The following is a 55,041-nucleotide window of genomic DNA, read 5'->3' as shown; positions in this document are numbered from 1 at the left end:
CCGCCGTTTCTGTCTGCGTGCCGCCGGTTCGCCGTCTCTCTTCGGTGCTGCGTGACGACTTGCGCCTGACCGGCACCAAGGTCGGCTGCGATGCCGGCGACTGCGGCGCCTGCACGGTGCTTGTCGACGGCGAACCCGTCTGCGCCTGCCTGATGTCTGCGGCTTCTGCCGCTGGCACCGTGGTGACCACGGTCGAGGGTCTCGCCAACGGCAGATTGTCGGCGCTGCAGGCCTCGTTCCTCGACCATGGCGCGGCGCAATGCGGCATCTGCACACCCGGCCTGCTCATCGCGGCGACAGCGCTTCTGGAGAAGAACCCCAATCCAACCGAGGCCGAAACTCAGGATGCCCTGGGCGGCGTCCTCTGCCGCTGCACCGGCTATCGCAAGATCGTCGCCGCGGTGATGGATGCTGGACGGTTCGCTGATGAACGATCGACCGACGCCGCCGCCCCTCATCCGCCTGCCGGCACCTTCTCCCCGTATAGTGATGGGAAGAAGGGAGAAGCTCCAGCGCCGGCGTCCCCCTCTCTCCGTTTTCTCGGCCTTGACCGCAGAATGCCGATCTCAGGCCACGCCGTCGGCTCCTCTCCAATCCGCCTCGACGGCCTGCCGAAAGTCACCGGCGGCGAAAAATTCGGCGGCGATTCCTTCCCGGCCGATGCGTTGGCGGTGCTGGTGGTCCGCTCGCCGCATCATCACGCCCGCTTCGCCTTCGACGATCTCGAGGCCTGGGTGAAAACCCATCCCGGAATCGTCGGCGTCTTCACCGCCGCCGACATTCCGGGAAAGAACTGCTTCGGCGTCATTGCGCCTTTTGCCGACCAGCCGGCGCTGGCTGAAGATTTTTCGCGCTTTCGCGGCGAGGCGGTGGCGCTGGTTGCCGGCGAGCGCGAGGCCATCCTCGATCTCGACCTTGCGGATTTTTCTGTTCGTTGGACCGAGTTGCCGCATTTTCTGCAGCCTCGCGCGGCGCAGGCCGGCGGCGCACAACTGATCCACGACAACCGGCCGGCAAACCTGCTCACATCAGGCTTTGTCGAGCGCGGTGACCCCGACGCCGCCCTTGCCGGCGCTGCTTTCACGGTGTCCGGCGCCATCGACACGTCCTATGTCGAGCACGCCTATATCGAGCCCGAGGCCGGCTATGCCTATATGGACGGCGACACGCTGGTCATCGTCGCCTGCACGCAGGCGCCCTATATGGACCGCGACGACGTGGCAAAAGTGCTTGGCCTTGCCGTCGACAAGGTGCGGATCGTGCCGACCGCCACCGGCGGCGGCTTCGGCTCCAAGCTTGACGTTTCGTTGCAGCCGCTGATCGGTCTGGTCGCAATGAAGACCGGCCGGCCGGCGGCGCTCGCCTATACCCGTCATGAATCGATGATCTCGACCACCAAGCGCCATCCCGCCGAGATGAAGGCGACGATCGGCGCCGATGCCGATGGCCACATCACCGGCATGGTGTTCGCCGGCGATTTCAATACCGGCGCCTATGCAAGCTGGGGACCGACCGTCGCCAACCGCGTGCCGGTGCACGCCTCCGGTCCCTATGCGACGCCGAATTATCGGGCCGAAGGCCGCGCCATCCACACCAATGGCCCGATCTCCGGCGCCTTCCGCGGTTTCGGCGTGCCGCAGGCGACGATCATGCAGGAGACGCTCTATGACCAACTGGCCGAAAAGCTTGGCCTGGATCGGCTCGATTTTCGCTTGAAAAACTGCCTTCGAAACGGCTCCGAAACGGTTACCAGCCAGAGGCTGGAATCAGGCGTCGGTATCGCCGAGTGCCTCGATGCGCTGCGGCCGCATTGGACACGTGCGCTTGTCGATGCCGAAACATTCAACAGTGCCAATGACAGCAGGAAACGCGGCGTCGGCGTCGCCTCCTGCTGGTATGGTTGCGGCAACACCTCGTTGCCCAATCCGTCGACCATCAGGGTCGGCATCTCGGCTGAAGGCGATGTCGTCCTGCATCAGGGTGCGGTCGATATCGGGCAAGGCTCGAACACGGTCATTGCCCAGATCTGCGCCGACGCGCTCGGGCTGCCGCTGGAACAATTCCGCCTGAAAAGCGCTGACACGGCGATCACGCCGGACGCCGGCAAGACGTCGGCCTCGCGTCAAACCTTCGTGACCGGCAAGGCCGCTGAAAAAGCCGGCCGTGCCTTGCGCGAGACGATCCTGCGCTTCGCCAATGTGTCGGAAAAAGCGACGATCGCTTTCGAGAGCGCAAGCCTGATCATCCGCGAGGGCGAAGCGACACGGCATATCGATTTGTCCACGCTGAAGGCCGATGCCGACGGCTTGGTCTTTCGCGCCGAGGAAAGCTATGACCCGCCGACCCTGCCGCTCGACGCCAGGGGCCAGGGCAAACCTTATGCCGTCTATGGCTACGGCGCGCAGATCGCCGAACTGGAGGTCGATCTCAAGCTCGGCACGGTCAAGCTGATCAAGATCACCGCCGCACATGATGTCGGCAAGGCGATCAATCCGCTGCTCGCCGAAGGCCAGATCGAGGGCGGCATCGCGCAGGGCATCGGCATGGCGCTGATGGAGGAGTATATCCCCGGCCGCACCGAGAATCTGCACGACTATTTGATCCCGACGATAGGCGACGTGCCGCCGGTCGAAACCATCCTGATCGAAGTTCCGGATCCGGAAGGACCCTTTGGCGCCAAGGGCCTGGGCGAGCATGTGCTGATCCCGACGGCGCCGGCGATCCTCAATGCCATCCGCCATGCCACCGGTGTCCTGGTCAGCAAAATTCCGGCGACGCCGAGCCGCATCCGCGCCGCGATACGCGACAAGGAGGCACGCCGATGAGCGAGCTTGCCGAACGCTTCGAGACGCATGATCCCGGCGAGAAGCAGGTGGCGGAAAAAATCCGCTGCGATGCCTGCCCGGTCATGTGCTACATAGCAGATGGTCGCACCGGCGCCTGTGATCGCTACGGCAATGTCAGCGGCAGGATTGTGCGGATGGATCCGCTGACCATCCTCGACCACGCGACCGAGGCCGGCGGCGCGGTCGTGCCGTTTGTCGCCGAGGGCGAAGAATGGGATGGTGAACTGGTCAACACCGGCCGCCGCTTCGTCACCGCGATCGGCGCCGGCACCACCTATCCCGACTACAAGCCGGCGCCTTTCATCGTCAGCCAGGAGGTCGAAGGCGTCGATCTCGTCACCGTCGTCACCGAGGGCATCTTCTCCTACTGCGGCGTCAAGGTGAAGATCGACACCGACCGCCATATCGGCCCCGAAACGGCGACGGTCCGCGCGGCGGGCGAGGCGATCGGCCATGTCACGACAGGCGAATATGGCTCGCAGATGCTGTCGCTGGGCGGCGTGCATCATCTGACCGGCGGTTCGAAGGCCGAAGGTCGCGCCACCTGCGATGCGCTGCTCAATCTATGCAACCGCAAGCCGGTCGAACTCGCCATCGACGGCGGTGCCACGGTCGTCGTCGAAGCCGGCAAGCCGCCGGTCATCGACGGCAAGCTCGAGCAGCGGATGCGCGTCGGCTGCGGCTCGGCCACCATCGGCATGTTCGCCACCCAGTGGCGCGGCCTGGTCGACGAGGTGGTGGTGGTCGACGACCACATCACCGGCGTCGTCTCCGAGCATCAGGCGGGCAAGGTGCTAGGCTGGCAGGATACGGGGATAAAAATCATCGGCCGCCGTTCGACGCCGGGCCGCTATTTCAAGGTGTCGGAGCCCGGCCTCGGCTGGGGCGGCACCAGTATTTCCGACCCGCTGTCGATCCTTGGTGAATGGAATGCGAAGAAGGGCGCGCGTCCCGGCCTGTCGCTGCTGATGGTCTCGACCACCGGCGAGCAATTCGCCTATTACGAGCTCGACGACGCGTTGAAGCCGGTGCAAAAACCGTTCCCCGAGCGGCTGCAGAAATCCGTCGGCCTGATCGAGGACAATTGCGAGCCGGCGCTGTGCACCGTGCTGTTCGTCGGCGGCGCCGGAGGCTCGCTGCGCGCCGGCGTCACCGAGAACCCGGTCAATCTGACCCGCTCGGTGCAGGGCCTGACGACTTATGTGACGGTCGGCGGCGCGCCGGTCTATGTCTGGCCGGGCGGCGGCATCACGCTGATGGTCGACGTCACCCGCGTGCCGGAAGGCGCCTTCGGCTATGTGCCGACGCCGGCGCTGGTGGCGCCGATCGAGTTCACCCTGCGCCGCGACGATTATATCAGGCTCGGCGGCTACGAAGCCGAAATCCGCAGCGTTGACGACATTCTCGCCAAAGGCGGCGAGTATCTCAACCCGCGCCGCGGCACGGCTGCGCCGGCCCGCAACCCGTGGCCGCCGCTGGCGCAGTTGCGGCGTGCGGCGGGCAACGGGGCCGGGTGATGAACGGGCCGCAGGTACATTGGCTTGAGGACGGCAGGCGGCTGCATCTCAATCATGGCCCGATCGACCTGATCATCGAGGCATTTGGCGATGCGGGCGAATGCCGCGCCGCCTATGGCCAGGCGGTGGCGCGGTTTCAAACAATCCTGCAGCAACTCGTCGAAGAGCTGCCGGAACTGCGCCGCCCGGCCTCTTCGCGGCCCCGGGCTTTCGCTGGCCCGACGGCGCGACGCATGGAGGCGGCGGTTGTTCCGCTGGCGAAACAATTCATCACACCGATGGCTGCGGTCGCCGGTTCGGTAGCCGACGAAATGCTTGGTGCGCTGCTGGCCGGGCGCCGGCTCGATCGCGCCTATGTCAACAATGGTGGCGACAGCGCCATCCATCTCGGCAACGGCCGGTCCATGACCGTCGCCATTGCCGGGACGGGCCATGGACTGGCAGACCGGATCACGATCCGTGCCGAAGACGGGATCGGCGGCATCGCGACAAGCGGCTGGCGCGGCCGTTCCTTTTCGCTGGGCATCGCCGACGCTGTTACCGTACTGGCGCGGACCGGAGCTGAAGCCGATGCCGCCGCGACCCTGATCGCCAACGCCGTCGATCTGCCCGGTCATGGCGCCATCGAGCGCATGCCGGCGCGTGATCTGGCGCCCGACAGCGACCTTGGCGATCGCCTGGTCACCCAAGCCGTCGGCGCGCTTTCATCAGTCGAAATCGCAGTCGCGCTGGACCGCGGGTTCACCGTCGCCGAAGAGTTTCGGCGACATGGTCTGATTGCCGCTTCAGCCTTGTTCCTTGCCGGTCAGGCACGGATCGCCGGTCCCATGGCGCTCGTTGCGCCCAACGAGAAATCGAGGAAGGAAATTGCCCATGCCTGAGTTTGCGATCCGCAAGGTTGCGGTGCTGACCGAGGAGATCTTTCATGAGGGCGGGCCGGTGGCGAAGGTGCCACGCCGCCGCGCCGCGGCCATGGCGGTGGTCAACAACCCATTCGCCGGCCGTTACGTGGAAAAGCTGCAAAGCGCCATGGACGATCTGAAGCCGCTCGGCCTGCTGCTCTCAGACAAGCTCATCGCCGCATTGGGCGGCGACGTGAAACAGATCGACGGCTACGGCAAGGGCGCCATCGTCGGTATCGCCGGCGAACTGGAGCATGGCGCGCTGTGGCATGTGCCTGGCGGCTATGCCATGCGCGAGCGGCTCGGCGACGCCAAGGCGATCGTGCCATCGGCAAAGAAGGTCGGCGCCTTCGGCGCGCGGCTCGACGTGCCGCTCGGCCATATCAACGCCGCCTATGTGCGCAGTCATTTCGATGCAATGGAGGTCGGCATCAGCGACGGGCCTCGTCCCGACGAGATCCTGTTCTGCCTCGCCATGACCTGCGGCCCGCGCGTGCACGATCGCATGGGCGGCCTCGCGGCAAAGGACATCAAGGCTTGGGACGGACTGCGGTGAGCGCCGAAGACGTCAAGCTCAAGCTGGTCGAGGCAGAGGAGCCTGACGAGAGCGATTACCGCCTGCAGGAGCAGGTCGGCTTCATCCTGCGCAAGGCGCACCAGCGCCATGTCTCGATCTTCGCCGCGCACATCGCCGACCTGACGCCGCCGCAATTCGCCGCTTTGGCCAAGTTGCACGATGTCGGCGAGACCTCGCAGAACCAGCTTGGCAGCCTGATCGCCATGGACGCGGCGACGGTGAAAGGTGTCATCGACCGGCTCAAGGCGCGCGGCCTGGTCGAGCTTTCCAAGCATGAGGTCGATAAAAGGCGCCTGCTGGTCAATCTGACCGCTGAAGGCCGCGATGCCGTCGAGCGGCTGATCCCGATCGCCCGCGACATCACGCAGGAAACGCTGGCGCCGCTTTCGGCCAAGGAGGCCGCGATTTTCATGAGGCTTTTGGCCAAGCTGGCGTGAGCGCGGCCTTGGTCGGCGCTGCCCTCATTGTCCTGCCGGACATTTCTCCCCGTATGGTCAGAGTATGGTCAGGAGGAGAAAGGCGCCGCCATCGATGGTTATCTGGTGCATGGGAAGTTCTCCCGTTGGGTGGTTTCCGGAAAACCCCGCTTGGGCGGCCCTTCCTCATCTTCTTCTCGAAGACACCCCCGGCCCGCGGAGCGCCGGTGCAACTGCGGGTGAGCATCCCTGTCCGGTCGAGCGGGGCCTGAAGCCCTGCGCAGGACGCCGTGGCCGGATCGCGACGCCGGCGGTTGAGCTTCAGCGTCACCGGTCCGGCCGATCGGCGAACCGGTTTTTTCTCTCGCTTCGCCATACTATTTCCCGCTTCCCCATCCCTCTTGAATGCCGGTCATTCCGACGCTATATTGCGTCAAAGAAAGCGGCATCGTGACGATAGGAGGCCCGAATTGGGCTTGGTACAGTATTTTGACAACGGGTTCTTCGCGCCACGAAAGATCGCGGACGCCTTCCGCACAACCAGCGAGGAAGTCGCCCGGACAGCGGGACTCGGCAAGGATGCGGTCCAGCGCAAGGACCGCGTCCGCTCGGACAAGACCCAGCGCCGGCTGCGCGAGATGGTCGAGGTGATCAACAAGATCGAGCCGCGCTTCGGTTCGACATTGATGGCCTATGCCTGGTATCGCTCCGAGCCGCTGCCCGGGTTTTCGGGTCAGACGGCCATGCAGCTCGTGCGCAGCGGCCGCGTTGAGGAGGTGCTCGAATATCTCGACGCGGTCGACGCCGGCGTTCACGCCTGACCCGGTGCTGTATCGGGGAAAGCTCTATCGCGCGCTGAATCCTGTCTACGCGCGCGAGCCGCTGTCGGGCCGTGGCGCCGAGCTCTATGGCGGGCGTTTTAATCCGAAGGGTATGCCCGCTCTCTACGCATCATTGTCGGTGATGACGGCGCTGCGCGAAGCCAACCAGGCCGGCAATCTCCAGCCCACGACGCTCGTCTCCTATGACGCCGAAATCGACGGCATCTTCGATTGCCGGGATGAACCAGCCCTGGAGGCCGAGGGCATGGATGCTGCCGCGCTCGCCGACGGCACATGGCGCGACCAGATGAAGGCGAGCGGGGAAGCACGGACGCAGGCTTTTGCCCGCCGGCTGATCGCCGTCGGCCATCATGGCTTGCTGGTGAGGAGCTTCGCCCGCGGTGCGACCGAGTACGACCTTAATCTCGTGCTCTGGAAATGGGGCGATGCGGCCCCTGCCCGCCTTCTTTTGATCGACGACGAGAACCGCCTGTCAAGATAGCTGCCTATGCAGCTACCTTGTCAGGCCGCTTCCGACAGCGATTTGTGGACGTTGGCCAGGATCTCGAAGGATCGCACCCGCGCTGCGTGGTCGAAAATCTGCGCGGTAACCATCAGCTCGTCGGCGCCGGTGCGCTGCACGAACGCCTCGATGCCTTGCCTGACCGTTTCCGGGGCGCCGACGACGGCGCATGACAGCGCTTGGCCGAGCATGGTTTTGGCCATCGGGTCGAGGTCGCGCTCATATCCGTCGACCGGCGGCGGCAAGCGGCCGGGCCGGCCGGTGCGCAGATTGACGAAGGCCTGCTGCAGCGAGGTGAACAACAGCCGCGCCTCGGCGTCGGAGGGTGCAGCGAATACGTTGAGGCCGAGCATCACATAGGGCTTGTCGAGCTGTTTCGACGGCTGGAAGCGCGAGCGATAGATCTCCAGTGCGTGGTCGAGTTCGGCCGGTGCGAAATGCGACGCGAAGGCGTAGGGCAGGCCGAGCATGGCGGCGAGCTGCGCGCCATAGAGGCTCGAGCCCAAAATCCAGATTGGCACCTGCTCGCCTTCGCCGGGCACGGCGCGGATACGATGACCGTCTTCGGCCGGCTGGAAATAGCCCATCAGTTCGACGACATCCTGCGGAAAACTGTCGGCGCCGGCCTCGAGGTTGCGGCGCAGCGCGCGCGCCGTGCCCATGTCGGTGCCCGGCGCCCGGCCGAGGCCGAGGTCGATGCGGCCTGGATGCAATGCGTTGAGCGTGCCGAACTGCTCGGCGATGACCAGCGGCGAATGATTGGGCAGCATGATGCCGCCGGCGCCGACCCGTATCGTCCTGGTGCCGCCGGCGACATGGGCAATGACGACGGAGGTGGCGGCGCTGGCGATGCCCGGCATATTGTGATGCTCGGCCAGCCAATAGCGCCTGTATCCCAGCCGCTCGGCATGGCGGGCGAGATCGAGCGAATTGGCGAGCGATTGCGAAGCGTTGCTGCCTTCGACGATCGGCGACAGGTCGAGAACGGAAAGAGCGGTCATGGGCGGGGATCCTGTGGACGGGAGGGATGTAGGAAGCGACCGCCACGGCCGCAAATTCATAAAATTGAACTGACGCCCATGCGTCCGGTCCCCTGCCGCAGCTTATCCCGCTCCTCGGATCATACGCCCGCAGCTGTGTCGGTTTCTGGAATCTCTTCGTCCTCAACCGTCGTATGCTGCGCGGCCAGGAAATTGCCGACATGGCTGAGGCCGTCAAAATGATCGCAGAACACCTTGATGACGACCAGCAGCGGCACCGCCATCAGCGCGCCGACGAAACCCCACAGCCAGGACCAGAAGGCAATGGCGATGAGGATCGCTACGGAGTTGATCTGTAGGCGCCGGCCAACCACCGTCGGCGTCACGAATTGGCCTTCGACGGTATCGCACAACAGCACGAAGGCCGGCGCCAGCAGCGCGTAGGTGATGCTGTCGAAGCTGATCAGCGCGATGATCGTGACAAGCGTGATGGTGATCAGCGCCCCGATATAGGGCAGGAAATTGAGCAGAGCCGCTGCCGCGCCCCAGACCTGCGGGTTAGGCATGCCGAGTGCCCACAGGCCGAGTCCGATGACCACGCCCAGGCATGTATTGATGACGGCGACGGTGAGCAGATAGTGCGAGATTTCACGTTCAACGTCATAGACGACGCGCAGTGCCCGCTTCTTTTCGCTGAGGCTGGGGAAGGATTCGACGATCTTCTCATAAAACATCGTGCCGGAGGCGAGCAGGAACAGCGACAGGACGAAGACGATGATCAGGCTGGTGCCCGCCGACAGCAAATTGCTGGCGGCTTGTGGGAGAAGGCCGGATTGCGCCATGGCTACCCTCTGGACGCCCGGCCCTTGGGAGGTCTGCGTCAGTCCCTCTATCTGCCGCGAAATCTCCATGATCCGTTCGAAAGGACGCCGCAGTTGCGCGAGACGTTCCGCCAGCTGCTGGCCGATCACCGAGGTGTTGTTGATGAGGTCGATGACCGGGCCGCTGAGCAGATACCCTGCGGCGGCGATGACGCAGAACGACAGCAGCACCAGCAGTGTCGCCGATATCACATCGGGCATGCCGTGTTTGCGCAGGAAACGGACGATCGGTGTCAGCGTCAGCGCCAGCAGGAAAGCCAGGATGACCGGCATGAAGAAGGCACGAGCGAAAGAGAGCGCGTAGATCGCCATGAGGATGAAGATGCCGACGAGCAGCGAACGCATCAAATGCATGTCCGCACGCGCCTCGACGCGCGGATCCGGGCTCTCGGCAGCGCCCGAAGCGGCGGGTTCGGCTTTCATTCTGGCCCTCGGGGCACACTGCGATTGGTGTACGCTGTTGGCGGAAACGCCTTTGCAGCATCAAGGTTCCGTTAGAGCGACGTGCGTCCACTTGGACGCACAAAGTACGCTCTAACGTTCTGAAGCTAGATATCGGCCCGAAAATCGATTCCGATTTGCGGCCGATGCGTTAGCCGGCGCTTACGATGACCTAACCCTACGATGTTGCCGGCGAATCAGGCGGCCGGCGCGGCAGCGGCAGGGATGCCCTTCGCCGTTTCCTTGCGCACGATCGGCGCCACCTTGGTGCCGTAGAGTTCGATCGCCTTCATGATTTTGGCGTGCGCCATGGTGCCGATCGCCATTTGCAGCAGGAAGCGGTCGTTGCCGAATATCCTGTGCTGGGCGATGATCTTTTCGGCCACCTGTTCTGGATTGCCGACGAACAGCGCGCCGTTCGGGCCGCGCGACTGGTCGAAATGTGCTCTCGACGTCGGACCCCAGCCGCGCTCGCGGCCGATGCGGTTCATCACCTCGGCCTGCGGCCCATAAAAATCATTGGCCGCCTGGTCGGTGGTCTCGGCGATGAAGCCATGCACGTTGAGGCTGGTGGCCAGATCAGCCGGATCGTTGCCGGCCCGTTTGGCCGCCTCCCTGTAAATATCGAACAGCGGCGCGAACCGCGCCGGCTCGCCGCCGATGATGGCCAGCGCCAGCGGCAGGCCGAGCGCGCCGGCCCGCGCGGCGGATTGCGGCGTGCCGCCGATCGCGATCCAGATCGGCAATCTGTCCTGGAACGGGCGGGGATAGACGCCGCGATCATTGATCGGAGCGCGCAGCCTGCCCGACCAACTCACCTTGACATGATCGCGGACGGCAAGCAGCAGATCGAGCTTTTCGGCAAAGAGCTCGTCATAGTCGTCGAGATCGTAGCCGAACAGCGGAAACGATTCGATGAACGAGCCGCGCCCAGCCATGATCTCGGCCCGGCCGCTGGATAGAAGGTCGAGTGTCGCAAACTGCTGGAAGACACGGACCGGATCGTCGGAGGAAAGCACGGTGACCGCGCTGGTCAGCTTTATGCGCCGGGTGCGTTCGGCCGCCGCGGCCAGGGCCACGACTGGCGCTGAAGCCGCATAATCGGGACGGTGATGCTCGCCCAACCCAAACACGTCGAGGCCGACCTGGTCGGCCAGCTCGATCTCCTCGATCAGGTTGCGCAGCCGCTCATGCGCACCGATGGCGCCCAGGCCTGGTTCCGGGCTGACGTCGGCGAAGGTGTAGAGACCGAGTTCCATCATCTGTCATCCTGGTGTTTTGTTCTGGCGTTTTGTTTTTCGCGCTACAGGTAGCGACCAGTCCGCCGCGCCGCCAGAGGGTCGGATGGTGAACAGTGCATGTCCGTTTCAGCCGAATTCAGCCGAAAAGGCGTCTCCCGACTGCAACAGCTCAGAATTTCATGGCTGGCATACCGTTTTGGCGCTTGAACTCTGGGTTTTCACGCGTATGTAAGCCTCGCAAATTGACTCCAGGGAAGTGGACTTGGCTATCTATAGGGAAAAAGACGTTTTCGAGCGGCGCAATGCCGCAAACGAGGCAAAGAAGGCGCTTCTCGAGCGCTTCAAGGCAAGGCCGGCAGCGGACGATCCAGCGGTGCTGGCACGGCAGGCCGAACGCAAGGCGATCCTCGAAGCCCGTGCGATACGCGAGGCCGAAAAGGCCAGGCTGAAGCAGGAAAAGCTGGCGCGCGAAGCGGCCGAAAAGGCCGAGCGCGAAGCTGCCGCCGAAGCGGCGCGGATTGCTGCGGAAGAAGCGGCGCAGGCGGAAGCGAAGATCCGGGAAGCCGAAGAGAACGAGCGCATCGCTCGTTTGCTTGCCGACGAGGCCGAGCGTAAGGCCAAGCGCGACGCGCGCTATGCGGCGCGCAAGCAGCGCACCGGCAGGACGCCTCCGGGCTTTTCCGCTCGCTAGCAGCGCGATTTCGCGAATTAAATTCAGGGCCGCCTTGCGCGGCCCTGAAGGCGTTTGTGATGCGGCCTTGCTGCAAACTAATGCATGTCGCCCAAAAGTGCGAAGCGGTTTTGGGGCCACGACATGCATAAAAACAGGAACTTAAACCGCGTCGCGTGAATCCCCTCAGACGCGACGCGCTTTAGGTCGCGAGTTTCAATCCCATGATGCCGCCGACGATGAGTGCGATGCAGGCCAGCCTGATCGCGGTCGCAGGCTCACCGAGCAGCCAGATGCCAAGCAGCGCCGTGCCGACGGTGCCGATGCCGGTCCACACCGCGTAAGCCGTGCCGACCGGCAGCGTCTTCAGCGCCAGTCCGAGCAAGGCGAGACTGACGACCATCGAGGCAACCGTCAGGACGGTCGGAAGCGGCCTTGAAAAGCCATCAGTGTATTTGAGGCCGATCGCCCAGCCGATCTCGAACAGGCCAGCGAAGAAGAGAAGAATCCACGACATCGGAACGCTCCATTGGCTTGCGGGTCGTCCCGGTCATTTCCGAAAGCGCAAAGTCGTCTTCGTCGCTTGATTTAGAAATTCGGGTGCCCAATCAACAGCAGCGCCGACGGCACTTCAGGACCAATCGCTGCATGTCGATGGTCTTGAAATACCGTCGGGTCGTGACCTTGCGCCGAAACGCCGAGGCTTACTTGTCCTTGAGTTTGGTCGCCTTGACGGGCGGCGCTTTCAGGGCCGGGGCAGCGGCAGGTTTCTTCGCGTCCTTCTTCGGCTTGCGGGCTTCTTTGCCCGCCTTCATCGCACCTTTAGCCATGATTCGTTTCCTCCTGATGTGGCAAGCGAAATGAACCAAGAGAAACGCCCGACCGCAAGAGGCATAATCTGGCGCCGGCGCCAGCCGTCGGCAGTCAACCGTTCTAATTCGCTCGTAAACCGCGCCGGTCCGTGCGATGATCTTTTTTTGCACTGCAGCAACAGCCCGTGCCTTCGCCGGGTGGTGATCCGGCAGGCCGGTCAGGACGACAATGCGAATCCATATCGGCTGCGAGATGAGCTTCGACTTTCCGCAGGAAACGCCGCTGATCGCGATGCTCAACGTTCACTATTCCCGCGCGTCCGATCTCGAGCGGCCGGATTTCCTGACTTCGAATCCACCGGTGCCGATCGAGAGCTACCGCGACAGTTTCGGCAATTGGTGCAATCGCCTTGTCGCCCCGCCCGGTCGCTTCACCTTCGGCACGGACGCGGTGATCCGCGATCCCGGAAGCTTCGAGAGGGGTGATCTGGTGGCATGGCAGCACGAGGTGCGCGACCTGCCGTCTGAGACATTGCTGTTCCTGCTGCCGAGCCGCTATTGCGAGAGCGACGTGCTGGCGAGCGAGGCGTGGCGGCTGTTCGGCCACTCACCGCTCGGTATTCCACGCGTGCAGGCGGTCTGCGATTTCGTCCACAACCACATCATCTTCAACTACGCCAACGCGCGGCCGACGCGCACGGCAGCAGAGGCCTATCGTGAGCAAAGCGGCGTCTGCCGCGACTTTGCCCATCTCGCCGTCGCCTTCTGCCGCGCCTTGAACATCCCGACGCGCTACTGCACCGGCTACATCAGCGACATCGGCTTGCCGAAACCCTGGTCGGACATGGATTTCGCCGCCTGGATGGAGGTCTATCTCGGCGGTCGCTGGCATGCCTTCGATCCGCGCAACAATGCGCCGCGCATCGGCCGCATCCTGATCGCCTCCGGCCGCGACGCAGCCGATGTGCCGCTGACCCATATTTTCGGGCCGGGCACGCTGGCCGGTTTCAAGGTCTGGACTGATGAGATCATCGAACAGGCGTAAGCGCCGCAGTCTTGAACCAGCGGATGCTTCGCGCGTTGTGATTGCCTGTGGAGCTTCGGCCGGTGCGCCGTTAAGCTCAAACGCGTCGAGGCGCGGCTGAAGGGAGGAGCGAAGATGAAAATCGACGGCCGGTGCCATTGCGGCGCCATCACTTACGAAGCGGAGGTCGATCCGGACAAGACCAGTATTTGTCACTGCATCGATTGCCAGCAGCTGACCGGAACAGCGTTTCGGGTGACCGTGCCGGCGCCGGAAGAGCACTACCGCATCACCAAGGGCACGCCAAAAATCTACATCAAGACCGCAGCGAGCGGCGCCAGGCGCGCCCAGGCCTTTTGCGGCGAGTGCGGTTCGCACCTCTATGCCACGTCGGTCGGCGACGGGCCGAAAGTCTACGGCATCAGGGTCGGCACGGCGCGGCAGCGCGAACAACTGATCCCGAGCAAACAGATCTGGCACCGCTCGGCGCTGCCTTGGCTGCCGAAGTTCGAAGGCACGATGATCGTCGAGGAGCAGTAGCCTCTCAGTCGTCGCCTTCGACGACCCTTAGCCTCAACTGGCCGGTCTTGGAGTCGGCGACGCGCGCGCCCGCTTCGGCCCTCACGCCGGCCCCCGATCCGGCGTCGCCCTCCGTCGGTTGCGCGCCGAACTCCAGCGCTTCGATCTTCTGGCCGCGCTTGGTCACCTTCGAAGTCGAGACGAGAATATCGTCGATATCCTTGGCCGACTGGCCGAAATGGCTCTGCAGCTTGCGCACCCGCTCGTCGAGGCGCGAGACATCCTCCATCAGCCGGATGACTTCGCCCTGGATCAGATGCGCCTGCTCGCGCATGCGGGCGTCCTTGAGAATCGCCTGGATGACCTGGATCGACAGCATCAGCAGCGACGGCGAGACGATGACGATGCGGGCGCGGTGCGCCTTGTGGACAATCCCCTCGAAATTCTCGTGGATCTCGGCGAATACCGATTCCGACGGCACGAACATGAAGGCGGTGTCCTGCGTCTCGCCCTGGATCAGGTATTTGTCGGAAATATCGCGGACATGCACCTCGATATCGCGCCGGAACGCTTGTGCGGCGACCTTCTGCAAATCGGCGCCTTCGGCGGCACGGATGGCATTCCAGGCTTCCAGCGGAAACTTGGCGTCGATGGCAAGTGCAGGCGCGCCGTTCGGCATCTTCACCAGGCAGTCGGGCCGGCTGCCGTTCGACAGGGTCGCCTGGAATTCATAGGCGCCGTGCGGCAGGCCATCGGCGACGATCGCCTCCATGCGCGACTGGCCGAAGGCGCCGCGCGTCTGCTTGTTCGAGAGGATTGCCTGAAGTTGCACGACCTGGCTGGCGAGCGACTGGATGTTGCCTTGCGCTGTATCGATGACCGCCAGCCGCTCCTGCAGTTTGGCGAGGCTCTCATGCGTCGATTTCGTCTGCTCGGTCATGGTCTGGCCGAGACGGCCCGTCATCGCGTCGAGACGCTGGCCGATCGACTGCGTGAGTTCGGCCTGCCGCGCCCCGAACACTTCGGCGATGGCGCCCATGCGGCCCTGCATCTCGGCCTGGCTGGCCAGGATGCCGGCCATCCGCGCCTCGGCGTCGCGGGCGTGGTCGGCGGCCTCCGCGGCAGCCACCGCACGCGCCTTGGCCGAGCGCCAGAGCGCGACGACGAGCGCCACGAACAGGCCCAGGAACAGGACCGCGCCGAATCCCAGTGCGTGGCCGAGCGCAATCGTGGTGGCGCCGAGCCGGGCGATCGGTTCGGACAGGATGGTGGTCAGGTCGTTCATATCGGACAGCATAGATGATTCGGCCTGACCGCACAGATCAAAACGTGAACGGCGCTGCAACTGCCCCGGTTGACGCTTTTCGTGCAAGGTCTTAGGTGAGACGCCATGTCGATCAAGCCGCTCATCATCCTTCCCGATCCCGTCCTGCGCCAGGTTTCGAAACCGGTCGAGCGCGTCGACGGCGCTTTGCGCAAACTGGCCGATGACATGCTGGACACCATGTATGATGCGCCGGGCATCGGTCTGGCGGCGATCCAGGTCGGCGAACCGCTGCGCATGCTGGTGATTGACCTCGCCAAGGAAGACGAGCCGCCGGCGCCGCATGTCTTCATCAATCCGGAGATTCTTGAGAGCGCCGATCAACGCTCGGTCTACGAGGAGGGGTGCCTGTCGATTCCGGATTACTATGCCGAGGTCGAGCGCCCTGCCGCCGTGCGGGTGAAATATCTCGATCGCGACGGCAAGCTGCAGGAGATCGAGGCCGAAGGGCTGATGGCGACTTGCCTGCAGCACGAAATCGACCACCTCAACGGCGTTCTGTTCATCGATCACATCTCGAAGCTGAAACGCGACATGGTGGTGAAGAAATTCAAGAAGCTCGCGAGGGAGAAGGCACCGGGCAGCAAGGCGCCGGGCAAGCTGGTGGGATAGGGCTCAACAATGCCCTTGCGCGTCATCTTCATGGGTACGCCCGAATTCTCCGTGCCGACGCTGCGGGCGATCGCTGATGGCGGGCATGGGATAGAAGCCGTCTACACCCAGCCGCCACGCGCGGCCGGCCGCCGCGGGCTGGAACTGACGCCTTCGCCGGTGCAGCGCGAGGCCGAGCGGCTGGGCCTCGAGGTACGGACGCCGGTGTCGCTGAAGAACGAGGCCGAGCAGCAGGCATTCCGCGCCTTGCGGGCCGATGTAGCCGTCGTCGTCGCCTATGGATTGCTGTTGCCTAAACCAATTCTTGAGGCGCCGCGGCTCGGCTGCCTCAATGGTCACGCGTCGCTGTTGCCACGCTGGCGCGGCGCCGCCCCTATCCAGCGCGCCATCATGGCCGGCGATACCGAGACAGGCATGATGGTGATGCGGATGGAAGAGGGCCTGGACACCGGCCCGGTGGCGATGGTCGAAAAATGCGCCATCGGCCCCGATATGACGGCCGGCGAACTGCACGATCGGTTGATGCGCATTGGTGCCGCGCTGATGGCGGAAGCGCTGGCGCGAATGGAACGGGATGCCCTGACATTTACCGCACAGGTGACGGAGGGGGTGACCTACGCCAAAAAGATCGATAAAGCGGAGACTCGCGTGGACTGGACGCGGCCTGCTGGCCAAGTCCACGATCATATTCGCGGCCTGTCGCCCTTTCCCGGCGCATGGTGCGAGACCGAAATTGGCGGCCGCCTGGAGCGGCTGAAACTTCTTCGCTCGACGCTTTCGCAAGGCGCCGGCGAGCCGGGAGGAATTCTCGACGACCGGCTGACGGTCGCCTGCGGGTCAGGCGCGGTCAGGCTGGTCGAAGTTCAACGTGCGGGCGGAAGGCCCATTGCCGCGCAGGAATTTCTGCGTGGGGCCAAGCTCGAAAAAGGAATGAAACTCTCATGAGCATGATGTCGATACGCGCGGCGACGCCGCGGGACCGCGAGGCGATCCGCCTCGTCGAGGAACACGCATTCGGCCAGCAGGCGGAGGCCGGACTGGTCGACGCGCTGGTCAGCGGCGGCGATGCCGTCGTCGAACTGGTGGCGGAAGAAGATGGACAGGTGGTCGGCCATATCCTGTTTTCGAGGCTTTTCGTGCAGAACGGCGGCAAAAGCTTTCCGGCGGTGGCGCTGGCGCCTCTGGCGGTCGAGCCGTCCTTCCATGGCACCGGCATCGGCGGTGCGCTGGTCCGCGAGGCGCATATCCGCCTGAAGGATGCCGGCGAGGTGCTGGCGGTGGTGCTTGGCGATCCCGCCTATTATGGCCGCTTCGGCTACAGTCACGCGCGCGCCGAACAATTCGAAAGCGAGTTCCAGGGCGAAGCGTTGCAGGCGCTGGCCTGGGGCGAAGCGCCTGAGACCGGCAAGCTGGTCTACGCTTCGGCTTTCGGCACTGCGCTCGCCGCCTGACCTCATTCCTGCTTAGGGATGCCGCGTTTTCGCCTCGACATCGAATATGACGGCCGCCTCTATGCCGGCTGGCAGCGCCAGGCAGACCAGCCTTCGGTGCAGCAGGCGATCGAACAGGCGATCGAGAAATTCTGCGGCGAACGGGTTTCGCTGCGCGGCGCCGGCCGCACCGATGCCGGCGTCCACGCGACCGGTCAGGTGGCGCATGTCGATCTCGTCAGGGCGTGGCCTGATGACAAGGTTCGCGATGCCGTCAACGCCCATCTGCAAGCGGCCAAGGCGCGCATCGCCATCCTCAACGCGGTTGTGGTGCCGGATAGCTTCGATGCGCGTTTCTCGGCGATTGGCCGCCACTATCTCTACCGTATCATCAACCGGCGCGCGCCGGCGGCGCTCGACAAGGGCAAGATCTGGTGGGTGCCGAAGCGGCTCGACGCCGAGGCCATGCACGATGCGGCGAAGGTGCTGCTGGGGCGGCATGATTTCACCACGTTCCGCTCGACCCAGTGCCAGGCCGACAGCCCGGTCCGGACGCTTGATCGGCTGGATGTCAGTCGGCTGGGTGACGTGATCGAAGTGCGAGCCTCGGCGCGCTCGTTCCTGCACAATCAGGTGCGCTCGATGGTCGGCTCGCTGAAGCGCGTCGGCGAAGGCGGCTGGACAATTGCCGACCTGAAGGCGGCGCTCGACGCGCGCGACCGTGCAGCCTGTGGCCAGGTGGCGCCGCCCGACGGGCTTTTTCTCGTCGGGGTCGATTATCCGAAGGTCGACTAAGCCGGCGCAGCGATGCCGAGCAGCGCCTGCAGCACAAACAGAACGACCAGCGACGCCACGAACATTCCGGCAAAGACAGCGCTGCCGACAGCCGCGCCCCTGCCGATGGCGACGTTTGTCATCCGCCAGGTCAGGATCATCGACAGCGCGAACAAAAGCAGCGACGCCAGTACGGCGAACTCGTTGGTGGACGGCAGGAAAAGCCTGATCAACGCCGCTGGCAGCATTAGCCAGGCAATGATCGCCGACGCCCAGTTGCTGGCGACGACATAGTGGACGAAGCGCCCGCCAATGCCGGCGCGCGGCGCGACGAGGGCAAGGCCGACAAGCGGCAACACCCAGACGCCGATGTCGACCGTCGCCAGACGGATCAGCATGCTGAAGCGTCCGGCGAATGCATTCGGATCGCCGATCTCGTTGGCAAGGCCGACCCAACCGACGATCAGCGCCGGCGCCGCGACGACGATGGCGAAGAAGGAATTCCAGAAACCGTCGGCCGAAAGGTCGAGCTGGCGCAGCCCATCGGCCTTGCCGAGCATCAGTCGCCAGGCGCCCTTGAGCGAAGCATAGGTTTCATCCGACGAAAGCATGATTACGATGCGCCTTGCTCGAACCAGTCTTCGATGAAGCGCTGATAGATCTGCGTCAGCGTCTCGAGGTCGGCAAGTGCGACGCGTTCATCGACCATGTGCATGGTCTTGCCGACCAGCCCGAACTCGACCACCGGACAATAATCCTTGATGAAGCGTGCGTCGGAGGTGCCGCCGGAGGTGGAAAGCGCCGGCTTCCTGCCGATCACCGCCTCGACCGAACCGCTGAGCGCTTCGATCAGCCGCTCGTCGCGGGTGAGGAAGACGTGGCTCGGCCGGTCGCGCCAGACGAGTTCGTAATCGACCGGCGTCGTCTTGCCGGCCCGGTATTTCTTTCGCTTCGCCGCCTTGTCGAGACGGTTGTGGATTTCCGCCTGGATGGTCTCGGCGGTCCATGTGTCGTTGAAACGGATGTTGAATGTGGCGGTCGCCTTTGCCGGAATAACATTGGTGGCCGGATTGCCGACGTCGATCGAGGTCACCTCCAGATTGGTCGGCTGGAAGTCCCTGGTGCCCTTGTCGAAGACAGGGTGCAGCAAGGCTTCGACCAGTGTCATCAGGCCGCGCACCGGATTATCGGCAAGCTGGGGGTAAGCGGCGTGGCCCTGGCGGCCGTTGACGATGATGCTGCCGGACAAAGAGCCGCGCCGGCCGATCTTGATCATGTCGCCCAGCGCATCGGGATTGGTCGGCTCGCCGACGATCGACGCATCCCATTTCTCGCCCTTGGCGACCGCCCATTCGAGCAGCTTTGTCGTGCCGTTGATGGCCGGCCCTTCTTCGTCGCCGGTGATCAGCAGCGAGACCGAGCCTTTCAGGCCGCCTTTCGACTCAAGATGGCGCGCCACGGCGGCGATGAAACAGGCGATGCCGCCCTTCATATCGACGGCACCGCGACCGAACATCTCGCCCTTGGCGATCTCGGCAGCGAAAGGCGGATACGTCCATGAGGTCTCGTCGCCGGCCGGCACCACGTCGGTATGCCCGGCGAACATCAGGTGCGGACCGTTGCCGGAGCGCCGCGCATAGAGATTTTCGATATCGGGCGTGCCGTCCTCCGAAAACACCGGGCGCTCGACGGAAAAGCCGAGTGGTGTCAGCATTGTTTCCAGCGTGCTCAGTGCCCCACCCTCAATGGGTGTGACGGAGGGGCAGCGGATGAGGGCGGCGAGATTTCCAGCGGGATCGGTCGGCAACGTCATGGGCAAAAGCGTTAGTCGAAAGCGCAAGGCCTGTCACGGCAAGACATAAGGTCCAGCCATCCCGCCGACATTATGGTTTTCATGGCGTATTGTCGCAGGCCCAATGCATGTCGCCCAAAGGCATGGCCTCGGGCTCGACCCGTGCGGGCACAGCGGGTTTGGGCAAATACGCATAAAACAAACAAGGCTTAAAGTGCCTCGCAGGGTTCGCTTCAGACGCGACGTCTATTGGATGGATTGAGCGACAACAGACCCCAATAATCGCTGCAATCGTCAGTTGGCGGCCCGCACATGCGCCCGGTAACGGCCCTTGCCGGTGCGTTTGGCTTCATAAAGCGCGTGATCGGAGCAGGTGAGAAGAAGTTCCGGCTCGCCGCCGTCGGCAGGCGCGAAGGCACTTCCAATGCTCAACCCGATGGGTATTGCGGTGCCCACGCCAAGGTCGAAAGGTACCGAAATCTTCTCAATGGCGCGCTTGGCCAGGAGGGTAGCTTCGATTTCGGATGTGTCGGGCAGCAGGATCACGAATTCGTCACCGCCGATGCGAAAGACCACATCCCCTGGTCGGAAAGCGCGCTTCAATCGTTCGGCTACCTTGCGCAGCAGCTTGTCGCCGACCGCGTGGCCGAAGCGGTCATTGACGTGTTTGAAGCCGTCGAGGTCCATGCTGAGAACGGCAAACGGCCTGCCGCCGTTTGCTGCCGGCGCCGCAAGCTCGCTGCACATGCCGCGCAGTTTCTCCTGAAGGAAGATGCGGTTTGGCAGGCCGGTCAGCGCATCCTTGATCGCCAGATCGCGATTGTCCAGTTCGGCGCGGATCATGCGGGCGGTGATCGCATGATTTTGCAGCAGCACGATGATGATGCCGGCCACATAGAAAGGCACTTGAAATCCGACGATCGACATTCCGGGCGCCGGAGATAACAGCGCGCCAACCAGGAAAGGCAGGCCTACGGCCAGCATGACGAATATGGCGTAGCGCGGGGTCGCTGCGTTGCGCGACGACACCACGCCGACGACGCCTGCGACGTTCAAGGCAGCCAGTACGGCGAGCGCCATGTCCCCGCTGACGACGCAGCCATAGCAGCCGAGGCCGAAAATCACCGACCATGCCCCACCGGCGGCCATGAGCCCTGCACAGCGGCCCCGTTCCCCTGCGCTTGCGGGCCTGCTCACATTCCCGCATCAGCAGGAAGCGGACGGCAAACAGGCTGAGGTCGGCCGCCATCCAGGCGTAGGGCCATCGGTCGCCGGTAACGAGCGCGGCGCCGACTGCTAGCACCACGACGCTGATGGTGCCGAACAGGACAGCGAATTTGCGGTCGAAAGTGGTGTCGAGAAGCCGCGCGCGGACGGCTTCCGGTTCCCCTCTGATCGGTGAAGAAAACCAGGCGAACAGCCGCGCGCCGGCGCGTCGCTTTCCGCGCGTTTTCAGGTTGGCCAGGGGTTCGTCGTGTGCCAGTCGAGTGCTCCGTGCCGGTCGACACAGTCTTCACGGGGCATGCTGGACCAAGGTGATTAAGATTAGCTTAGGTATTTGGACGAGCCGACCGCAATGGACCGTCGATCAGCGTGATCTTTTGCCAGATCTTTCGCGACAGATTGGAGCCCAGGGACTCGATGTCGTTGACGCCATCGACGACCACATCGTCATTGACCGATTGCGCGAACAGCGCGGCGATCTTGCCGGTGATCGACAGCATTTCGGAGCAATAGTCGAGGTAGCGCGCGAGATCGGCACGGTCGGTTATGCGTACCGGTGAATGCGATGTCGGCTTGAATTCGTTTGAAAGCGCTGCCGGATCCTTGGTCAGCTGATGCATGTCGATGACATGGATCAGCGAGCGCAAGCCATGGAGCTTGCGAAACACCTGCTTGCGCTTGATGCGCTCCTCGGTCCGGATCAAGGCCAGGAAGCCGAGCATCGCGAGGATGATCATGTTGATCAAGGATTCGATGCCTTGCACCGACTGGATGGCGTCGTGGGTTGGCGAGATACGGCCGAGCGGCAGGATGGTGCCGACGAACAGGAACATCAGCGCGCCGGCGGCAATGGCGGTGATGACGACGCCGCGAAGCCACCAGATCGGCGCTTCCAGCGCCTTCGCCGCCTTGGCCAGATCACGCGACAGCGACACAAGTTCCATGGCGACGCCACGCAAGCCTGCATCGGGAAACCGCTCGGCGACGCGTTTTTCCAGTCGCTCGGCGGTTTCGATGATCAGTTTCGCATCAAGCGTGCGGTAGCGCATGGCTGGATACCCGCCCGGCGCTCAGGATTCGGCCGGCGCATTGGTGCGTTTGCCGTAGCGGTTGGGTCCGGGATCACTTTTGAAAAAGGCTAAAATGACAAGGAGAATGGCGCCGACGATGAGAGAGATCAATGCGTAGTAGGTAGGCTTGCCGAAATCATGGAACCGCTTCGCCGTCAGCGCAAAGGTCGACCATGTCGAGACCACCACAGCGATCCACCAGGCGAGCGCCCAGTACTGACTTGCAGCAGTGCCCAGCGGCGTTCGCGAGAACTGGTAGAGCAGGAAAAGCTGAGTGAGGAGCGGCAAAAGACCCGCCAAAACATAGGCGCTGGGGTTCACTCGCCCGGAAAGGCTGAAGAAAAGCCATAGAAATCGAGGTCTGTCGAGCAAGCGGGTACGTCCGTTTTTTCTAGAAGATCAATCGCGAAGCAGTTCATTGATCGAGGTTTTGGAACGGGTCCTGGCATCGACCCGCTTGACGATGACGGCGCAGTAGAGGCTGGGACCCCAGTTTTCGCCTGGCACGTTCTTGCCCGGCATCGTGCCCGCCACCACCACGGAATTGGCCGGCACTTCGCCGTAGAAAACCTCGCCGGTGGCACGGTCGACAATCTTGGTCGACTGGCCGATGAAGACGCCCATGCCGAGCACCGAGCCTTCGCGCACGATGCAGCCTTCGACCACTTCGGAGCGTGCGCCGATAAAGCAATTGTCCTCGATGATGGTGGGGCCGGCCTGCATCGGCTCCAGCACGCCGCCGATGCCGACGCCGCCCGACAGATGCACATTCTTGCCGATCTGGGCGCAGGAGCCGACCGAGGCCCATGTGTCGACCATGGTGCCGCTGTCGACATAGGCTCCGACATTGACGAAGGACGGCATCAGCACGGCACCTGGCGCGACGTGGGCGGAGCGCCGCACGATCGACGATGGCACGGCGCGGAAACCTGCTTTCTCGAAATCGATGGCGCTCCAGCCGTCGAATTTCGACGGCACCTTGTCCCACCACACGGCCTGGCCCGGACCACCGGTGATGATCTCCATCGGGTTGAGTCGGAACGACAGCAGCACCGCTTTCTTCAGCCACTGGTTGACATGCCATGTGCCGTCGGCCTGGCGCTCGGCAACGCGGGCGACACCCCGGTCGAGCAGGTCGAGCGCCGATTGGATGGCGTCACGCGTCGCGCCGCGGGTTGCCGTCGAAATCGTCTCGCGTTCCTCGAAGGCGGTTTCGATGGTCTTTTCGAGGCTCGCCAGATCGGGCTTTGACATGAATTCGCTCCATTACCAAGCTGTTAAGGGGCCGCACCTTAACCTGTTTTGAAAGTCGCCGGACCCTATGTGAAGGCTTGGTGAGGGTCAATCGGGCTGCGTCACCGGGATGGCCCCAGTGAATAATTGGGCAAGTAAATAATTGGACGGGTAGGTAACATGACTCCTATGGAAAAGACGGGGTGGACGCCGCTGCCGCATTCGGACGAGGATCTGGAGCGGTCGAAAAGCGTGCCGGACACGCCGCAGACGCGTGCCGAGACCTACCGGTTGGCCTGGAACGATCCCGACTTCATGACACGGCGCGAATTGCGCGCGGTCAGGCTGCAGCTCGAACTGTTGAAGCCGGAGATGATCCTGGCCGAGCGCGGCATCGGCTCGACCGTCATTCTGTTCGGCGGGGCGCGCATCCCCGAGCCGGGCGGTGAAGCCTGGGCGGCCAAGAACGAGACGCAGAAGGAGAACCTCGAGAGAAACAGCAAATATTACGAGGAAGCGCGAAAATTCGCCCGCCTCTGCTCGCAGCAGTCGGCCACCTCCTATTATCGCGAATTCGTCGTGGTGACGGGCGGCGGACCCGGCGTCATGGAAGCCGGCAACCGCGGTGCCGACGATGTCGGCGCGCCGTCGATCGGCCTCAACATCGTGTTGCCGCACGAGCAGGCGCCGAATGCCTATGTGACGCCGGAGCTCTGTTTCAACTTCCACTATTTCGCGGTCCGCAAGATGCATTTCGTCATGCGCGCCAAGGCTGTCGCGGTGTTTCCTGGCGGCTTCGGCACGATGGACGAATTTTTCGAGACGCTGACCCTGATCCAGACCGGCCGCATGGAGCGCGTGCCGGTGATCCTGTTCGGCAAGGCTTTCTGGAAACGGGCGATCGATCTCGATTTCCTCGCCGAGCAAGGCACGATCACCCCTGGCGACCAGGACATCATCGATTTCGTCGACACCGCCGACGAAGCCTGGGGGATCATCAGCCGCTTCTATCAGCTTTAGGCCGCGGGCTGCGGTATCGATCCGACTTTACCAAGCAACGGCTCTCAAGCGGTGACGTCGACGATCGCGGTGAGGAATTCGGCAAGATCGTCGGTGACGAAATCCACATCGTCCTCGTTGGCCGTGTCACGTTCCCAGATTTCCGAGAAGGTCGGCTCGAAGTTGCGCGGCACGACCAGCACCGTGGTCATGCCGAGCGATTTCGGCACGGATAGGTTGCGGGCCAGATCCTCGAACATCACCGCATTGTGGCCGGTGACCGCGTGGAGTTCCGCGAACTTCTCGTAGGTCTGGCGCGCCGGCTTGGGGTTCAGCCCGGCAGCGACGATATCGAAGATGTCGTCGAAATGATCGAGGATGCCGAGTTGGCGCGCGGTGCGTTCGGCATGCCTGCGGTCGCCATTGGTGAATAGTCGATGTCATGGACCTTCTCGAGAAAGTCGTCGGGATCGATGCCGTGGCGCGCCATCAGACCGTTCAGCGTCGTGCCATATTCCCGGTAGAGTTCCTTCTGCAGCTTGCGGGCATCGTCGCGAGGCAGCGTCAGCAGTTCTTCGACATAGGAGGTCATCTTTACGTCGATCTGCGCGAACAGGTTCGAATGGTGCGGATAGAGCGTGTTGTCGAGGTCGAACACCCAGTCGGTGACATGGGCAAAGCGGGCGGGATCCGGGAGCGTGGTCATGCAACCCCTTATGGCACGAAACAATGCTTTTGGCAGAGGCTTTATCCACAACTTATGCGCGTCACGGGTGACGAAAATCGCGCGGTGGTTCAAATTTTAGGCATCGCCGAAAGGTGCCATTCAGGGCTTGCTGGCACACAGATGGTCCAGGGGGAGCCAGCGATGAGCCGCATATTTCTGAAGTCTGCCGCCGTCGCTTTCGCCTCCCTCGCAGTCTCGCTTTTGTTGACGCTGATCGTCGTTCCGGCAATGGGCTTCCCGATCAACCGCACGATCTGGCTGACATCCACGGTCTGCCCGCTGGTGCTCGCCTGGATCGCCAGCGCCTACACGTTCTGGCAGGGCGAGAGGTTGAAAGGCGCCCATCGCGACCTCGCCCGCGCTCATGCCGAGCTCGCCGCAGCGCATCGGCGCCTGTCGGAGAAGGCGAGCCGCGACGACATGACCGGCATGCTCAACCGCGAGAGCTTCTTTGCCGCGCTCGAGGCGACCCGGCGTAAATCCGATCGCGGCGCGTTGCTGATCATCGATGCCGATCACTTCAAGCTCATCAACGACAGCTACGGCCACCTGACCGGCGACGATGCGCTACTCCTGATTGCAAGCGCGATCGAGCGCGGCGTGCGCAGCGGCGACGTGATCGGCCGCATCGGCGGCGAGGAATTCGGTGCGTTTCTGGTCGGCGCCACCGAACAGGAAGCCAAACGCGTCGCTGAACGCATTCGCCGTGAAGTCGAGCTGATCCGTTTCCGTCCCGTCGATGAGCGGGTCATACCCCTCACCGTCAGCATCGGCGGTGTCACCTGCGGCGAGGATGCCGGCGTATCGGATCTGATGCGTGCCGCCGACCGCCGCCTTTACCAGGCCAAGGATCGCGGCCGCAATCTGACCATCCTGGACAGGGACGTTTCCGAAGCGGCCTGAGCGGTCCCATCTTCTCGGCTTCCGGCCTCCGAGCGATTGTCATCACAGCGCGCCACCAATAACGCCCGCGCCGATCGGCTGCGAGCGTCCGAGCCTGGCCAGCGTCTAAAGTTTCGCCGGGTCGAGCGCCGGCTTGCCCTTGTGGCGTCCGATGATCGCTGCCATGTCGGCGACGTTCCGGAAGGCATCGCGCAAAACGTCGAATGACGGCAGCACGAAATAGGCGCGCTGGAACTTGTCGATCTCATAGCTGGTGCGCATTACCGTTTCCAGATCGAAGGGAACATGATGCGCGTCCTTGCTTTCAACCGCGAATTGAAGTTCCGCAAAGGATGACATCAGCCCGGCGCCGAAAGCCTTCAACGGTTGGCCGGCCTCCTGGATCAGCCCGTATTCGACGGTGTACCAGTAGAGGCGGCTGATCATCTCGTCGCCGCCGAGCGCGATCAGATGCTCGGCCTTCTCACCATACATCTGCATGAAATCGGCAAAGACCGGCTGGGTCAGCACCGGCACATGGCCGAAGAAGTCATGGAACATATCCGGCTCGACGATGTAGTCGAGCTCTTGTTTCGTCCGCAGCCAGTTGGTCACCGGGAAGCGCCGGGCCGCCAGGTGGACGAAGAAGGCCGGTGCGGGAATGAGGCCCGGCACGGCGACGATTTCCCAACCGGTAAGCTTGCGCAGCTTCTCGCTGACCACACCGAAATCCGGAATCCTGTCGAGCAGGCCCAGCGTGGCGACGCCGTCGAGATAGGACCGATGTGCCAGTTTTTTGGTCAGCTTCGTCTGGCGGTCGCACAAAGTACGCCACACCGCCTGCTCGTCAGCGGTGTATTTGTAGCTCTGCTCAACGGTGAAATCGGCACGGCAGACCGAATAGTCGCCGCGAAGGCCTTGCGCCGCGCATTCGCGGGCGTAATCGGCAACGCTCATCGTCATGGCTGTTCTCCCTGGAAATCACGACTAACATATTAAAAGTTTAGCCGGATCCGGTGAGGCAAATCCGCTTTGATAATGGCCCGAACAGGCGATTTGAGGTAAAAGCCACCACAGCAAAGCTGCAGGAGAGTGAAAGTGCCTCAGTTTGACGATTTTGAGATCAAGATGCTCGATATCTTGCAGCGCGATGGGCGCAAGCCTGTGTCCGAACTGGCCCAGGAGATCGGCCTTTCGACGACGCCATGCGCGCGCCGCTTCGAGGCGCTTCAGAGCGCCGGCATCATCAAGCGCTTTGCCGCCGTGCTCAGCCGCCGCGCCATCGGCCTGATGGTCGAGGTGTTCATTCAGGTGCGCCTGGTAACCCACAGCGACGGTTCGCCCGAAACCTTCATCGCCGCCGTGCAGCGCATGGACGAGGTGTCGTCGTGCTGGACGATGACCGGCGACTACGATTTCCTGCTGCATGTCATGGTGCCGTCGGTCGACGAGCTCAACGCCTTTGTCATGCACCGGCTGATGCGGCTCGACGGCGTCCGCGACGTCCACACGCAGCTCGTGCTGCAGAACATCAAGGGGCCGGGCCACGTGCCGCTTGGGCACCTCAGGCGATAAGTTCGCCCTGGCGCCTTTTCAACCCTTGGTTGATAACCGGCAAGTTGCAGCCTGCGCTTACCGCACGATCAGTGTGCCGGCGCCGTGTTCGGTAAACAGTTCGAGCAGCACCGAATGCGGCGTCTTGCCATTGAGGATGACGACGCCTTCGACGCCGCGCTCGATCGCCTCGATGCAGGTCTCGACCTTGGGGATCATGCCGCCCGATACCGTGCCGTCCTTGATCAAGGCCTTGGCCTCGGCGACGGTCAGTTCGTCGATGAGCTTCTTGTTCCTGTCGAGCACGCCGGGCACGTCGGTGAGGAACAGCAGGCGTGTCGCCTGGCAGGCGCCGGCGATGGCGCCGGCGAAGGTGTCGGCATTGATGTTGTAGGTGTGGCCGTCGCGGCCCGGCGCCACCGGCGCCAGCACCGGGATCATTTCGGACCGCGCCAGAAGGTCGAGCAGGGTGCGATCGACCTCGACCGGCTCGCCGACGAAGCCGAGATCGAGCACACGCTCGATGTTGGAGTCCAGGTCGATCATGGTCTTGCGCGCCTTTTCGGCGAAAACCATATTGCCGTCCTTGCCGCACAGGCCGATGGCCCATTCGCCCTCGGCATTGATCAGCGCGACGATCTCCTTGTTGATCGAGCCGGCCAGCACCATTTCGACGATCTCGACCGTCTTCTGGTCGGTGACGCGCAGTCCGCCCTCGAACTTCGATTCGATGCCCATCTTGTTCAGCATGGCGCCGATCTGCGGCCCGCCGCCATGCACGACGATCGGATTGACGCCGGATTGTTTGAGCAGCGCGATGTCGCGGGCGAAGGCCTTGCCGAGCGCGATGTCGCCCATGGCGTGGCCGCCATACTTCACCACGACCGTCTTGTTCTCGTAGCGCTGCATATAGGGCAGCGCCCTCGAGAGCAGCGCGGCCTGCATTTCGGCGGTGGCGGCGAGGTCCGTCATTCGGCTTGGTTCCCAGCTTGGCATGAACGGCGGCGTCTTAGCGGGAATTGGAGCAGGGGGCAAACGGCTTTGCTGTCACGTCAGGTGAAAATCGGCCCGCTTTCATGCCGGCACCTGCAGCGGCGCCCGCCGCGTCAGCCATCCCGAAATCTTTTCCATTTGCGCGGCGAGTGACAACAAGGTCTCCTCGTCGCCGGGGCGGCCGGCGGCCTGGATGCCGAGCGGCAGGCCGGCATCGGTGACATAAACAGGCAGCGCGATCGACGGCTGGCCGCTGACGTTCTGGATTGCCGGCCAGTGGGTGAACCACAGGCTCTTGTCCATCAACTGGCCGAACAGCGGCTTGAATTTCAGCAGGCGGGCAAGCCGCAGCCTGTCGAGCATGTCTTCCAGGAACGCATCTGCGCCTTTCGGGTCCATCGCGCCGCAGGCGAGCGGCGGATGCGCGATAACAGGCATCAGAACGGCATCGTACGGCGCGGTCTCGGTGATCAGGCGGCGCGACGTGGCGTGCAGCCGCTGCAGGCTGGCATAGATCTCGCCGGCCGAAAGGATTTCGCCGAAGCGGCTCAGCACACGCGTGGCGCGTTCGATATCACCTGAAATGGAGCGGCCGACACGCAAGACCTCGCCGCGCATCGTGCCGGCCACCGCCGCGGCGACGGTCCTGGCGAAATCACCGATGAAATCGCGATCGATATAGGGCAGGTCGATCTCCTCTATCGTATGGCCGCCTTCGCGCGCCAACGCTGTCGCAGTGTCCAGCGCCGCCAGCGTCTCGGCCGATATCGGCAGGCCGAGCGGCGATTTCCGGTAGACGGCCAGTTTCAGCTTGCCGGGGTCACGCACTGCTGCGGCGGCGAAACTTCCTTTTGGCGGCGCCGCCGCATAGGGCGACAGCGGATCGGGTCCATGCGTCAGGTCGAGCAGCATGGCCGAATCCCGAACCGAGCGGGAAACGGCGTGGCCGACGACCATGCCGTACCAGCTTTCGGTGACGAGCGGCGACAGCGGCACACGCCCGCGCGAGGTTTTCAGCCCGATCAGCCCGGTGCAGGCGGCGGGTACGCGGATCGAGCCGCCGCCATCCGAAGCATGTGCCACCGGCACGACGCCGGCTGCGACCAGGGCCGCCGCACCTCCAGACGAGCCGCCGCTGGTATGGGCTGTATTCCACGGATTGCGGGTGATGCCGAAAGCGGTGGATTCGGTCATCAGCCTCAGCCCATGTTCGGGCGAGGTGCTGGTGGCGATCGGGACAAGGCCGGCGGCCAGATGGCGTTCGGTCATCACCGAGTCGAAATCGGCAACGAAAGCCGGAATGCGGCTGCCGCCGTACGTCGGCACACCCTTCATGGCGATGCCGAGATCCTTCAGCGCAAAGGGCACACCGGCCAGCGGCAGGTTCCGGTCGATGGTTTTCGCCCGCGTCCGCGCCGCCTCGTAAAGCGGCTCGGCGATGGCATTGATGTCCGGGCGAGTGGCCTCGGCCCGCGCAATCGCCGCATCGACGAGCTCCTGCGGCGAGATTTCTCCTTTGCGCACCAAGCCGGCCAGGCCGGTAGCGTCATGTTCCCACAGGGCCCGTTCGACCGACATTCATGCTCCCCCAACTATCGGCAAGCTAGAGCATCGGATGCAAAAGTGGAAACCCGGTTTTGGGAAAATCAGATGCCCGAAAAGGTCGGCTCTTTCTTGGGGATCGAAGCCTGCCGCGCTCTCGGTGCCCGGGAACGCTTCCGCCGCTGCAATACATTGCAGTGGAATAATTTGGGCAATTGCTTAATTTGGCAGCCGATGACGCCGCAGGACATCAGCGACCTGATCGTCCGGACTTCTATGAAGGACCGGGCTGCATTCGATCTGCTCTACCGGCAGACCAGCGCGAAACTTTTCGGCGTCTGCCTTCGTGTATTGAAGGACCGGGGAGAGGCGGAAGAGGCGCTGCAAGAGGTCTTCGTCAAGATATGGACGAAGGCTGACCGTTTCGCCGTTTCGGAGCTAAGCCCGATTTCCTGGCTGGTGGCCATTGCGCGCAATCACGCGATCGATCGGATAAGGGCGCGGCGAGAGCCTGCCGCCTATATCGACGCTGCGCTCGACGTCGCCGATCCGGCGCCGGGACCGGAAGCTGCGGCTGTTGCGGGCGGTGAATCCGGGCGCATCCATCGCTGTCTCGACGAATTGGAAAAGGACCGGGCGGCGGCCGTCCGGGGCGCGTATCTGGACGGCGAAAGCTATGCCGATCTGGCCGCGCGCCATGACGTGCCGCTGAATACGATGCGGACCTGGCTGCGGCGCAGCCTGTTGAAGCTCAGAGAGTGTCTGGAAAGATGACGCTGGCAAAGGATGACGGAGCGGAATCTGGTGGCGACGACCTGTTCGCCGCCGAATACGTCCTTGGCGTCCTGGCTGCGGACGAACGCGAGATCGCGTCACGTCGCATCGACGCTGACGCCGCTTTCGCGCGTCTTGTCGATGCCTGGGAGGCACGTCTTTCGCCGATGGCCGACGCCTATCCGGAGACAGAGCCGCCGATCAGGGTCAAGGAGGCATTGGATCGCCGGCTGTTCGTCGCAGAGCCTCGCGCTGGCCTCTGGTCAAGCCTTACCTTCTGGCGCGGTCTTGCCGCCGCTTCCGTCGCGGCGTTGGCGATCTATATCGCAGTGCCGTATCTCAATGCGCCGGCCGAGCAGCCGCGGCTCATCGCCTCGCTGGCTGCCGATGGTAGCGACGTCAGCTACCTCGCTGTCTATGATGCCGCCCGTCGCGAGGTCGGCCTGTCGCATGTATCCGGCGAGCGCGCCGCCGGCAAGGATTTCGAGCTGTGGATGATCGAGGGCAAGAATGCGCCAGTCTCGATGGGCGTCATCCCGGCCGGCCAGACCGTGCGTATGACCATCTCCCCGGCCGTGCAGGAAAGACTTGCGCAAGGCGCCGTGCTTGCGGTCAGCCTCGAGCCGGCCGGCGGTTCGCCGACCGGCCAGCCGACCGGCCCTGTGGTCGCCGCGGGCGATCTGAAGAGCATCTGACTGTTGATTTTTCGAGAAGATTTTAAGTCTATCGCCCGTGGTGACTTTAGCTTAGAAGCATGCAGGCTGTAAGGTTCCTGCCATGAAAATCATGCTCGCCGTTATAAAAACATAAAATTTTCTCCTGAACAGCGAAACTCGGGCATTTATTCGCCGTATCTCCTTGTGCCCCAAAGAGGGCAAGAATAAACTAAGGAGATAGAAATAATGCGTAAATTCGCCACCCTTTTGCTTGCCGGAACGGTCGCCGTCTCCGCGCTCGCCACCGCCGCCAATGCCGAAAATCCGATGGTCGGCGGCGCCGCCATGTATGCCACCAGGAACATCGTCGAGAACGCCGTCAATTCGAAGGATCACACGACGCTGGTCGCGGCCGTCAAGGCCGGTGGTCTCGTCGACACGCTGCAGAGTGCCGGCCCCTTCACCGTGTTCGCGCCGACCAACGAGGCCTTTGCCGCCCTTCCGGCCGGCACCGTCGATACATTGCTCAAGCCCGAAAACAAGGACAAGCTGGTCAAGATCCTGACCTGCCACGTCATCGGTGCCAAGGCGATGGCCGCCGACGTCGCCAAGATGGCCATGGACGATGGTGGCGCACACAAGGTCAAGACGGTTGGCGGCTGCGAACTGACGCTCAAGGCCGAAAACGGCAAGGTCACCGCGACCGACGAGAACGGCAATGTCGCCAATGTGACCGTCGCCGATGTCGAGCAGTCGAACGGCGTCATCCACGTCATCGACAAGGTTCTCCTGCCGAAGATGTAACGAAGGGGTCGTCGCCAGCGAAGATATGGCTGAGGCTCCCTGCCGGGTGCGCGGATTTCCGCTTGCGTGACCCGCGCAATCGACAGGCGTACACTCCGCACCGTCCGCCCTCCGCTGCAGGCGTGGGGCAGGTGCGGAGTGCCGTTGTCGGGAGCTGGCCGTCACCGGCTTTTGATTTCCATGTGACGGTCGAATTTGGCAAACGGATGGAAGGAGGAATGGCGATGATCCGGCGCGACTTTCTTTGGAGCGGTGCTGCTGTGGCATTGTTGGCAGGCACGGCAGCAGCGCTGCGCATGGGCCGGCCGCAGGACGCACACGCGACCGAAACCTTCGAGGTCACCAAGACCGAGGCCGAGTGGCGCGCCATCCTGTCCGACGCGGCTTTCAACGTGCTGCGCAAGGAAGGCACCGAATATCCCGGCACCAGCCCGCTGCTCAACGAACACCGCAAGGGCACCTTCGCCTGCGCCGGCTGCGACCTGCCGCTCTATTCCTCCGAAACCAAGTTCGATTCCGGCACCGGCTGGCCGAGCTTCTGGCAGGAGATTCCCAACGCTGTCGGCATGACCGTGGACAGGTCGCTGGGCATGACCCGAACCGAGGTCCACTGCCGCCGTTGCGGCGGTCATCTCGGCCATGTCTTCGACGACGGCCCGCCGCCGACCGGTTTGCGTCATTGCATCAACGGCGTCGCCCTGACTTTCAAGCCGGCCACCGCCTGACATAAAGCGCCGCGCGTCCTTTGGACGCGCAAAGCTGCGCGATCAGTGTCCGCCATCTCCGCCAGCCGGCTCGGCCGGCTTGCGGATGACCATGGTGAAGACCGCCAGCGTGGCGAACAGCGACGTCAAGAGATAGAACACGTCCATGAAGGACAGCAGCGAAGCCTGCTGCTGGACCATGCCGGACAGTTTGGAGATCGCCGCCTTGGAGGCGTCGAGGCCGGCATTCTGCTGGAAGTCGAGGGTCATGTTCTGCAGCCTGGTCTGCGCCTCGGCGCTGCCCCATTGCACGTGCTCGGCCAGCCTCGCGTAATGGAAGGCGCTGCGATCGATCAGCACGGTGTTGATGACGGCAAGACCGACGGCGCCACCGAGATTGCGGGTGAGGTTGAACAGGCCGGATGCATTCTTAAGCCGGTCAGGCGGCAGGGTTCCCAGCGCGATGTTGTTGATCGGCACCATGCACAGCATCATCGAGGCGCCGCGCAGGATCTGCGGCAGCAAAAGCTCCCAGAAATCCCAGTCGGCGGTCAGATAGGTCATCCGCCAGGTGCCGGCAGCGAAGCCGAAGAAGCCGATCATCATCATCAGCCGCGGATCCATCTTGCGCGACAGGATGCCGGAAATCGGCGCGGTGACGAACATCGCCAGGCCGCTGACGAACAGCGCCTCGCCGATCATTAGGGAATCGTAGCCGCGGATGCGCCCGAGATACACCGGATAGAGATAGGTCAGGCCGTAGAGGCCGATGCCGATGACGAAGGAGAAAAGCGAGCCGAAAGCGAAGTTGACGTTGGCGAAGGCTTTCAGGTCGACGATCGGCTCCTCGGCAGTGAAGGCGCGCCAGAAGAACAGCACCGCGCCGGCCGTCATCAGGATGGCGCAGACGAACACGGCCTGGTCCTGAAGCCAGTCGTTGTTGGGACCTTCCTCGAGCACATATTCCAGCGAGCCGAGGAAAGCCGCCATGCCGGCAAGGCCCCACCAGTCGAACTTGCGGAACAGGCTGAGATTGGGCTTGTCGAAGTCGATCAGCGACCATGCCGCGGCGGTCACCATGATGCCGGGCACCACATTGATCAGGAACAGCCAGTGCCAGGACATGGCATGGCTGATATAGCCGCCGACAGTCGGGCCGATGGTCGGCGCCAGCGTCGCCACCAGGCCGATCATCGGCGAAACCATGGCACGGCGCGACGGCGGAAAGATGGTGAAGGCGGCAGCGAACACGCTTGGGATCATGCCGCCGCCAATGAAGCCCTGGACGGCGCGGTAGACGATCATCTGGTCGATGTTGGTGGCGGTCGCCGCCAGCGCACTCGCGGCGGTGAAGCCGGCCGCAGAGACGGTGAACAGCACACGCGTCGACAGCATCCGGCTGAGAAAACCGGACAGCGGGATCATGATGACTTCGGCGATCAGATAGGCGGTCTGCACCCACGGAATTTCGTCGGAGCTGGCGCTCAAGCCGGCCTGGATCTCGGCCAGCGAGGCCGAAACGATCTGGATGTCGAGGATCGCCATGAACATGCCGAACACCATCGCCAGGAAGGCGATGATGCGGCGTGTGGAAATGGTATCAGGCGTAGCCAGCCTCGCCGGCGGCGATCCTGCTGTCAAGGTTGCGGTTGCCACGGCATTGCTCCCAGGCGGCCGCTCAGTTCGACGCGGCCGGTGCGGTGCGGCTGTCGACGGCGACGACGACGCTGAGGCCGGCGCGCAGCTTGCCTGTCTTCAGCACTTCCGCCGGCACGTCGATGCGAACCGGGACGCGCTGCACGACCTTGGTGAAGTTGCCGGTGGCGTTTTCCGGCGGCAGCAGCGAAAACACCGCGCCGGATGCCGGCGCCAGCGACGAGACGGTGCCTTCGAAATCCTGGCCGTCGATCGCGTCGACCGAAATCCTGACCTTTTCACCAGGCACCAGCCGGGCAAGCTGGGTCTCCTTGAAATTGGCGACGATATAGAGCTTGTCCAACGGCACGATGACGGCGAGCTTCTGTCCGGGGCTGATCAGGTCGCCCTGTTCGACCGAGCGGTTGCCGACGACACCGTCATAGGGCGCGCGAAGCACGGTGAACGACAGGTCGCGCGCGGCCTTGTCCCTGGCAAGCTGCAGCGACGCCAGCGTGCTTGCCGTCTCCGCGCGCTGCGCCTGGAGCACACCGATATTGGCCTCAGCCGCCGCGATCTGGGCGTCGGCGCCAACAAGGGCGGCATTGGCCTGCTCGACCGCGGTCTGGGCATCATCCAACTGGGCCTGGGTGCCGACATGTGTCTTGAGCAATTGGGCGGCGCGCGCTTGAACACGCGCCGCATTGGCGGCGGCGGCCTGGTCGGCGGTCTTCTGCGCCTGCGCCTGCTCGAGCGAGGCGCGCGCGGCTGAAGTCTGGGCGTCGATACGGTCGAGGGTCTTGCTCAAGGTGGCGATCTGCGACTCGGCCTGAGCGACCGCTATTTTGTAGTCGCCATTGTCGACGACCAGTAGCGGGTCGCCGGCCTTGACCTGCTGGTTCTCGGTCACCTTGACCTGATCGACATAGCCGGAAATTTTTGGCGATATGAATGCCATGTCGGCCTGGACATAGGCGTCGTCGGTTGAGATCATGAAACGCCCGTCGGTCCAGTAATCATAGCCATACCAGGCACCTGCGCCCAGCAAGCCAAGCGCGATGATCGGCAACAGAAGGGAGCGTGCCGAACGCTTCTTTTTGGCCGGTGCCTCGGCCGGAGGACTCGTTGCGGGCTCAGTCGGTAGGTTCGGCGCTTCGGCTGCCGGCGCGACCTTGGCGTTGGGGAAGGGACGGACTTCGGCGGTGGGGGTCGCGTTCGAGGACATGGCATCTCTCTTGGCATTGCTGGAGGCTGGGCATCTCTCAGGAAACAGTCAGACTGAACCGTTCGGTTCGATGCTGGCGTTGACTTAGCGCGGAGAGAGGGCCATATCAAGGGCGATCGAACCGATCGGTTCGAAAATTTTTCGAGGTGTGACATTATGACCGAAGCCGACAAAGACCAGTGCGATCTGCTGGATGGCCTGCGTCGCGGCCGCCCGGCGGCGGGGCAGGACCCGGTCAAGCGCAGCCAGATCATCGAGGGCGCGCGTCGTGTCTTCATCGACAAGGGCTTCGAAGCGGCGTCGATGAACGACATCACCCGCGAGGCCGGCGTTTCCAAGGGCACGATCTATGTCTATTTCGCCAACAAGGAAGAGCTGTTCGAGGCGCTGATCGAGGAGGAGCGCGGCACGATCTTCAAGAACATGTACGATATGCTCGACCGCGCCGACGACCTTCGCGAGACGCTGGTGAAGTTCGGCAAGGTGCTGGCCCTCAAGATCACCTCGGCAAAGGTCGTCCAGGCGCAGCGCACCGTAATCGGGGCGTCCGACAGGATCCCAGAACTTGGCGCGCGTTTTTACGAACGCGGCCCGAAACGCGGCCACGACAAGGTCGTTGCTTTTCTCAATGCCGCCATCGAGCGTGACCTGCTCAAGGTCGATGATGTCGATCTTGCCGCCTATCAGTTCACCGAACTGTGCCTGGCGGGCCTTTTCCGTCAGTGCATCTTCGCCTACCGCACCAAAGCGCCAAGCCAGGCTGAAATCGACCACATCGTCAGGTCGGGCGTCGGCATGTTCCTGAAGGCTTACGGCACCGAAAGGCTTGCCACGGAAGAAAGCGCCCAGACGATTGCGCTGGAGGCAAAGTCCTAGCCGCCATTGGCTGCCAGCACGATCGCCGCGCGCAATTCCTCGAGGCCCTCGTTCTTTTCCGAGGACGTGGCGAGACCGAACGGAAACGCGGCCGGCCGCTTCTTGATCTTCTGCAGTGTCTCTTCGATCAATCGCGGCACGCCAGCCGCCTTGATCTTGTCGGTCTTGGTCAGCACGATCTGGTAGGACACCGCCGCCTTGTCGAGCAGCGTCAGCACTTCGTCGTCCTTGGCCTTGATGCCGTGGCGGGCGTCGATCAGCACGTAGACGCGTTTCAGCGTGACGCGGCCCTTGAGATAGTCGAAGACGAGTTTCGTCCAGTCGTCGACCTTTTCCTTGGGCGCGGTGGCGTAGCCGTAGCCCGGCATGTCGACCAGTGCCATCGGCGGCAGGTCGGCGCCTTCGCCGGAAAACCCGCCCGGAACGAAATAGTTGAGTTCCTGCGTCCGCCCCGGCGTATTGGACGTGCGCGCCAGTCCCTTCTGATTGACCAGCGCGTTGATCAGCGACGATTTGCCGACATTCGAGCGGCCGGCAAAAGCGATCTCCGGCGGTCCTTCCGGCGGCAGGAACTTCATCGCCGGCACGCCGCGGATGAAGATCCACGGCCGCGTGAACAGCTCGATGCCGATCACGGACTTGTTCAACGCGTTCAAACCGCTGCCTCCAGAACAGAAATATCGGCGCCACGAATGGCATTCACATTGCTGCTGATCTTTTCCACCGGCCAATCCCACCACGCCACCGCCAACAGCCGCCGGATGGTCCTGTCGTCGAAACGCATCTTCACCACCTTGGCCGCATTGCCGGCGACGATCGCATAGGGCGCCACGTCATGCGTCACCACCGACTTTGCCGCAACGATGGCGCCATGGCCGATCGCCACGCCGGGCAGGATCGCCGCTTCCATGCCGATCCATACATCATTGCCGATCACTGTGTCGCCGCGCAGTTCCTTCGACCAGGTCGCCGGGTCGAAACCCTCTTCCCAGCCATGACCGAAGATGTTGAATGGATAGGTCGAAAAGCCGGACATGGCATGATTGGCGCCGTTCATGATGAAGCGCGCGCCCTCGGCGATGGCGCAAAACTTGCCGATGATCAGCCGGTCGCCGATGAATGGATAGTGATGCAGCACGCATCGCTCGGCGAATTTGTCCGGCCCGTCCGGATCGTCATAATAGGTGAAGTCGCCGATCTCGATGTTCGGCGCCGTGACCAGCCCCTTCAGAAAGCCGACGCGGCTATGCATCGGGATCGGGTGCTTGATGTTGGGGTTGGGTCCGATCATGGTCTGGCTCCATCGACGAAACAGCAGGTCAAAATAGCGCGATCCGCCCGGCAGCACCGACCGCGTACGCAGCGGATCATCCTCACCTGTTCATCGACGCAGCGCCCCTGAAACGATAGCGGAGCTTATAGGTCGCGGCGGTGTCTACCGCCGCGCCGGGCTTTCCTGGATTCGGCAGAAAGGCAGCGCCGTCTATTCCGCCGGCGACGGTTTCTTCCGAAACAGCGCGACCAGATTGTCCCACAATTCGATCTTGGCGCCCTGCCGCTTCATGATCACGCCTTGCTGGATGATCGAAAGCAGATTGTTCCAGGCCCAGTAGATGACGAGGCCGGCCGGAAAACCCGCCATCATGAACGTGAAGACCACCGGCATCCAGGTGAAGATCATGGCCTGCGTCGGGTCGGGCGGCGTCGGGTTCATGCGCATCTGCAAGAACATGGTCAGGCCCATGATCAGCGGCCAAACGCCGATCATCAACATATCCGGCAGAGCGATCGGAATGAGGCCGAACAGGTTGAAGATCGAGGTCGGATCGGGCGCCGCCAGATCCTGAATCCAGCCGAAGAACGGTGCGTGCCGCATCTCGATGGTGATGTAGAGCACCTTGTAGAGCGCAAAGAAGACCGGGATCTGCAGCGCCACCGGCCAGCAGCCGGCGAGCGGATTGATCTTCTCGGTCTTGTAGAGCTCCATCATCGCCTGTTGCTGCTTCATCTTGTCGTCCGCGTATTTCTCGCGGATCTCGAGCATCTTGGGCTGCACCTTCTTCATGTTCGCCATCGACGCGTAGGACTTGTTGGCGAGCGGATAGAAGGCGGCCTTGACGACGACGGTGGTGGCCAGGATGGCCAGGCCGAAATTGCCGAAGAATTTGTACATCGTGTCGATCAGATAGAACATCGGCTTGGTGATCCAGATGAACCATCCCCAGTCGATCAAACGGTCGAACAGCCTGATGTTGCGGTCTTCTGCATAGGCGTTGACCTTGGCGACTTCCTTGGCGCCGGCGAAGATTTCGCTCTCGACCGTCGCCGACTGGCCGGCATCGACGGTGATCGGGTCAGTGAGGAAGTCGGCCTGGTAGCGCGGGCGGCCGTCCTCGAAATAGGCGTAACGCGGCTGGAACGGCTGCTTCTCGGTCGGTACCAGCGTCACCGCCCAGTATTTGTCGGTGATGCCTAGCCAGCCATCGGTCGACTTGGTCGGCGTAAACTGCTTGTCCTCCTCGATCGACGAATATGTGTGTTCCTGCAGGCCTTCCGTGCCGGTGACGCCGATCAGCCCCTCATGCAGCACATAGATGCTGGCAACGGCAGGCTTGTCGAAACGTGTGACACGGCCGTAATTCGACAGGGTGACAGCAGCTGAACCCGAATTCTGCACGGTGTCCGAGACGGTGAACATGTAGTCGCCGTCGACGGAGAAGGTGCGCTTGAAGGTCAGACCCTTGTCGTTGGTGAAAGTCAGCGTGACCGGGGTCGCCGGGGTCAGCGTCGCATTGCCGTCGACGGTCCACACGGTTTCCGGGCCCGGCACCGTGCCGGTCTTGTCGCTGCCGATAAAGCCGATCTCGGCATAGTAGCCCGTAGGCAGCGCTGCCGGGTTGAGCAGTTCGATCTCGGGCGAGTTCTTGTCGACCGTCAGCCTGTAGTGCTTGAGCTTGAGGTCGTCGAGACGGGCGCCGGTGAGATTGATCGAGCCCTCCAGGCTCGGCGTGTCGATCCTGACGCGCTTCGTCGACGCCAGCGCCTGCTCGCGGCTGGCCAGCGTCGTGCCGTCGGTTCCAGGCGCATTGGGTGCATTGGGAATGGCGCCTTGCTGCGGCACCGGCGTTTCGCTGCCGCCCGGACTGGCGGCTTGCGCCGCCTTCTTCTGCTCCGCTAGCCGCTGCTCTTCGATGCGGGCCGCCTCGCGTTGCGCCTCGCTGTGCGGCAGCACGTAAAAATACTGCCAAAGCGACAGGATCAGCACCGACAGCGCGATGGTGATGAAGAAGTTCCGGTTGTTTTCCATCGAAAGCCTTGGCCTATCGTGTTCCGCGCAGTCGGCGTGAGAGTTCGGCCTTTAACTGGCCGAACGGAATGGCAAGCACATCTTCGCGCCCGACGATGACATAGTCATTGCCTGGCTGCATGTCACCCGCGGCATGCGTGCGCACGGCTTCTCTCAGCCGCCGCCGGATGCGGTTGCGGACGACTGCGTTGCCGACCTTCTTGGTGACCGTGTAGCCGACGCGAGGCGCCCCTGCGTCGCTGCGGTCGAGAACCTCGACGAGAAAAAGCCGCCCGCGGCGCTTTTCGCCACGCCGGACGGCCAGGAATTCCGCGCGCTTCAGAAGCCGCTTGGGATGTGCTCCCACTGGCTTGCCGGTTGCGGGCAACGATCTCGTCTTCCGTTCAGGCGCTGAGCCGCTTGCGGCCGCGGTTGCGGCGGGCTGCGACGACGCCACGACCACCCTTGGTGGCCATGCGGGCACGAAAACCGTGCCGGCGTTTGCGGACGAGTTTGGACGGTTGGTAGGTACGCTTCATTTGTTTCAATACCGCGGGGTGCGGCCCTTCTTGATTCTGTCACTGTGTAACAGGAGCTTTGCCCGGCCGGCTTTGGCGCGATCGAAACCGCGCCGGGACGAATGGCCCGAGCGTGAGCGGGCTTATAGAAAGAAGGGTTTTGGAAGTCAATGCGGCCCCGACGTCCGGCCTCGACATTCCGGTGCCTCGGGCCAACGGCTGGAGTAATGGCCGAAGTCTGGGCGGTCTTATCCCGAATTGGGACGAGGATGAAATTGGCAAAAAAGCCGCAATAGCCTAATCTCGGTCGATCAAGTGATCGTGAAGAAAAAGCAGCATGAGTGAAATCCCATCCGCGGACGAAAGCACCGACCGGGCGACCGCGGCCGCCCGGAGGGTACCTTTGTCGCGTGGATTGTCGACAAAGCTCCTGCTGCTCACCATCGTCTTCGTGCTCCTGGCCGAGGTCCTCATCTTTCTGCCCTGGATCGCCAGCTACCGGATGAGTTGGCTGAAGGAAAGGCTGAGCACCGCCGCGGCCGTCTCGATCGTGTTGGTGCAGGGAGAGCCGGCCTCGCTGTCGCGCGCCGCCCAGAACGACGTGCTGATGGCGATCGGCGCCAAGGCGATCGCCGTGCGCGACGGCGGTGTCTCGCGGCTTCTGGTCGTGGCTGAGATGCCGCCGCATGTCGACGAGCATGTCGACATTGCCAATGTCGGCCTGGTCGAGGGCATGACCGGCGCTTTGGACACGCTGTTTTTCGGTGGCGAGCGGATGCTGCGCGTTTTCGGCCCGGTCGGCGACAGCGACAAGGAATTCGAGCTGATTATGCCCGACTACAGCCTGCGCGATGCCATGCTCATCTATTCGCGCAACGTCGCCTTCGTCTCGCTGCTGATCTCGCTGTTCACCGCCATGCTGGTCTATGCCGCCATAGACCTGATCATGATCGGCCCGATCCGGACGATGACGCGCTCGATGCTGGCTTTTTCGGAGGCTCCCGACGACCCCGGGCGGATCATCCGCCCTGCTGCCCGCGCCGACGAGATCGGCGTTGCGGAGCGCGAGCTCTCGCAGATGCAGGAGCGGCTGCAAAAGATGCTCGCCGAGCAGAAGCATCTCGCCGACCTTGGCCTCGCCGTGTCGAAGATCAACCATGACATGCGCAATATCCTGGCGTCGGCGCAGCTGATGTCGGACCGTCTGCGCCAGGTCAAGGATCCCACCGTGCAGGCCTTCGCGCCAAAACTGCTGCGCGCGCTCGATCGTGCCGTATCCTATTCGGAAGGTGTGCTTGCCTATGGCCGCACCCAGGAGCCGCCGCCCTCGCGCCGCAGGCTCAGGCTGCGCCAGCTGGTCGACGACGTGCACGGCCTGCTCGACACCGAAAGCGGCATAGAATTCGTCAATGCCGTCGATCCGGCTTTCGAGGTGGATGCCGATTCAGATCAGCTTTTTCGCGTGCTCACCAATCTTTGCCGCAACGCCGTCCAGGCGATGGCGGCGGACGCGGAAAGCGCGGTGGTGCGCCGGCTGGAGGTGTCGGCAGAGCGCGTCGGCAGCGTCAGCCGCATCACCGTCACCGATACCGGACCCGGCCTGCCGCCGAAGGCGCGCGAGAACCTGTTCGCGGCGTTCCGCGGCTCGGCCCGCAGCGGTGGCACCGGCCTTGGCCTGGCCATCGCCTATGAACTGATCCGCGCCCATGGCGGCACGGTGGAGCTTGTCGAAAGCAGAGGCGGCCGCACCACATTCGCGGTCACCATCCCCGACCAGCCGGTCCGGCTCGACCAGGCCCGCAACGGCCTGCGCCGTCCGGCCTGATCCTCGCCCGCCCGATCCTCGCCCGGTCTGATCCTCTCCCGCTCTGATCGCTCCCCCTCTGATCCACTCGAAGCCACGAACAACAAAACTTTTGTCGGATCGGCTTGCTTTTCGGAAATGCAGTCGCTAGGGAACAGCTCACATCGCGGCCGGTCGTTAAGGATCGAATCGCGAGGCCATGCAAAGCATGGCCTGTTGCGCGCCCGTAGCTCAGCTGGATAGAGCACCAGACTACGAATCTGGGGGTCAGGAGTTCGAATCTCTTCGGGCGCGCCAAATTCCGCCGAATCTCCGATTTCCGGCGATCCGCTACTACTGGCCACGCTGGACGGAATTCTGCTGTCGAAGGGCGGGCGGTATTCTGCGGCGTTTGGCGTTCACATTGGTGAATACACCTCCGCTTGCGTGAGGCCACTTCATGATTCAGGTAGTGCTAGCCCCTCGATAGCGACGAGCCGCGCGGAGCTGCACGCATCTCTGATGCTCTTCAGGTCCTGGTATGCAGGCCCATGATAAAACGTTTCGAAGGCTTCAACTGAAGGGAACTCCAGAAGAACAATCCGGCGAGGCTGCCAATCTCCTTCATAGACCTTATGGACACCACCACGAGCAAGATACCTTGCGCCAGCGGTTTCCAACTCGGGCTTCACCCTCGCCATGAACTCCTGGTACTGCGCCATATCGCTAATTTCGACATCAAATATTATATAGGCTGGCACCATGATCCTCCCGCTTCAGTCGTCGGCCTATTTCCCATGTGACGCGCCCTTTGAGCATTAATCGGTGACGCCGAGATTGAGTGTCGGAGACATCCCGCTAAGGCCTTCCAGAGATAGCCGACAAGAACGTTTCGGGGATAACCTCCAGACACATGGCTCTAGCATCATGCGACCGAAACACCTTGGGCCAATCGATCGAACAACAGAGTATACCCTTGCACATAGAAGTCGGATGACCTCGCCGCCGATCGTACGCCCCCTCTGCGTGCGACCGCTTCGCGCCAAGCCCGAATACGGGTGCACTCAGCCGGCATGAGAAACAGGCGAAAGCATTCCAGCACCGCTACCTGCTCGAACCAGGGAAACAAGGCTATGTCGGCAAGACTGAACGCGTCACCGAGCCAATAGGGACCGTCATGTGCCGCAAGCGCATGGGTTTCGAGAAAACGAATTTCCTTGCCCAACTGTTCTGCGATTCTCGCCTGGATGTTTGGATCGGAACATAGCAGCAGGCGATGCGTCGGCTCGTATAGCCTTGAGTCGGCAAAGCTGGTCCAGATGCGCGCAAGAGCACGTTGCGCCGGTGTCTTGGGAAGCAGCGGATGCTCCGGGAACGCCTCGTCAAGATATTCATTGATCACCGCCGCCTCCCAGACGCGCACGCCGTTATGGACGAGAAGGGGGACCTTGCCGGTGGGCGAAATGGCAAGAAAATCAGCAGACTTGTTGCGCGGATCAATCTCGATCTCGGTGGCGGAGAGCCCTTTTCCGCAAGGGCCAGCCTCACGCGCTGCGCATAAGGACATAGGGTGCTGCCATAAAGCTCGATTTTGGACATGAGATGCTTCACCTTTTTCCGGAGCGCTCGCGCAACTCTCCCGAATGAATTGGAGGGAATCGCCGCGAGTTTCCATTCGTAATCGTCTAAACTGCTTCATCGAGCATCTTGAATTGGAGGAACGCCCCGTGGATGTGCTGGCCGCTATGATGCGCGAGTTGCATTTCATTGCGGCCGGGTACCGCCGCCTCGAGCTTTCTGCGCCATGGGCAATCTCCTTCGACCAGGCCGGTTTGCGTGGCATCCACATCGTTGCCGAGGGCCGGTGCGAGATCGCTTTCGGCAACGATCCGCCGCAGCTATTGAAGACTGGCGATCTGGTCATCGCGCCGCGTGCCGATCCGCATGTCTTACGGTCCCCCGATGCGAGAAAGATGACGCCGACATCGAGCGCGAAAGTCGCTGCGGAGAGCACAGGCGGCCGCATTGTGTTCGGGGGCGGTGGTGAACCAGCAGTAATTGTTTGCGGAGCATTCGTTTTCAACGAAAGCGACCACCCGGCGCTCTCTGGCCTTCCAAGGATGGTACATGTCGCAGGAACGGACGACACGGCGTCGCGCTGGCTAAAGGGATATGTCGAGACGCTGATGGCCGAAGCCCTTGCGCCGGGGCCGGGCAGCGAGGTTGTGCTTGCGCGCTTGTCTGCTGCGCTGATCACCCGGGTTTTGCGCCATGGTGTCGAAAACATGCATGAGACCGGCTGGCTGAAGGGACTGAGCGACCCGGGCGTTGCGCGAGCGCTTGCTGTCGTTCACGACGCGTGCGGGGAAAAGTGGACCATCGAGTCGCTCGCTCTTGTGGCCGGGCAATCGCGCGCAGCGTTTGCAGAACGCTTTCATGCTTTGGTTGGCGAACCACCGATGCACTACTTGTTCCGCCGCCGGATGCGCGAGGCCTCAAGACTCTTAAGGAACGGCCGAACCGGCCTTGCGCGGATTGCCGAAACTGTTGGCTACGGCTCGGAAGCTGCATTCTCAACTGCATTCAAGCGCTACTCGGGCCAGTCTCCCGGAGAGTACCGGCTCGGAAGTGGGCGCGATGACGTCTAGTTGCTTTCGCCCGCGATCTCGAACCGTCTGCAATGGGTCACCTCCGGCCTTTGCCTTGCTCCGCACAGCAGACGAGCAAGGGCGAGGTTCGGCATCCCACCTAGCTGTGGAAGCGATATGCAATCAATCGTAGTAACTTTGACGAGTCTCGGATGCTCGCCAAACCTCCGGCGCTTCGGAAGCCGAGCGGGCGGACTTCCGCGGTGATGTGATCGTCCGGACCGAAGATGTCGGGGTACGGTGAACTGCCCAGGCTCGAGCGCACCAACTTCGAAGTCGGGGTCGTGCCCGGTCCGCACACCCTTCACCTCGTTCGCTGAATGACTGGCGCTCCAAAGGATCGATGTAGTTTTCCCTGCAGATTGCTGACGCAACATCGCAGAGCCGCCGGACAGCACTCGCACAGCCAAATCGTAGCGCTGTGGCGGGTTCCGCCCCGCCGCAGGCCGTATTGGCGTAGAATGGAGCGCAATTTCATAGCGCCCCAGCGGAAACGTAGTTATCAGTTTCATCCACGCTGGGGCGCCATATTCGCCAAATCCAGTCGGCGCTGCGATAGCCTTCGCTCCTATGCAATGCTGGTTTCGGCCCATCGTGGACAAGGCGGCCTTCGGCGCTTCGCGACGTTCGTTGTTCCGAAGTACTGGAGCGATCTGAGCGCCGACCGTGATCGGCTCCTATTGCCGCCGGAACTCGTGTATGCTCTTGTCACACACCTATTCGGTCGCGGAAAAATGGCCATGACAACCTCCGTTCTCAGCGTGCGCGTCAGCGAAGAGGAGCGCGCCCTCCTGGAGGCGGCCTCCGATCACGCGCGCACCAGCCTCAGCGACTTCGTCCGCCGCAGGGCGCTCGAAGCCGCCGAAATGGACATGCTGGAGCGCCCCGTAGTCGTCATCCCAGCCAAGGACTGGGAGGCGTTCGAGGCGTGGGCCAGCCGTCCGCCGCAGAAGGTCGCCGCGCTCGAGGAGCTCGCGCGCACCGATCCCGCATGGCGGGAGTAACACCGCCGCGGCCGCTCACCGAAACCGACGACCGCAACAGATTCGATGCGGCCGGGACTCGATGAACCTCTGGTTCCGGCGTCACGGCTGGGCCAATCACGCTGCGGGCCTTCCGCGCGCTAATGTCATTTGCGATGCGGAGACAGGCCAGATCGCCGGCTATGTCACCTTGAGCGCCGGGCAGATCGAGCGAGCCGCGCCGCCTAAGCCGCTTCAGCGCAACAAGCCCGATCCCGTGCCGGCGACCCTGCTTGGTCAGCTCGCGGTTCACAAAGACTATCAGGGAAAGGGCTACGCTCGGTCGCTGCTTCTCTTCGCTCTGCGCGCGGCGCTAACGTCGTCCCAGGACGTCGGCAGCATGTGCGTCTTCACGCATCCGCTGGATGATGCCGCGCGCGGATTTTATGCGCGCTGGGGATTTGTGGATCTGCCCTACGATCCGCGCCCGGCGATGATCGTCCGCATGGTTGATCTGGAGCAGAGCGGGCTGGGTTGTGAAGCTCGGGTAGGCAAACCTTCCGCGCGGCGCTCATAGCGGCACCACAGGTCGAACATGGCCATCCCGGTCATCCGGCCAGTAAGCGCAGTTTCGGCCCGTAAGGCAACGAAGTCGGAGGCGGACGCATCCGAGGCGACGTTCAACTGCTTCGTCCGGCATGACCTTCGCGCATCATGAAGGCAACCACGGTACCGGACAGGAAAGTGAGGGCGGCGATCGAGGCAACCGCCCACGCCAGGCCGAAGAAGTCGGCGATCAGTCCCGCCGACAGCGCGCCGATCGCGTAGCCGAGATCGCGCCAGAAGCGGTAGACGCTGAGCGAGCGGGCGCGCCATGAAGGATGCGACGCATCCGACACCGCAGCGATCAGGCTCGGATAGACCATCGCCGTGCCCAGGCCAAGCAGGAGGCTCGCCACCAGCCACCAGCCAAAATTCGAGGTCAGCGCCGTGAGAAAGAGCGCCGCCGCCTGCACCCACATGCCGGCGACGATCAGGCCCTTGCGGCCCCAACGGTCGCTGAGCGGTCCCGTCACGACCTGCAGCACACCCCAGGTGACGGGATAGACGGCCTTCAGGATGCCGATGCGCTCCACGCCAAGCCCGCCGGCTGCGAAGAGGAGCGGAAAGATGCCCCAGCTCATGCCGTCATTGAGATTGTTCACCAACCCGGCCTGCGAAGCGGCAAAGAGGTTGCGATCCCGAAAAGAAGTCAACGCAAAGACCTCGCGGAAGGAAAGCGGGGATGCCTCGCGCGGATGGTTCGCCAGTTCCGCACGCACATGATCGCGCGTGTCGCGCACGAGCAGGATCGAGAGCACCGTGCCGAGCACTGCGTAGCCGACGCCGAGATAGATCGGGATTGGTCGCAGACCGTAGCGACTGGCGAGATAGCCGGTGAGGAAGGCGGTGATCCCGACTGCGAGGTAACCGGCAAACTCGTTGAGCCCTACGGCGAGGCCACGCCCCTTCGGGCCGACAAGATCGACCTTCATGATGACGGTCATCGACCAGGCGAAGCCCTGGCTGATGCCAAGCAGCGCATTGGCGGCGATGACCCAGTTCCAGTCTGGCGCCCAAATGATCATGAAGGGTACCGGCAGGCCGAACAGCCAGCCGAGGACCAGCACGCGCTTGCGCCCCCATTTGTCGGCGAGCCGTCCGGAAACAAGGTTGGCCAGCGCCTTGACGACGCCGAAGCTGACGATGAAGGAGACGACCAGCGTGGTCGAAGCGAGCCCGAATTCCTCTGAGCCGATCAGCGGCACGACGGTGCGCTCGATGCCGATCATGCCGCCGACGAACGCATTGATGAGCACCAGAAGCGCGAACTGCCGCCAGTTGGCCTTGAGACCGAGGCTCGCTGCCGGCGCCGCGGTCATTGTCATGCGGCACCGGCATAGAGGGCGCGGGTGCGCGCGGCGTCAGGCGGCGGCGGAATATCCGCTGTCATGGTATCGACGCCAAGGCTGCTATGCGATTGAAGGGGCTTCTCGGCCACGGACTTGTCTCCTCGGGGGCCGTGTGATAGGAATCATTCAATAATTATGTTGAATGAACTAGCGTGGCTGCCACCCTGATGTCAATCCGCAATCCGAAGCAGGCACTTTACGAGCAGTTCGCGGTTGTCGCGAAGGCTCTGGGCAATCCGCAGAGGCTGGAACTGATCGAGCAACTCGCGCAGGGTCCACGCAGCGTGGAAGCCTTGGCCGCCAAGCTTGCGCGTCCGGTGGCGAATGTCTCGCAGCATCTCCAGGCGATGCGCCGCGCCGGACTGGTGACGTCAGAGCGCGATGGCAAGTTCATCAATTACAGGCTCGCGGATGAGAGCGTACTTGCCGCCTTCGCCTCCATTCGAGTCGTTGCCGAGCGGCATTCGGCCGAGGTCGAACGCATCGTGAGGGGGTATTTCGACCGGCACGACGATATGGAGCCCGTGTCACGGGAAGAGCTGGCCGCGCGAATGAAAGACGGGCTCGTTACAGTCATTGACGTCCGACCGCCCGATGAGTTTGCGCTCGGACATCTGCCCGGCGCGATCAACGTCCCCCTTGGCCAACTGGAGCAGCGGTTGCCCGACCTCGAGGCGAAGCCCGAGATTGTCGCCTACTGCCGCGGGCCGTGGTGCGTGATGTCATTCGAGGCGGTCGCATTGCTGCGTGAGCACGGCTTCCGCGCACGCCGCATGCAAGATGGCCTGCCCGAATGGCGTGACGCGGGCTTAGCTGTCGAGGCCTGATCGACTTCAACTTCAAAGTCCCCCTCACTCACTGACCCAGGTCCTTTTTAGGCGTTAGCAAGGTTGACACATCACGTTAGTCCGTGCTAACGCGTTAGTGGTGACTAACGTGAACAACAGCTGGACCGCCCTGGGCGACCACACCAGGCGCACGATCTTCGAACTCTTGGTCGAGCATCCGCGTTCGGTTACCGAGTTGGCGCGTGCCCTGCCGGTGACTCGGTCGGCGGTCTCGCAGCATCTGAAGGTGTTGAAAGAGGCAGGGCTCGTGGCAGACACGCCGGCTGGCAAGCACCGCATCTACCGCGTCGAACTCGACGGGTTGGCGGCGCTTCGCACCGAACTCGACCGGTTCTGGATGAAGACGCTCGCTGCCTTCAAGCAAGCTGTCGAACAACCGCGAAAGGAGTAAAAAAATGAACACGCAAGCAGTAGACACCTTGGTCAGGCACTCGATCGTGGTCGAGGCGCCGATCGAGCGCGCCTTCAAGGTCTTCACCGAGGATTTTGGCAAGTTCAAACCCAGGGAGCACAATCTGCTCGCCGTGCCGATCGCCGAGACCGTGTTCGAGCCGCGCGTCGGCGGCCATATTTATGATCGCGGCGCCGATGGCAGCGAGTGCCGCTGGGCGCGCGTGCTGGCTTATGAGCCGCCGCACCGTGTGCTGCTTAGTTGGGACATCAGTCCGCAATGGCGGTTGGAGACCGATCCGAACAAGGCCAGCGAGTGGGAGGTCCGCTTCACCGCCGAGACAGCCAACCGGACCCGCCTCGATCTCGAGCATCGCAAACTGGAGCGCCACGGCGCCGGCTGGGAAAGCGTGCGCGATGGTGTCGCCGCCGATCAAGGCTGGCCGCTCTACCTGCAGCGATACGCCGACCTGTTCGGGGGTCGGGCCTGACGGCCACATCCGCAAGCATCAGACCGAATCCGGCCTTGCGGCCTGCAATCCCGTAAGCTCAGGAGGTATTCGCGGTGGCGACACTGCCGCGAATAACCTCTCTTCCCTACCCGGAGCCCGACAAGCGTAGGCGCAACAATCACGCCGACCAGCATGCCCAACGCCGCTTCCGATGCGGGGACGGCTCCACGCGAAGCGGATGATGGCTGACGAAGGTCAGAACGGTATAGGCCACAATGGTCACGCATTTGTGAGCTGTATGATAAGCTTATTCGGGATTATGGGTCTAATCTTGAAGCGTGCGTCGTCTTAAGTGTCAGGAGTAATAGTCCCTGCATGGCCGCCGCTCAGGAATAATGCTGATGGAACGCAAGCTCGCGGCAATCATGGCCGCCGATATCGTCGGCTACAGCCTGCTGATGGCTGAAAACGAGGCTTCCACCTACGCGAAGCTGCGCGCTGTTTTTGATGAGCTCATTGACCCGACCACTGCCCGCCATGGCGGGCGCATCGTCAAGACGGCGGGAGATGGCTTTCTCGCCATGTTTCCCAGCGTCAACGAAGCGGTTGATGCGGCGCTGGCCATACAGGAGGGCTTCGACAAGGGTCCGTTCGAGCTGCGCATCGGCATCAATCTTGGCGATGTCATCGAAGATGACGGCGACGTATACGGCGACGGCGTCAATGTGGCCGCCCGTCTTGAGGCCATGTGCGATCCGGGGCAGATATTCGTCAGCAGCGCCGTGGTGATGGCGGCCGACCGCAACAGCGCGGACAGATTCGTCCGCATCGGCCGCAGGCGGGCCAAGAACATTCCCGAACTTCTCAACGTCTACCGAGTAAGGCGCGCGGGCTCTGCGTGGTCGCCATGGCGGCACGTGCCGCAGGCGCTGCGCAGCACCGCCGCCCGCTGGTCTTATGGCGTTGCCGCCATAGCCCTCATTCTCATCGGCACCCAAATCCAGCCGCTCCCCCTGGCAGCCATGGTCAGCCGCATCCCGGGGGTCTTGTCGATGGACCAGGGCCGCGCCGACCCCCGGCCGTCAGTGGCGGTCATGCCTTTTGCCGCGATGAGCGGCAGCGGCGAGCAATCGTATTTCGCGGACGGACTGGCCGAGGATGTGACGACAGCCCTTGCCCGCAATTCAGAGCTACAGGTCATCGCGCGCGATTCCACCTACGCCGTGCACGGGCAGGGTACGGACGTGCGCAAGCTCGGGGCGAAGCTCGGCGTCGATTATGTGGTTGAAGGCAGCGCCCGCCGCGAAGGCGACCAGCTTCGCGTGTCGGCGCAGCTGATCGATGTAAAGACAGGCGCGCATCTGTGGTCGCGCAGTTTTGACCGGCAGGTCGCCGACGTATTCACCGTTCAGAGCGAGCTGACTACTGAAATCGTCGCGCAGATCGCACCCTATATCGGCAGGAGCGAGGCGGCGGCGGCAGCGGAACGCCCGACCGACAATCTGCAGGCCTATGACCTCGTGCTGCAGGCCCGCAACCGCTACCGGCACGGCGGCGATGACCCGCAGGACATTCTGGAGGCGCGGGGCCTCTACCAGCGCGCCCTTGAAATGGACCCGTCCTATGCGGCCGCCCGCGCGGGCCTCGCGCTGACCTTTATCGCCAGCGTGGCGCAGAGCGGTGACGGCCGGGAAAACGCGCCCGAACTCCATCTTGGGCTTAGCGAAGCTCGGCAGGCGGTCCGTCTCGACCCCAATCTTGGCCTTGGCTATCAGGTCATCAGCTTCGGGCTTGCCCTGCAGGGCGACTATTCAGGCGGCTTGCAGGCCGCACGGCGCGCCGTGGAGCTCAACCCTAACGATCCCGACAGCATGATGGCGCTCGCAAAGGCGCAGGTTCGCTTCGGGGAATATGATGATGCCGTCGCCAACGCAGAGCGGGCCCGCCGCCTTCATCCTATGGCGCCCGAGTACTACGCCTACGTGCACGGGCAGGCGCTTTACGCGGCTGACCGCCGCGACGAGGCTTCCGCCGTCATAGAAGAATGCCTGATCCGGGCGCCGGGCGATGAAAACTGCCTTCTGATTCAGGCCGCTTTGCAGGCCGGGGGCGGCGAGGTCGAGGCAGCCCAGCAGACGATGGCAAAGCTGGTCGAAGCGCATCCGGCATTCTCACTGGAAGCAGAGCGCGCTTACCGCCGGTTCGGTGACAGGCCGCTGATGGAAGAGTTCCTGCAGGACCTCGCAAAGGCCAAGGCTCCTGAATCCGCCTGAAAGTTTTTGCAGAGCGACTTCAATGATATAGCGGTGCCCAGTTTCATCCTCTCCGGCGCCAATTTTTGCCATTTCCACGACGCCAACACTGAAAATTGCCACAATCGCCGCCGCGGCGAGCCGTTGGCGCGCGTCATCGGCATCCTTTTTAACCCCAAGGGGCACTGTTGCCGCAATCTAGCCGTCTTATCGGTATCGGCGAAGCCGCTGATCTGTGCTAAGCCGCCGCCCCGAACAGCCAAAGGAGTACACCCGTGAGCGAGCCGACCGTGGCCGAGGCGACCGACAGCATCTATGCATCGCTCGGCGCGAACAATGCCGACATCGACGCAAAAATCGCGGCGCTCAAGGCGGCGCTGACGCGAGAGGGGTTGGAACAGGCGGTGTTCGATCCGACCAGACTGGCGCAGAACAACCGTTCGGGCCGCAAGCTGATGCAGGCTTATTTTCGGCAGCGCGGCGTGAGCGTGAGGTTTTCGGCCTCGTAGGGACGGCGCACGCTGAGGCGCCACGGCACGCCGGCAACCATTGTGGTCCAGGATCCCGCCGGGGAGCTCAGGCAAGTTCGCTTTTGGCCCCTACCTTCTGTAGGCCGACTTGTGGATTCCGGCGCCGCCCGACGTCAAAGTAAATCGGCCGCCAAGGTCAATTCAATTCAATCACCTCCGGCGGCTGTACATCGGCGACCGAAGCGCCGCTTCTGGCCTTCGGATTGACTGGCTCAATCGCATGAATCTGCTGCTTTGAGCGCTTCGGCGCGGTCAGGTTTGTCTAACGCGCCGATCCGTCGAACCAACGCGTAGAACCTCGGATAGTCGCCCGAACACAAATCGAACAAGCGGAGAAACGTCGCCACCTGATCGCCGTAGACGGAAGTCGCGGCGAGCTTCGCGTTGTTGATCGGAGCATCGAACCAGACATCGTATCCCCGGTATCCACGCCATCGACTGTCGCGCATCTCTCGGTAGCGCATCCGCATCCGTTCGATCGCGGCTGACTTTGCGGCCCGCTTCTGGGCCGAGGTACTGGAGTCGTCATAGACGTGCGCCAGCTCGTCCCGGGTCTGCGACACCAGCGCAAGAAATTCGGTCCTGCGCCTCCGGTCGGCTTTGTAACGGCGCAATTCGCCGGTATCACCAACCGCGCGCAGCCATTTTCTCACGCCGGTTGTTTCGACGGCGACAGCGAATGCCTCGTTGAATGCGGAATCGTCCTTCACATAGACGCGTTGGTGGGCCAGTTCGTGGAAAACCAGCCCTGCAAGATACGTTTCATCTTGGCTGAGCATCGTGCTTAGCAGCGGGTCACTTGACCAGCCAAGCGTGGAATATGCAGTGATGCCCGTCACATAGACGTCCAGGCCCTGTCTCTGAAGTGCGACAGCGGTTTCAATCGCCGACCTTTTGGAGAAGTATCCTCGGTACGGAACGCATCCGAACACCGGAAAGCACCATGTTCGTGGCGTCAGCGAGAATTCCGGCGCGGCGAAGACGGCCCATGTCACCGCGTCCCGACCAACGTCGACATAGCTGCGGTAGCTATTGTTGTCCGGCAGCGCTAGTTCATCTATCGCGAACTGTCGGATGGCGCTCGCCGATTCCATTCGAGCCCGTAACGTACCAGGGATCGAAGGATTGTCGATCAGCGCTTCGACATCCTGGCGCGCCGCCATGATCTCCACGTGACCCTTCAAGGATTGTGCGTAGTAAGAAATGCTGGTGCAACCTGCCACGCCGGACATCACGATCATCGCAGCAACCGAACGAAAAAATGCACGCATTACGGTTGCCCACGGCCTTGCTCACACGTCCGGATAGGGCAAACGTCGCAACTACGGCCCGGTCCCAAACAGTGGCGCCAATTTGGTTGATGTCCTGGATGGGGTTTAGGTTAGACGTTCGACTTCGGCAAGATCGTCACAATGTGCACATTCGCTGCCAAATTGCCGACTGTCCGCTATAGGCCGGACACGGCGGCATGCGGACTATCCGCCTAGGAGGTCTTTTTCTCCTGAAGCTTCCGGTCGCATCCGGCCCAACGCTGTTGGTCATCCGGCAAGCTGGCCAGGCCACATTCGACGGCTTCTACGGCGACGCACCATGGTGGCAGGTTTCTCCATGAGCGACCTCTGATGGAACGTCAGACGCTTCCCGATCGTTCATTGAGCCGGAGGGCCGACCGAAGGCGTTTGTCTGCTCGACGGACAGCGGTCGAAGGTGCATTCTGGCTCCGCGCTCATTGCAGGCCTGTTGCGGAAGTTGAGTGGTCCGGCGGTGTAAGCTGTGGTTTCTGCGGGGCCTCTCTGAAGAGGAGACATTCCATGAAGATTCTCGGCACCATGCTTGCTAAGTCGATGGCGATGACCGGATGCATCGGCGTGGCAGCGGCCGATCCCTGGAAGGATGAAAGCGGCCATGGGCGTTGGATGGGCCGCTATGAACAAGGTGGAGACTACAGGCGGACACACCGCTACTATCGCGAGCACCGTTACGGACGTCGCGCTTACAAGGAGGAATACCGCCGCGGCCGGTGCAAAATCGAGCGAAAGTGGGAGGAAGACGAGTACAAGGAAGAGATCAAGTGTAAGCGCGGCTGGAGGCGCCCAGCCTACGTCTATCGCTACTGACGCCGAACGAGCTTCGGAAACCGAAAAGCCACATCCTTCTGCTGCGCCGAAACCGTGCCACCGGCGCGGCAATTCTACAAGCGGAGCAAAAAGCCGCGCATGCCGGAGACCACATCCGCACCGGACAGTGACCCCGAGGACCACGCCTCAGCCGACCTCAAGTCCGGCAGGAACGTGTTTCCCGTATCCGATGGCGCGGCTTTCGCGCGGTCAGGGAAGGCACTTGCTAAACTCGGCCGGGCCTTTCTGAAATTTAGCGAGGCATTGCGCGACGACGTGGCGGCTGCGTCACGTCGAGCGGCC

Annotated in this window: 59 protein-coding genes, 1 tRNA gene and 1 pseudogene (2 of these 61 cut by a window edge); 34 read left to right on the top strand and 27 right to left on the bottom strand. The window is 62.9% G+C overall.

What is annotated here, in order from left to right; all coding sequences use genetic code 11:
* From JG739_RS02420 to JG739_RS02390, 7 genes are all read left to right on the top strand, one after another.
* On the top strand, window positions 1-2,825 hold the 3' portion of the coding sequence (locus tag JG739_RS02420) for a molybdopterin-dependent oxidoreductase (protein ID WP_202367310.1). 64 nt of this gene lie to the left of the window's left edge; 2,825 of the gene's 2,889 nt are visible here — the last part of the coding sequence; its start codon lies beyond the left edge, outside the window; its stop codon occupies window positions 2,823-2,825.
* Complete coding sequence (locus tag JG739_RS02415; protein WP_202365084.1) at window positions 2,822-4,363, top strand: 6-hydroxynicotinate reductase; 1,542 nt, start codon at window positions 2,822-2,824, stop codon at window positions 4,361-4,363. Before JG739_RS02420 ends, JG739_RS02415 begins: the two co-directional genes overlap by 4 nt.
* Complete coding sequence (locus JG739_RS02410; RefSeq protein ID WP_202365083.1) at window positions 4,363-5,244, top strand: UPF0280 family protein; 882 nt, start codon at window positions 4,363-4,365, stop codon at window positions 5,242-5,244. Before JG739_RS02415 ends, JG739_RS02410 begins: the two co-directional genes overlap by 1 nt.
* Window positions 5,237-5,821 (top strand): amino acid synthesis family protein, encoded by a 585-nt coding sequence (locus JG739_RS02405; RefSeq protein ID WP_202365082.1) that lies wholly within the window; start codon window positions 5,237-5,239, stop codon window positions 5,819-5,821. Before JG739_RS02410 ends, JG739_RS02405 begins: the two co-directional genes overlap by 8 nt.
* Window positions 5,818-6,279, top strand: a complete 462-nt coding sequence (locus JG739_RS02400) for a MarR family winged helix-turn-helix transcriptional regulator (protein ID WP_202365081.1) — start codon at window positions 5,818-5,820, stop codon at window positions 6,277-6,279. Before JG739_RS02405 ends, JG739_RS02400 begins: the two co-directional genes overlap by 4 nt.
* 449 nt (window positions 6,280-6,728) lie before the next feature.
* Window positions 6,729-7,079, top strand: coding sequence for an MbcA/ParS/Xre antitoxin family protein (locus JG739_RS02395; RefSeq protein WP_202365080.1), 351 nt, complete (start codon window positions 6,729-6,731; stop codon window positions 7,077-7,079).
* A 4-nt stretch (window positions 7,080-7,083) separates the two neighbouring features.
* Window positions 7,084-7,581, top strand: a complete 498-nt coding sequence (locus tag JG739_RS02390; RefSeq protein ID WP_202365079.1) for an RES family NAD+ phosphorylase — start codon at window positions 7,084-7,086, stop codon at window positions 7,579-7,581.
* 20 nt (window positions 7,582-7,601) lie between these two features.
* Here the strand turns inward: JG739_RS02390 and JG739_RS02385 are convergent, their stop codons facing one another.
* From JG739_RS02385 to JG739_RS02375, 3 genes are all read right to left on the bottom strand, one after another.
* The gene (locus JG739_RS02385; RefSeq protein WP_202365078.1) at window positions 7,602-8,603 is read right to left on the bottom strand and encodes an LLM class flavin-dependent oxidoreductase; all 1,002 of its coding nucleotides are present in this window, start codon (window positions 8,601-8,603) and stop codon (window positions 7,602-7,604) included.
* A 119-nt stretch (window positions 8,604-8,722) separates the two neighbouring features.
* Entirely contained in the window at window positions 8,723-9,886 is a 1,164-nt protein-coding gene (locus JG739_RS02380) for an AI-2E family transporter (RefSeq protein WP_202365077.1), read from the bottom strand.
* Between the two features lie 215 nt (window positions 9,887-10,101).
* Window positions 10,102-11,163: an LLM class flavin-dependent oxidoreductase gene (locus tag JG739_RS02375; protein WP_202367309.1), complete on the bottom strand. Its 1,062-nt coding sequence runs from the start codon at window positions 11,161-11,163 to the stop codon at window positions 10,102-10,104.
* Window positions 11,164-11,407: 244 nt separating this feature from the next.
* On the opposite strand from JG739_RS02375, the gene JG739_RS02370 reads away from it, so the two are divergent.
* A complete protein-coding gene (locus tag JG739_RS02370) occupies window positions 11,408-11,836 on the top strand; it encodes a DUF6481 family protein (RefSeq protein ID WP_065011625.1) in 429 nt (142 codons plus the stop codon).
* Between the two features lie 181 nt (window positions 11,837-12,017).
* On the opposite strand, the gene sugE is transcribed toward JG739_RS02370, so the two are convergent.
* Both sugE and JG739_RS35980 read right to left on the bottom strand, forming a co-directional pair.
* Window positions 12,018-12,332, bottom strand: a complete 315-nt coding sequence (sugE, locus tag JG739_RS02365; protein WP_202365076.1) for a quaternary ammonium compound efflux SMR transporter SugE — start codon at window positions 12,330-12,332, stop codon at window positions 12,018-12,020.
* Between the two features lie 187 nt (window positions 12,333-12,519).
* Complete coding sequence (locus JG739_RS35980; protein ID WP_274609419.1) at window positions 12,520-12,645, bottom strand: hypothetical protein; 126 nt, start codon at window positions 12,643-12,645, stop codon at window positions 12,520-12,522.
* Between the two features lie 211 nt (window positions 12,646-12,856).
* Here JG739_RS35980 and JG739_RS02360 point away from each other — a divergent pair, with 211 nt between their 5' ends.
* Complete coding sequence (locus JG739_RS02360) at window positions 12,857-13,672, top strand: transglutaminase-like domain-containing protein (protein ID WP_202365075.1); 816 nt, start codon at window positions 12,857-12,859, stop codon at window positions 13,670-13,672.
* Window positions 13,673-13,786: 114 nt separating this feature from the next.
* Window positions 13,787-14,191, top strand: coding sequence for a GFA family protein (locus tag JG739_RS02355; protein ID WP_202365074.1), 405 nt, complete (start codon window positions 13,787-13,789; stop codon window positions 14,189-14,191).
* A 4-nt stretch (window positions 14,192-14,195) separates the two neighbouring features.
* On the opposite strand, the gene JG739_RS02350 is transcribed toward JG739_RS02355, so the two are convergent.
* Complete coding sequence (locus JG739_RS02350; RefSeq protein WP_202367308.1) at window positions 14,196-15,455, bottom strand: DNA recombination protein RmuC; 1,260 nt, start codon at window positions 15,453-15,455, stop codon at window positions 14,196-14,198.
* A gap of 105 nt (window positions 15,456-15,560) precedes the next feature.
* Between JG739_RS02350 and def the strand changes: the two genes are divergently transcribed.
* Genes def through truA form a run of 4 tightly spaced genes read left to right on the top strand, consistent with a single transcriptional unit; the run spans window position 15,561 to window position 18,331 of the window.
* Window positions 15,561-16,106 (top strand): peptide deformylase, encoded by a 546-nt coding sequence (gene def / locus JG739_RS02345; RefSeq protein ID WP_202365073.1) that lies wholly within the window; start codon window positions 15,561-15,563, stop codon window positions 16,104-16,106.
* Window positions 16,107-16,115: 9 nt separating this feature from the next.
* Window positions 16,116-17,051: a methionyl-tRNA formyltransferase gene (gene fmt, locus JG739_RS02340; protein WP_202365072.1), complete on the top strand. Its 936-nt coding sequence runs from the start codon at window positions 16,116-16,118 to the stop codon at window positions 17,049-17,051.
* Entirely contained in the window at window positions 17,048-17,557 is a 510-nt protein-coding gene (locus tag JG739_RS02335; RefSeq protein ID WP_202365071.1) for a GNAT family N-acetyltransferase, read from the top strand. The genes fmt and JG739_RS02335 overlap by 4 nt, the downstream gene beginning before the upstream one ends.
* Before the next feature lie 18 nt (window positions 17,558-17,575).
* Entirely contained in the window at window positions 17,576-18,331 is a 756-nt protein-coding gene (gene truA, locus JG739_RS02330) for a tRNA pseudouridine(38-40) synthase TruA (protein WP_202365070.1), read from the top strand.
* Here truA and JG739_RS02325 read toward each other — a convergent pair.
* The 6 genes from JG739_RS02325 to dapD all read right to left on the bottom strand — a co-directional run bounded on the left by JG739_RS02325 (window position 18,328) and on the right by dapD (window position 23,650).
* The gene (locus tag JG739_RS02325) at window positions 18,328-18,921 is read right to left on the bottom strand and encodes a transporter (RefSeq protein WP_202365069.1); all 594 of its coding nucleotides are present in this window, start codon (window positions 18,919-18,921) and stop codon (window positions 18,328-18,330) included. The genes truA and JG739_RS02325 overlap by 4 nt on opposite strands.
* Window positions 18,922-18,923: 2 nt before the next feature.
* Window positions 18,924-20,123, bottom strand: coding sequence for a succinyl-diaminopimelate desuccinylase (dapE, locus tag JG739_RS02320; RefSeq protein WP_202365068.1), 1,200 nt, complete (start codon window positions 20,121-20,123; stop codon window positions 18,924-18,926).
* A 273-nt stretch (window positions 20,124-20,396) separates the two neighbouring features.
* Entirely contained in the window at window positions 20,397-21,251 is an 855-nt protein-coding gene (locus JG739_RS02315) for a GGDEF domain-containing protein (protein WP_202365067.1), read from the bottom strand.
* Window positions 21,252-21,652: 401 nt separating this feature from the next.
* Window positions 21,653-22,375 carry a hypothetical protein gene (locus JG739_RS02310; protein ID WP_202365066.1) on the bottom strand — a complete coding sequence of 241 codons (723 nt, stop codon included), beginning with the start codon at window positions 22,373-22,375 and terminating at the stop codon, window positions 21,653-21,655.
* A gap of 21 nt (window positions 22,376-22,396) precedes the next feature.
* Entirely contained in the window at window positions 22,397-22,717 is a 321-nt protein-coding gene (locus JG739_RS02305) for a DUF805 domain-containing protein (protein WP_051407888.1), read from the bottom strand.
* Window positions 22,718-22,795: 78 nt separating this feature from the next.
* Window positions 22,796-23,650 carry a 2,3,4,5-tetrahydropyridine-2,6-dicarboxylate N-succinyltransferase gene (dapD, locus tag JG739_RS02300; RefSeq protein ID WP_202365065.1) on the bottom strand — a complete coding sequence of 285 codons (855 nt, stop codon included), beginning with the start codon at window positions 23,648-23,650 and terminating at the stop codon, window positions 22,796-22,798.
* 159 nt (window positions 23,651-23,809) lie between these two features.
* Here dapD and JG739_RS02295 point away from each other — a divergent pair, with 159 nt between their 5' ends.
* Entirely contained in the window at window positions 23,810-24,649 is an 840-nt protein-coding gene (locus JG739_RS02295; RefSeq protein ID WP_202365064.1) for an LOG family protein, read from the top strand.
* Window positions 24,650-24,693: 44 nt separating this feature from the next.
* Here JG739_RS02295 and JG739_RS02290 read toward each other — a convergent pair.
* Window positions 24,694-25,334, bottom strand: a pseudogene (locus JG739_RS02290) (HAD-IA family hydrolase).
* Between the two features lie 162 nt (window positions 25,335-25,496).
* Between JG739_RS02290 and JG739_RS02285 the strand changes: the two are divergent.
* A complete protein-coding gene (locus JG739_RS02285) occupies window positions 25,497-26,258 on the top strand; it encodes a GGDEF domain-containing protein (protein WP_202365063.1) in 762 nt (253 codons plus the stop codon).
* A gap of 105 nt (window positions 26,259-26,363) precedes the next feature.
* On the opposite strand, the gene phhA is transcribed toward JG739_RS02285, so the two are convergent.
* Window positions 26,364-27,200 carry a phenylalanine 4-monooxygenase gene (phhA, locus tag JG739_RS02280; protein ID WP_202365062.1) on the bottom strand — a complete coding sequence of 279 codons (837 nt, stop codon included), beginning with the start codon at window positions 27,198-27,200 and terminating at the stop codon, window positions 26,364-26,366.
* A gap of 135 nt (window positions 27,201-27,335) precedes the next feature.
* Between phhA and JG739_RS02275 the strand changes: the two genes are divergently transcribed.
* The gene (locus JG739_RS02275) at window positions 27,336-27,812 is read left to right on the top strand and encodes an Lrp/AsnC family transcriptional regulator (RefSeq protein ID WP_023801577.1); all 477 of its coding nucleotides are present in this window, start codon (window positions 27,336-27,338) and stop codon (window positions 27,810-27,812) included.
* A gap of 57 nt (window positions 27,813-27,869) precedes the next feature.
* Here JG739_RS02275 and argB read toward each other — a convergent pair whose 3' ends face one another.
* A complete protein-coding gene (gene argB / locus JG739_RS02270; RefSeq protein WP_202365061.1) occupies window positions 27,870-28,763 on the bottom strand; it encodes an acetylglutamate kinase in 894 nt (297 codons plus the stop codon).
* A 102-nt stretch (window positions 28,764-28,865) separates the two neighbouring features.
* Window positions 28,866-30,362, bottom strand: coding sequence for an amidase (locus tag JG739_RS02265; RefSeq protein ID WP_202365060.1), 1,497 nt, complete (start codon window positions 30,360-30,362; stop codon window positions 28,866-28,868).
* A gap of 198 nt (window positions 30,363-30,560) precedes the next feature.
* Between JG739_RS02265 and JG739_RS02260 the strand changes: the two genes are divergently transcribed.
* From JG739_RS02260 to msrB, 4 genes are all read left to right on the top strand, one after another.
* Entirely contained in the window at window positions 30,561-31,100 is a 540-nt protein-coding gene (locus tag JG739_RS02260; RefSeq protein ID WP_202367306.1) for a sigma-70 family RNA polymerase sigma factor, read from the top strand.
* Complete coding sequence (locus JG739_RS02255; RefSeq protein ID WP_202367307.1) at window positions 31,097-31,795, top strand: anti-sigma factor; 699 nt, start codon at window positions 31,097-31,099, stop codon at window positions 31,793-31,795. The genes JG739_RS02260 and JG739_RS02255 overlap by 4 nt, the downstream gene beginning before the upstream one ends.
* Before the next feature lie 207 nt (window positions 31,796-32,002).
* Window positions 32,003-32,560 carry a fasciclin domain-containing protein gene (locus JG739_RS02250; protein WP_202365059.1) on the top strand — a complete coding sequence of 186 codons (558 nt, stop codon included), beginning with the start codon at window positions 32,003-32,005 and terminating at the stop codon, window positions 32,558-32,560.
* A 224-nt stretch (window positions 32,561-32,784) separates the two neighbouring features.
* Entirely contained in the window at window positions 32,785-33,285 is a 501-nt protein-coding gene (msrB, locus tag JG739_RS02245) for a peptide-methionine (R)-S-oxide reductase MsrB (protein WP_202367305.1), read from the top strand.
* Window positions 33,286-33,327: 42 nt separating this feature from the next.
* Here msrB and JG739_RS02240 read toward each other — a convergent pair whose 3' ends face one another.
* Both JG739_RS02240 and JG739_RS02235 read right to left on the bottom strand, forming a co-directional pair.
* Window positions 33,328-34,878 carry a DHA2 family efflux MFS transporter permease subunit gene (locus tag JG739_RS02240; RefSeq protein ID WP_446720556.1) on the bottom strand — a complete coding sequence of 517 codons (1,551 nt, stop codon included), beginning with the start codon at window positions 34,876-34,878 and terminating at the stop codon, window positions 33,328-33,330.
* Between the two features lie 64 nt (window positions 34,879-34,942).
* Window positions 34,943-36,124 (bottom strand): HlyD family secretion protein, encoded by a 1,182-nt coding sequence (locus JG739_RS02235; protein WP_202365057.1) that lies wholly within the window; start codon window positions 36,122-36,124, stop codon window positions 34,943-34,945.
* A gap of 156 nt (window positions 36,125-36,280) precedes the next feature.
* Here JG739_RS02235 and JG739_RS02230 point away from each other — a divergent pair, with 156 nt between their 5' ends.
* A complete protein-coding gene (locus tag JG739_RS02230) occupies window positions 36,281-37,000 on the top strand; it encodes a TetR/AcrR family transcriptional regulator (protein ID WP_202365056.1) in 720 nt (239 codons plus the stop codon).
* On the opposite strand, the gene yihA is transcribed toward JG739_RS02230, so the two are convergent.
* From yihA to rpmH, 5 genes are all read right to left on the bottom strand, one after another.
* Window positions 36,997-37,578, bottom strand: a complete 582-nt coding sequence (gene yihA / locus JG739_RS02225; protein ID WP_446720555.1) for a ribosome biogenesis GTP-binding protein YihA/YsxC — start codon at window positions 37,576-37,578, stop codon at window positions 36,997-36,999. The two genes, JG739_RS02230 and yihA, sit on opposite strands and share 4 nt — an antisense overlap.
* Before the next feature lie 74 nt (window positions 37,579-37,652).
* The gene (locus tag JG739_RS02220) at window positions 37,653-38,291 is read right to left on the bottom strand and encodes a CatB-related O-acetyltransferase (RefSeq protein ID WP_202365054.1); all 639 of its coding nucleotides are present in this window, start codon (window positions 38,289-38,291) and stop codon (window positions 37,653-37,655) included.
* A gap of 192 nt (window positions 38,292-38,483) precedes the next feature.
* On the bottom strand, window positions 38,484-40,307 hold the full coding sequence (gene yidC, locus JG739_RS02215; RefSeq protein WP_202365053.1) for a membrane protein insertase YidC: 1,824 nt from the start codon (window positions 40,305-40,307) through the stop codon (window positions 38,484-38,486).
* A gap of 13 nt (window positions 40,308-40,320) precedes the next feature.
* Window positions 40,321-40,674 carry a ribonuclease P protein component gene (gene rnpA, locus JG739_RS02210; RefSeq protein WP_202365052.1) on the bottom strand — a complete coding sequence of 118 codons (354 nt, stop codon included), beginning with the start codon at window positions 40,672-40,674 and terminating at the stop codon, window positions 40,321-40,323.
* A gap of 16 nt (window positions 40,675-40,690) precedes the next feature.
* Entirely contained in the window at window positions 40,691-40,825 is a 135-nt protein-coding gene (gene rpmH / locus JG739_RS02205; protein WP_008833937.1) for a 50S ribosomal protein L34, read from the bottom strand.
* Between the two features lie 316 nt (window positions 40,826-41,141).
* Between rpmH and JG739_RS02200 the strand changes: the two genes are divergently transcribed.
* A complete protein-coding gene (locus tag JG739_RS02200; protein WP_202365051.1) occupies window positions 41,142-42,629 on the top strand; it encodes an ATP-binding protein in 1,488 nt (495 codons plus the stop codon).
* A gap of 199 nt (window positions 42,630-42,828) precedes the next feature.
* Window positions 42,829-42,905 (top strand) — tRNA-Arg (locus tag JG739_RS02195).
* A gap of 140 nt (window positions 42,906-43,045) precedes the next feature.
* Here the strand turns inward: JG739_RS02195 and JG739_RS02190 are convergent.
* Together JG739_RS02190 and JG739_RS02185 are read right to left on the bottom strand one after the other, a co-directional pair.
* On the bottom strand, window positions 43,046-43,351 hold the full coding sequence (locus JG739_RS02190) for a DUF1330 domain-containing protein (protein WP_244749668.1): 306 nt from the start codon (window positions 43,349-43,351) through the stop codon (window positions 43,046-43,048).
* 161 nt (window positions 43,352-43,512) lie between these two features.
* Window positions 43,513-44,262, bottom strand: a complete 750-nt coding sequence (locus JG739_RS02185) for a glutathione S-transferase family protein (protein WP_202365050.1) — start codon at window positions 44,260-44,262, stop codon at window positions 43,513-43,515.
* A gap of 52 nt (window positions 44,263-44,314) precedes the next feature.
* Between JG739_RS02185 and JG739_RS02180 the strand changes: the two genes are divergently transcribed.
* The 3 genes from JG739_RS02180 (at window position 44,315) to JG739_RS02170 (ending at window position 46,774) form a co-directional block, all read left to right on the top strand.
* A complete protein-coding gene (locus tag JG739_RS02180) occupies window positions 44,315-45,235 on the top strand; it encodes an AraC family transcriptional regulator (RefSeq protein WP_202365049.1) in 921 nt (306 codons plus the stop codon).
* 740 nt (window positions 45,236-45,975) lie between these two features.
* A complete protein-coding gene (locus JG739_RS02175) occupies window positions 45,976-46,239 on the top strand; it encodes a type II toxin-antitoxin system TacA family antitoxin (protein WP_202365048.1) in 264 nt (87 codons plus the stop codon).
* Window positions 46,240-46,300: 61 nt separating this feature from the next.
* Window positions 46,301-46,774 (top strand): GNAT family N-acetyltransferase, encoded by a 474-nt coding sequence (locus tag JG739_RS02170; protein ID WP_342216431.1) that lies wholly within the window; start codon window positions 46,301-46,303, stop codon window positions 46,772-46,774.
* Window positions 46,775-46,877: 103 nt separating this feature from the next.
* On the opposite strand, the gene JG739_RS02165 is transcribed toward JG739_RS02170, so the two are convergent.
* Window positions 46,878-48,125 (bottom strand): MFS transporter, encoded by a 1,248-nt coding sequence (locus tag JG739_RS02165; protein WP_202365047.1) that lies wholly within the window; start codon window positions 48,123-48,125, stop codon window positions 46,878-46,880.
* Between the two features lie 191 nt (window positions 48,126-48,316).
* Here JG739_RS02165 and JG739_RS02160 point away from each other — a divergent pair, with 191 nt between their 5' ends.
* From JG739_RS02160 to JG739_RS02140, 5 genes are all read left to right on the top strand, one after another.
* Window positions 48,317-48,976, top strand: coding sequence for an ArsR/SmtB family transcription factor (locus tag JG739_RS02160; protein ID WP_202367303.1), 660 nt, complete (start codon window positions 48,317-48,319; stop codon window positions 48,974-48,976).
* 100 nt (window positions 48,977-49,076) lie between these two features.
* Window positions 49,077-49,388 (top strand): ArsR/SmtB family transcription factor, encoded by a 312-nt coding sequence (locus JG739_RS02155; RefSeq protein ID WP_370463505.1) that lies wholly within the window; start codon window positions 49,077-49,079, stop codon window positions 49,386-49,388.
* A gap of 4 nt (window positions 49,389-49,392) precedes the next feature.
* The gene (locus JG739_RS02150) at window positions 49,393-49,878 is read left to right on the top strand and encodes an SRPBCC family protein (RefSeq protein WP_202365045.1); all 486 of its coding nucleotides are present in this window, start codon (window positions 49,393-49,395) and stop codon (window positions 49,876-49,878) included.
* Window positions 49,879-50,240: 362 nt separating this feature from the next.
* Entirely contained in the window at window positions 50,241-52,112 is a 1,872-nt protein-coding gene (locus JG739_RS02145; protein ID WP_202365044.1) for an adenylate/guanylate cyclase domain-containing protein, read from the top strand.
* A 254-nt stretch (window positions 52,113-52,366) separates the two neighbouring features.
* Entirely contained in the window at window positions 52,367-52,600 is a 234-nt protein-coding gene (locus tag JG739_RS02140) for a hypothetical protein (protein ID WP_202365043.1), read from the top strand.
* 233 nt (window positions 52,601-52,833) lie between these two features.
* On the opposite strand, the gene JG739_RS02135 is transcribed toward JG739_RS02140, so the two are convergent.
* The gene (locus tag JG739_RS02135; protein WP_202365042.1) at window positions 52,834-53,892 is read right to left on the bottom strand and encodes an aminopeptidase; all 1,059 of its coding nucleotides are present in this window, start codon (window positions 53,890-53,892) and stop codon (window positions 52,834-52,836) included.
* A 540-nt stretch (window positions 53,893-54,432) separates the two neighbouring features.
* Here JG739_RS02135 and JG739_RS02130 point away from each other — a divergent pair.
* Window positions 54,433-54,738 carry a hypothetical protein gene (locus JG739_RS02130; RefSeq protein WP_202365041.1) on the top strand — a complete coding sequence of 102 codons (306 nt, stop codon included), beginning with the start codon at window positions 54,433-54,435 and terminating at the stop codon, window positions 54,736-54,738.
* Between the two features lie 99 nt (window positions 54,739-54,837).
* Window positions 54,838-55,041 carry the beginning of a PBP1A family penicillin-binding protein gene (locus tag JG739_RS02125; protein ID WP_202365040.1) on the top strand. 2,091 nt of this gene lie beyond the right edge of the window, so the window shows 204 of its 2,295 coding nt (coding positions 1-204); the start codon lies at window positions 54,838-54,840; its stop codon lies off the right edge, out of view.

Source organism: Mesorhizobium sp. L-2-11 (assembly GCF_016756595.1).
In the GTDB taxonomy this organism is placed as follows: Bacteria; Pseudomonadota; Alphaproteobacteria; order Rhizobiales; family Rhizobiaceae; genus Mesorhizobium.
Note: the sequence above shows the minus strand (reverse complement) of the source record. Positions and strands in the feature narration are given on the sequence as shown.

What these genes read in the sequence shown, in the direction of transcription:
- JG739_RS02415 (WP_202365084.1), top strand. Translation starts at nt 2,822, where the DNA reads ATGAGCGAGCTTGCCGAACGCTTCGAGACGCATGATCCCGGCGAGAAG.
- JG739_RS02410 (WP_202365083.1), top strand. Translation starts at nt 4,363, where the DNA reads ATGAACGGGCCGCAGGTACATTGGCTTGAGGACGGCAGGCGGCTGCAT.
- JG739_RS02405 (WP_202365082.1), top strand. Translation starts at nt 5,237, where the DNA reads ATGCCTGAGTTTGCGATCCGCAAGGTTGCGGTGCTGACCGAGGAGATC.
- JG739_RS02385 (WP_202365078.1), bottom strand. Translation starts at nt 8,603, where the DNA reads ATGACCGCTCTTTCCGTTCTCGACCTGTCGCCGATCGTCGAAGGCAGC.
- JG739_RS02380 (WP_202365077.1), bottom strand. Translation starts at nt 9,886, where the DNA reads ATGAAAGCCGAACCCGCCGCTTCGGGCGCTGCCGAGAGCCCGGATCCG.
- JG739_RS02375 (WP_202367309.1), bottom strand. Translation starts at nt 11,163, where the DNA reads ATGGAACTCGGTCTCTACACCTTCGCCGACGTCAGCCCGGAACCAGGC.
- sugE (WP_202365076.1), bottom strand. Translation starts at nt 12,332, where the DNA reads ATGTCGTGGATTCTTCTCTTCTTCGCTGGCCTGTTCGAGATCGGCTGG.
- JG739_RS35980 (WP_274609419.1), bottom strand. Translation starts at nt 12,645, where the DNA reads ATGGCTAAAGGTGCGATGAAGGCGGGCAAAGAAGCCCGCAAGCCGAAG.
- JG739_RS02360 (WP_202365075.1), top strand. Translation starts at nt 12,857, where the DNA reads ATGCGAATCCATATCGGCTGCGAGATGAGCTTCGACTTTCCGCAGGAA.
- JG739_RS02355 (WP_202365074.1), top strand. Translation starts at nt 13,787, where the DNA reads ATGAAAATCGACGGCCGGTGCCATTGCGGCGCCATCACTTACGAAGCG.
- JG739_RS02350 (WP_202367308.1), bottom strand. Translation starts at nt 15,455, where the DNA reads ATGAACGACCTGACCACCATCCTGTCCGAACCGATCGCCCGGCTCGGC.
- def (WP_202365073.1), top strand. Translation starts at nt 15,561, where the DNA reads ATGTCGATCAAGCCGCTCATCATCCTTCCCGATCCCGTCCTGCGCCAG.
- fmt (WP_202365072.1), top strand. Translation starts at nt 16,116, where the DNA reads ATGCCCTTGCGCGTCATCTTCATGGGTACGCCCGAATTCTCCGTGCCG.
- JG739_RS02335 (WP_202365071.1), top strand. Translation starts at nt 17,048, where the DNA reads ATGAGCATGATGTCGATACGCGCGGCGACGCCGCGGGACCGCGAGGCG.
- truA (WP_202365070.1), top strand. Translation starts at nt 17,576, where the DNA reads ATGCCGCGTTTTCGCCTCGACATCGAATATGACGGCCGCCTCTATGCC.
- JG739_RS02325 (WP_202365069.1), bottom strand. Translation starts at nt 18,921, where the DNA reads ATGCTTTCGTCGGATGAAACCTATGCTTCGCTCAAGGGCGCCTGGCGA.
- dapE (WP_202365068.1), bottom strand. Translation starts at nt 20,123, where the DNA reads ATGACGTTGCCGACCGATCCCGCTGGAAATCTCGCCGCCCTCATCCGC.
- JG739_RS02315 (WP_202365067.1), bottom strand. Translation starts at nt 21,251, where the DNA reads ATGGCCGCCGGTGGGGCATGGTCGGTGATTTTCGGCCTCGGCTGCTAT.
- JG739_RS02310 (WP_202365066.1), bottom strand. Translation starts at nt 22,375, where the DNA reads ATGCGCTACCGCACGCTTGATGCGAAACTGATCATCGAAACCGCCGAG.
- dapD (WP_202365065.1), bottom strand. Translation starts at nt 23,650, where the DNA reads ATGTCAAAGCCCGATCTGGCGAGCCTCGAAAAGACCATCGAAACCGCC.
- JG739_RS02295 (WP_202365064.1), top strand. Translation starts at nt 23,810, where the DNA reads ATGACTCCTATGGAAAAGACGGGGTGGACGCCGCTGCCGCATTCGGAC.
- JG739_RS02285 (WP_202365063.1), top strand. Translation starts at nt 25,497, where the DNA reads ATGAGCCGCATATTTCTGAAGTCTGCCGCCGTCGCTTTCGCCTCCCTC.
- phhA (WP_202365062.1), bottom strand. Translation starts at nt 27,200, where the DNA reads ATGACGATGAGCGTTGCCGATTACGCCCGCGAATGCGCGGCGCAAGGC.
- argB (WP_202365061.1), bottom strand. Translation starts at nt 28,763, where the DNA reads ATGACGGACCTCGCCGCCACCGCCGAAATGCAGGCCGCGCTGCTCTCG.
- JG739_RS02265 (WP_202365060.1), bottom strand. Translation starts at nt 30,362, where the DNA reads ATGTCGGTCGAACGGGCCCTGTGGGAACATGACGCTACCGGCCTGGCC.
- JG739_RS02260 (WP_202367306.1), top strand. Translation starts at nt 30,561, where the DNA reads ATGACGCCGCAGGACATCAGCGACCTGATCGTCCGGACTTCTATGAAG.
- JG739_RS02255 (WP_202367307.1), top strand. Translation starts at nt 31,097, where the DNA reads ATGACGCTGGCAAAGGATGACGGAGCGGAATCTGGTGGCGACGACCTG.
- JG739_RS02250 (WP_202365059.1), top strand. Translation starts at nt 32,003, where the DNA reads ATGCGTAAATTCGCCACCCTTTTGCTTGCCGGAACGGTCGCCGTCTCC.
- msrB (WP_202367305.1), top strand. Translation starts at nt 32,785, where the DNA reads ATGATCCGGCGCGACTTTCTTTGGAGCGGTGCTGCTGTGGCATTGTTG.
- JG739_RS02235 (WP_202365057.1), bottom strand. Translation starts at nt 36,124, where the DNA reads ATGTCCTCGAACGCGACCCCCACCGCCGAAGTCCGTCCCTTCCCCAAC.
- JG739_RS02230 (WP_202365056.1), top strand. Translation starts at nt 36,281, where the DNA reads ATGACCGAAGCCGACAAAGACCAGTGCGATCTGCTGGATGGCCTGCGT.
- yihA (WP_446720555.1), bottom strand. Translation starts at nt 37,578, where the DNA reads ATGAAGTTCCTGCCGCCGGAAGGACCGCCGGAGATCGCTTTTGCCGGC.
- JG739_RS02220 (WP_202365054.1), bottom strand. Translation starts at nt 38,291, where the DNA reads ATGATCGGACCCAACCCCAACATCAAGCACCCGATCCCGATGCATAGC.
- yidC (WP_202365053.1), bottom strand. Translation starts at nt 40,307, where the DNA reads ATGGAAAACAACCGGAACTTCTTCATCACCATCGCGCTGTCGGTGCTG.
- rpmH (WP_008833937.1), bottom strand. Translation starts at nt 40,825, where the DNA reads ATGAAGCGTACCTACCAACCGTCCAAACTCGTCCGCAAACGCCGGCAC.
- JG739_RS02200 (WP_202365051.1), top strand. Translation starts at nt 41,142, where the DNA reads ATGAGTGAAATCCCATCCGCGGACGAAAGCACCGACCGGGCGACCGCG.
- JG739_RS02190 (WP_244749668.1), bottom strand. Translation starts at nt 43,351, where the DNA reads ATGGTGCCAGCCTATATAATATTTGATGTCGAAATTAGCGATATGGCG.
- JG739_RS02185 (WP_202365050.1), bottom strand. Translation starts at nt 44,262, where the DNA reads ATGGAAACTCGCGGCGATTCCCTCCAATTCATTCGGGAGAGTTGCGCG.
- JG739_RS02175 (WP_202365048.1), top strand. Translation starts at nt 45,976, where the DNA reads ATGACAACCTCCGTTCTCAGCGTGCGCGTCAGCGAAGAGGAGCGCGCC.
- JG739_RS02170 (WP_342216431.1), top strand. Translation starts at nt 46,301, where the DNA reads ATGAACCTCTGGTTCCGGCGTCACGGCTGGGCCAATCACGCTGCGGGC.
- JG739_RS02165 (WP_202365047.1), bottom strand. Translation starts at nt 48,125, where the DNA reads ATGACAATGACCGCGGCGCCGGCAGCGAGCCTCGGTCTCAAGGCCAAC.
- JG739_RS02160 (WP_202367303.1), top strand. Translation starts at nt 48,317, where the DNA reads ATGTCAATCCGCAATCCGAAGCAGGCACTTTACGAGCAGTTCGCGGTT.
- JG739_RS02150 (WP_202365045.1), top strand. Translation starts at nt 49,393, where the DNA reads ATGAACACGCAAGCAGTAGACACCTTGGTCAGGCACTCGATCGTGGTC.
- JG739_RS02145 (WP_202365044.1), top strand. Translation starts at nt 50,241, where the DNA reads ATGGAACGCAAGCTCGCGGCAATCATGGCCGCCGATATCGTCGGCTAC.
- JG739_RS02135 (WP_202365042.1), bottom strand. Translation starts at nt 53,892, where the DNA reads ATGCGTGCATTTTTTCGTTCGGTTGCTGCGATGATCGTGATGTCCGGC.
- JG739_RS02130 (WP_202365041.1), top strand. Translation starts at nt 54,433, where the DNA reads ATGAAGATTCTCGGCACCATGCTTGCTAAGTCGATGGCGATGACCGGA.